The sequence below is a fragment of the Pseudomonas sp. PP3 genome (genome assembly GCF_905336995.1).
Lineage (GTDB): Bacteria > Pseudomonadota > Gammaproteobacteria > Pseudomonadales > Pseudomonadaceae > Aquipseudomonas > Aquipseudomonas reinekei.
This window is the reverse complement of the sequence record NZ_HG995459.1, coordinates 6,125,147-6,181,293: the sequence shown is the minus strand read 5'-3', so window position 1 is coordinate 6,181,293 and position 56,147 is coordinate 6,125,147. Positions and strand designations below refer to the sequence as shown.

The 56,147-nt window shown below is 59.5% G+C and carries 56 protein-coding genes, 1 tRNA gene and 1 pseudogene (1 of these 58 cut by a window edge); 43 read left to right on the top strand and 15 right to left on the bottom strand.

Annotated elements, in window-relative coordinates:
• Positions 1-227: 227 nt before the first annotated feature.
• Genes KHO07_RS27990 through KHO07_RS27975 form a run of 4 tightly spaced genes read left to right on the top strand, consistent with a single transcriptional unit; the run spans position 228 to position 3,913 of the window.
• Positions 228-1,115 (top strand): TauD/TfdA family dioxygenase, encoded by an 888-nt coding sequence (locus KHO07_RS27990; RefSeq protein WP_212626087.1) that lies wholly within the window; start codon positions 228-230, stop codon positions 1,113-1,115.
• Positions 1,116-1,132: 17 nt separating this feature from the next.
• Entirely contained in the window at positions 1,133-2,158 is a 1,026-nt protein-coding gene (locus KHO07_RS27985) for an ABC transporter substrate-binding protein (protein ID WP_212626086.1), read from the top strand.
• Positions 2,159-2,163: 5 nt separating this feature from the next.
• A complete protein-coding gene (locus tag KHO07_RS27980) occupies positions 2,164-3,024 on the top strand; it encodes an ABC transporter ATP-binding protein (RefSeq protein ID WP_212626085.1) in 861 nt (286 codons plus the stop codon).
• A gap of 22 nt (positions 3,025-3,046) precedes the next feature.
• Positions 3,047-3,913 carry an ABC transporter permease gene (locus KHO07_RS27975; protein WP_212626084.1) on the top strand — a complete coding sequence of 289 codons (867 nt, stop codon included), beginning with the start codon at positions 3,047-3,049 and terminating at the stop codon, positions 3,911-3,913.
• Between the two features lie 66 nt (positions 3,914-3,979).
• Here the strand turns inward: KHO07_RS27975 and KHO07_RS27970 are convergent, their stop codons facing one another.
• Positions 3,980-4,912 carry an RHS repeat-associated core domain-containing protein gene (locus KHO07_RS27970; RefSeq protein WP_212626083.1) on the bottom strand — a complete coding sequence of 311 codons (933 nt, stop codon included), beginning with the start codon at positions 4,910-4,912 and terminating at the stop codon, positions 3,980-3,982.
• Between the two features lie 205 nt (positions 4,913-5,117).
• On the opposite strand from KHO07_RS27970, the gene KHO07_RS27965 reads away from it, so the two are divergent.
• The 4 genes from KHO07_RS27965 to KHO07_RS27950 all read left to right on the top strand — a co-directional run bounded on the left by KHO07_RS27965 (position 5,118) and on the right by KHO07_RS27950 (position 10,440).
• Complete coding sequence (locus KHO07_RS27965) at positions 5,118-6,035, top strand: LysR family transcriptional regulator (protein WP_212626082.1); 918 nt, start codon at positions 5,118-5,120, stop codon at positions 6,033-6,035.
• A gap of 219 nt (positions 6,036-6,254) precedes the next feature.
• A complete protein-coding gene (locus KHO07_RS27960) occupies positions 6,255-7,787 on the top strand; it encodes an MFS transporter (RefSeq protein WP_212626081.1) in 1,533 nt (510 codons plus the stop codon).
• Between the two features lie 26 nt (positions 7,788-7,813).
• Positions 7,814-8,878, top strand: coding sequence for an HlyD family secretion protein (locus tag KHO07_RS27955; RefSeq protein ID WP_212626080.1), 1,065 nt, complete (start codon positions 7,814-7,816; stop codon positions 8,876-8,878).
• Positions 8,875-10,440 (top strand): efflux transporter outer membrane subunit, encoded by a 1,566-nt coding sequence (locus tag KHO07_RS27950; protein ID WP_212626079.1) that lies wholly within the window; start codon positions 8,875-8,877, stop codon positions 10,438-10,440. The genes KHO07_RS27955 and KHO07_RS27950 overlap by 4 nt, the downstream gene beginning before the upstream one ends.
• A gap of 7 nt (positions 10,441-10,447) precedes the next feature.
• Here KHO07_RS27950 and KHO07_RS27945 read toward each other — a convergent pair whose 3' ends face one another.
• A complete protein-coding gene (locus KHO07_RS27945) occupies positions 10,448-11,206 on the bottom strand; it encodes a slipin family protein (protein ID WP_150735992.1) in 759 nt (252 codons plus the stop codon).
• 2 nt (positions 11,207-11,208) lie between these two features.
• Positions 11,209-11,739, bottom strand: a complete 531-nt coding sequence (locus KHO07_RS27940; RefSeq protein ID WP_212626078.1) for an NfeD family protein — start codon at positions 11,737-11,739, stop codon at positions 11,209-11,211.
• A 194-nt stretch (positions 11,740-11,933) separates the two neighbouring features.
• On the opposite strand from KHO07_RS27940, the gene KHO07_RS27935 reads away from it, so the two are divergent.
• Together KHO07_RS27935 and KHO07_RS27930 are read left to right on the top strand one after the other, a co-directional pair.
• Entirely contained in the window at positions 11,934-12,395 is a 462-nt protein-coding gene (locus KHO07_RS27935; RefSeq protein WP_212626077.1) for a YbaK/EbsC family protein, read from the top strand.
• A gap of 116 nt (positions 12,396-12,511) precedes the next feature.
• Positions 12,512-12,757, top strand: a complete 246-nt coding sequence (locus KHO07_RS27930; RefSeq protein ID WP_075948544.1) for a DUF2789 domain-containing protein — start codon at positions 12,512-12,514, stop codon at positions 12,755-12,757.
• A 4-nt stretch (positions 12,758-12,761) separates the two neighbouring features.
• Here KHO07_RS27930 and KHO07_RS27925 read toward each other — a convergent pair whose 3' ends face one another.
• Together KHO07_RS27925 and KHO07_RS27920 are read right to left on the bottom strand one after the other, a co-directional pair.
• Entirely contained in the window at positions 12,762-13,043 is a 282-nt protein-coding gene (locus KHO07_RS27925; protein ID WP_212626076.1) for a type II toxin-antitoxin system RelE/ParE family toxin, read from the bottom strand.
• A complete protein-coding gene (locus tag KHO07_RS27920; RefSeq protein ID WP_075948546.1) occupies positions 13,040-13,318 on the bottom strand; it encodes an antitoxin of toxin-antitoxin stability system in 279 nt (92 codons plus the stop codon). Before KHO07_RS27920 ends, KHO07_RS27925 begins: the two co-directional genes overlap by 4 nt.
• Positions 13,319-13,513: 195 nt before the next feature.
• On the opposite strand from KHO07_RS27920, the gene KHO07_RS27915 reads away from it, so the two are divergent.
• From KHO07_RS27915 to KHO07_RS29325, 15 genes are all read left to right on the top strand, one after another.
• Positions 13,514-13,942 (top strand): MarR family transcriptional regulator, encoded by a 429-nt coding sequence (locus KHO07_RS27915; protein ID WP_150735988.1) that lies wholly within the window; start codon positions 13,514-13,516, stop codon positions 13,940-13,942.
• Positions 13,939-16,011, top strand: coding sequence for an FUSC family protein (locus KHO07_RS27910; protein WP_212626075.1), 2,073 nt, complete (start codon positions 13,939-13,941; stop codon positions 16,009-16,011). Before KHO07_RS27915 ends, KHO07_RS27910 begins: the two co-directional genes overlap by 4 nt.
• Entirely contained in the window at positions 16,008-16,217 is a 210-nt protein-coding gene (locus KHO07_RS27905) for a DUF1656 domain-containing protein (protein ID WP_008059581.1), read from the top strand. The genes KHO07_RS27910 and KHO07_RS27905 overlap by 4 nt, the downstream gene beginning before the upstream one ends.
• Entirely contained in the window at positions 16,214-17,101 is an 888-nt protein-coding gene (locus KHO07_RS27900; RefSeq protein ID WP_212626074.1) for an HlyD family secretion protein, read from the top strand. The genes KHO07_RS27905 and KHO07_RS27900 overlap by 4 nt, the downstream gene beginning before the upstream one ends.
• Positions 17,098-18,546: an efflux transporter outer membrane subunit gene (locus KHO07_RS27895; RefSeq protein ID WP_212626073.1), complete on the top strand. Its 1,449-nt coding sequence runs from the start codon at positions 17,098-17,100 to the stop codon at positions 18,544-18,546. The genes KHO07_RS27900 and KHO07_RS27895 overlap by 4 nt, the downstream gene beginning before the upstream one ends.
• A gap of 93 nt (positions 18,547-18,639) precedes the next feature.
• Positions 18,640-19,275, top strand: a complete 636-nt coding sequence (locus tag KHO07_RS27890) for an NADH:ubiquinone oxidoreductase subunit N (protein WP_075948552.1) — start codon at positions 18,640-18,642, stop codon at positions 19,273-19,275.
• 283 nt (positions 19,276-19,558) lie between these two features.
• Entirely contained in the window at positions 19,559-21,064 is a 1,506-nt protein-coding gene (locus KHO07_RS27885; protein WP_212626072.1) for a YdgA family protein, read from the top strand.
• Between the two features lie 195 nt (positions 21,065-21,259).
• A complete protein-coding gene (locus KHO07_RS27880) occupies positions 21,260-21,823 on the top strand; it encodes a YbhB/YbcL family Raf kinase inhibitor-like protein (protein ID WP_212626071.1) in 564 nt (187 codons plus the stop codon).
• 87 nt (positions 21,824-21,910) lie between these two features.
• Positions 21,911-23,623, top strand: a complete 1,713-nt coding sequence (locus tag KHO07_RS27875) for a VWA domain-containing protein (protein ID WP_212626070.1) — start codon at positions 21,911-21,913, stop codon at positions 23,621-23,623.
• Position 23,624: 1 nt separating this feature from the next.
• Complete coding sequence (locus KHO07_RS27870) at positions 23,625-24,191, top strand: RNA polymerase sigma factor (protein WP_212626069.1); 567 nt, start codon at positions 23,625-23,627, stop codon at positions 24,189-24,191.
• Positions 24,188-24,787, top strand: coding sequence for a hypothetical protein (locus KHO07_RS27865; RefSeq protein WP_212626068.1), 600 nt, complete (start codon positions 24,188-24,190; stop codon positions 24,785-24,787). The genes KHO07_RS27870 and KHO07_RS27865 overlap by 4 nt, the downstream gene beginning before the upstream one ends.
• Before the next feature lie 20 nt (positions 24,788-24,807).
• A complete protein-coding gene (locus KHO07_RS27860; protein ID WP_244858256.1) occupies positions 24,808-25,074 on the top strand; it encodes a hypothetical protein in 267 nt (88 codons plus the stop codon).
• A gap of 406 nt (positions 25,075-25,480) precedes the next feature.
• Positions 25,481-25,834, top strand: coding sequence for a DUF6124 family protein (locus KHO07_RS27855; RefSeq protein ID WP_212627702.1), 354 nt, complete (start codon positions 25,481-25,483; stop codon positions 25,832-25,834).
• Positions 25,835-25,994: 160 nt separating this feature from the next.
• The gene (locus tag KHO07_RS27850; protein ID WP_212626066.1) at positions 25,995-26,294 is read left to right on the top strand and encodes a type II toxin-antitoxin system prevent-host-death family antitoxin; all 300 of its coding nucleotides are present in this window, start codon (positions 25,995-25,997) and stop codon (positions 26,292-26,294) included.
• Positions 26,291-26,476 (top strand): type II toxin-antitoxin system RelE/ParE family toxin, encoded by a 186-nt coding sequence (locus KHO07_RS29325; protein WP_244858255.1) that lies wholly within the window; start codon positions 26,291-26,293, stop codon positions 26,474-26,476. Before KHO07_RS27850 ends, KHO07_RS29325 begins: the two co-directional genes overlap by 4 nt.
• Positions 26,477-26,663: 187 nt before the next feature.
• On the opposite strand, the gene KHO07_RS27840 is transcribed toward KHO07_RS29325, so the two are convergent.
• Positions 26,664-26,740: transfer RNA gene (locus KHO07_RS27840), tRNA-Arg, on the bottom strand.
• 350 nt (positions 26,741-27,090) lie between these two features.
• Here KHO07_RS27840 and gabD point away from each other — a divergent pair.
• From gabD to KHO07_RS27825, 3 genes are all read left to right on the top strand, one after another.
• A complete protein-coding gene (gene gabD / locus KHO07_RS27835; protein WP_212626065.1) occupies positions 27,091-28,533 on the top strand; it encodes an NADP-dependent succinate-semialdehyde dehydrogenase in 1,443 nt (480 codons plus the stop codon).
• Positions 28,534-28,732: 199 nt separating this feature from the next.
• The gene (gene gabT / locus KHO07_RS27830; RefSeq protein WP_150735977.1) at positions 28,733-30,010 is read left to right on the top strand and encodes a 4-aminobutyrate--2-oxoglutarate transaminase; all 1,278 of its coding nucleotides are present in this window, start codon (positions 28,733-28,735) and stop codon (positions 30,008-30,010) included.
• Between the two features lie 136 nt (positions 30,011-30,146).
• Positions 30,147-31,361, top strand: a complete 1,215-nt coding sequence (locus tag KHO07_RS27825) for a response regulator (RefSeq protein ID WP_212626064.1) — start codon at positions 30,147-30,149, stop codon at positions 31,359-31,361.
• Between the two features lie 113 nt (positions 31,362-31,474).
• On the opposite strand, the gene KHO07_RS27820 is transcribed toward KHO07_RS27825, so the two are convergent.
• The gene (locus tag KHO07_RS27820; RefSeq protein WP_150735975.1) at positions 31,475-32,464 is read right to left on the bottom strand and encodes a sensor domain-containing diguanylate cyclase; all 990 of its coding nucleotides are present in this window, start codon (positions 32,462-32,464) and stop codon (positions 31,475-31,477) included.
• Positions 32,465-32,655: 191 nt separating this feature from the next.
• Positions 32,656-33,837: a delta-9 fatty acid desaturase DesA gene (desA, locus tag KHO07_RS27815; protein ID WP_150735974.1), complete on the bottom strand. Its 1,182-nt coding sequence runs from the start codon at positions 33,835-33,837 to the stop codon at positions 32,656-32,658.
• A gap of 147 nt (positions 33,838-33,984) precedes the next feature.
• Between desA and dibA the strand changes: the two genes are divergently transcribed.
• The 6 genes from dibA to KHO07_RS27785 all read left to right on the top strand — a co-directional run bounded on the left by dibA (position 33,985) and on the right by KHO07_RS27785 (position 40,172).
• Positions 33,985-35,904: a phosphodiesterase DibA gene (dibA, locus tag KHO07_RS27810; RefSeq protein WP_212626063.1), complete on the top strand. Its 1,920-nt coding sequence runs from the start codon at positions 33,985-33,987 to the stop codon at positions 35,902-35,904.
• Between the two features lie 227 nt (positions 35,905-36,131).
• Positions 36,132-36,314, top strand: coding sequence for a sulfur starvation response protein OscA (gene oscA, locus KHO07_RS27805; protein ID WP_007975618.1), 183 nt, complete (start codon positions 36,132-36,134; stop codon positions 36,312-36,314).
• A 79-nt stretch (positions 36,315-36,393) separates the two neighbouring features.
• Positions 36,394-37,407 (top strand): sulfate ABC transporter substrate-binding protein, encoded by a 1,014-nt coding sequence (locus KHO07_RS27800; RefSeq protein WP_212626062.1) that lies wholly within the window; start codon positions 36,394-36,396, stop codon positions 37,405-37,407.
• 68 nt (positions 37,408-37,475) lie between these two features.
• A complete protein-coding gene (gene cysT / locus KHO07_RS27795; RefSeq protein ID WP_150735972.1) occupies positions 37,476-38,294 on the top strand; it encodes a sulfate ABC transporter permease subunit CysT in 819 nt (272 codons plus the stop codon).
• 12 nt (positions 38,295-38,306) lie between these two features.
• The gene (gene cysW, locus KHO07_RS27790) at positions 38,307-39,179 is read left to right on the top strand and encodes a sulfate ABC transporter permease subunit CysW (protein ID WP_027922271.1); all 873 of its coding nucleotides are present in this window, start codon (positions 38,307-38,309) and stop codon (positions 39,177-39,179) included.
• A 3-nt stretch (positions 39,180-39,182) separates the two neighbouring features.
• Positions 39,183-40,172: a sulfate ABC transporter ATP-binding protein gene (locus KHO07_RS27785; RefSeq protein ID WP_150735971.1), complete on the top strand. Its 990-nt coding sequence runs from the start codon at positions 39,183-39,185 to the stop codon at positions 40,170-40,172.
• Between the two features lie 102 nt (positions 40,173-40,274).
• Here the strand turns inward: KHO07_RS27785 and KHO07_RS27780 are convergent, their stop codons facing one another.
• On the bottom strand, positions 40,275-40,793 hold the full coding sequence (locus tag KHO07_RS27780) for an Mpo1-like protein (RefSeq protein WP_212626061.1): 519 nt from the start codon (positions 40,791-40,793) through the stop codon (positions 40,275-40,277).
• 83 nt (positions 40,794-40,876) lie between these two features.
• Here KHO07_RS27780 and KHO07_RS27775 point away from each other — a divergent pair, with 83 nt between their 5' ends.
• The gene (locus tag KHO07_RS27775) at positions 40,877-41,563 is read left to right on the top strand and encodes a Crp/Fnr family transcriptional regulator (RefSeq protein ID WP_212626060.1); all 687 of its coding nucleotides are present in this window, start codon (positions 40,877-40,879) and stop codon (positions 41,561-41,563) included.
• 75 nt (positions 41,564-41,638) lie between these two features.
• Here KHO07_RS27775 and KHO07_RS27770 read toward each other — a convergent pair whose 3' ends face one another.
• A complete protein-coding gene (locus tag KHO07_RS27770) occupies positions 41,639-42,643 on the bottom strand; it encodes an AraC family transcriptional regulator (RefSeq protein ID WP_212626059.1) in 1,005 nt (334 codons plus the stop codon).
• Positions 42,644-42,743: 100 nt separating this feature from the next.
• Here KHO07_RS27770 and KHO07_RS27765 point away from each other — a divergent pair, with 100 nt between their 5' ends.
• Positions 42,744-43,817 (top strand): fatty acid desaturase, encoded by a 1,074-nt coding sequence (locus tag KHO07_RS27765; RefSeq protein ID WP_212626058.1) that lies wholly within the window; start codon positions 42,744-42,746, stop codon positions 43,815-43,817.
• Positions 43,818-43,990: 173 nt separating this feature from the next.
• On the opposite strand, the gene KHO07_RS27760 is transcribed toward KHO07_RS27765, so the two are convergent.
• Positions 43,991-44,296 (bottom strand): hypothetical protein, encoded by a 306-nt coding sequence (locus KHO07_RS27760; RefSeq protein WP_212626057.1) that lies wholly within the window; start codon positions 44,294-44,296, stop codon positions 43,991-43,993.
• 282 nt (positions 44,297-44,578) lie between these two features.
• On the opposite strand from KHO07_RS27760, the pseudogene KHO07_RS27755 reads away from it, so the two are divergent.
• The 7 genes and pseudogenes from KHO07_RS27755 to KHO07_RS27725 all read left to right on the top strand — a co-directional run.
• Positions 44,579-44,692 (top strand): annotated as a pseudogene (locus KHO07_RS27755) (energy transducer TonB); the annotation flags it as partial.
• Between the two features lie 323 nt (positions 44,693-45,015).
• Positions 45,016-45,597, top strand: coding sequence for an alpha/beta hydrolase (locus KHO07_RS27750; protein WP_150735965.1), 582 nt, complete (start codon positions 45,016-45,018; stop codon positions 45,595-45,597).
• Between the two features lie 55 nt (positions 45,598-45,652).
• Entirely contained in the window at positions 45,653-46,576 is a 924-nt protein-coding gene (locus KHO07_RS27745) for a sigma 54-interacting transcriptional regulator (RefSeq protein WP_150735964.1), read from the top strand.
• Positions 46,577-46,826: 250 nt separating this feature from the next.
• Positions 46,827-47,609, top strand: coding sequence for a MetQ/NlpA family ABC transporter substrate-binding protein (locus KHO07_RS27740; protein ID WP_123328984.1), 783 nt, complete (start codon positions 46,827-46,829; stop codon positions 47,607-47,609).
• 649 nt (positions 47,610-48,258) lie between these two features.
• A complete protein-coding gene (locus tag KHO07_RS27735) occupies positions 48,259-49,362 on the top strand; it encodes an efflux RND transporter periplasmic adaptor subunit (protein ID WP_150735963.1) in 1,104 nt (367 codons plus the stop codon).
• Positions 49,359-50,426 (top strand): efflux RND transporter periplasmic adaptor subunit, encoded by a 1,068-nt coding sequence (locus KHO07_RS27730; protein WP_150735962.1) that lies wholly within the window; start codon positions 49,359-49,361, stop codon positions 50,424-50,426. The genes KHO07_RS27735 and KHO07_RS27730 overlap by 4 nt, the downstream gene beginning before the upstream one ends.
• Positions 50,423-53,476, top strand: coding sequence for an efflux RND transporter permease subunit (locus KHO07_RS27725; RefSeq protein ID WP_150735961.1), 3,054 nt, complete (start codon positions 50,423-50,425; stop codon positions 53,474-53,476). Before KHO07_RS27730 ends, KHO07_RS27725 begins: the two co-directional genes overlap by 4 nt.
• Before the next feature lie 8 nt (positions 53,477-53,484).
• Here KHO07_RS27725 and KHO07_RS27720 read toward each other — a convergent pair whose 3' ends face one another.
• The 4 genes from KHO07_RS27720 to KHO07_RS27705 form a co-directional block, all read right to left on the bottom strand.
• Entirely contained in the window at positions 53,485-54,114 is a 630-nt protein-coding gene (locus KHO07_RS27720) for a class I SAM-dependent methyltransferase (protein WP_212626056.1), read from the bottom strand.
• Positions 54,115-54,232: 118 nt separating this feature from the next.
• Positions 54,233-54,877 carry a methionine ABC transporter permease gene (locus KHO07_RS27715; protein WP_150735959.1) on the bottom strand — a complete coding sequence of 215 codons (645 nt, stop codon included), beginning with the start codon at positions 54,875-54,877 and terminating at the stop codon, positions 54,233-54,235.
• Positions 54,867-55,988 carry an ATP-binding cassette domain-containing protein gene (locus KHO07_RS27710; RefSeq protein ID WP_212626055.1) on the bottom strand — a complete coding sequence of 374 codons (1,122 nt, stop codon included), beginning with the start codon at positions 55,986-55,988 and terminating at the stop codon, positions 54,867-54,869. The genes KHO07_RS27715 and KHO07_RS27710 overlap by 11 nt, the downstream gene beginning before the upstream one ends.
• A gap of 2 nt (positions 55,989-55,990) precedes the next feature.
• On the bottom strand, positions 55,991-56,147 hold the 3' portion of the coding sequence (locus KHO07_RS27705; RefSeq protein WP_075948596.1) for a MetQ/NlpA family ABC transporter substrate-binding protein. 653 nt of this gene lie beyond the right edge of the window; the window shows 157 of its 810 coding nt (coding positions 654-810); the start codon falls outside the window, past its right edge; it ends in the stop codon at positions 55,991-55,993.

Below are 56,147 nucleotides of genomic sequence, written 5' to 3'. Positions count from 1 at the left end.
GGAACATCCCTCGGAGAAGAACCGCGTCATGCTGTCAGCAGCATAGGCGAATTCGGCCATATGGTTATTCGCTAACGGTATTTAAAATACTGTTCTTATATCTATAAAGTTACTCACCTGCGTACTTGCCGACCAATCGGCGCGCCGCACGACACGAACCAACACGATATCCGTGAGTTTCTGATCGACGTGCGCGCCCCTGAGCGTGCCGTGCGTGGGAGTGATTTATGTCAGCCGTATCAGCATCGCCAGCCATCGCGCCACAACACTTTGAAATTCGCCCGTTCAGCGGCGCAGTGGGCGTCGAAATCATCGGCCTCGATGTGTCCCGTCCGATCAATGACCAGGACTTCGCCCGCATTCACCGCGCGCACCTGGACTATCACGTGGTGGTCTTTCGCGACCAGCGCATAACCCCTCAGCAACAGATCGATTTCAGCCGTCGTTTTGGCGTGCTGCAAATTCATGTGCTCAAGCAGTTTTTGCTGGCGAACCATCCGCAAATCCTCATCGTGTCCAACATTGTCGAGAACGGCCAAAACATCGGCCTCGGTGATGCCGGCAAGTTCTGGCATTCCGATCTCTCCTACAAAGAACTGCCGAGCCTGGGCTCGATGCTGCATGCCCAGGAGCTGCCATCCGAGGGCGGCGACACGCTCTTCGCCGATATGCACAAAGCCTGGGACAACCTGCCCGAGGCGCTGCGCAAAGCGGTGGAAGGTCGCTCGGCGGCGCACTCCTACACGGCGCGTTACAGCGAGACCAAATTCGAAGGTAACTGGCGCCCGACGTTGACCCCGGAGCAACTCGCCCAGGTCGCCGAAGTGGTGCACCCGGTGGTGCGTACTCACCCGGAAAACGGTCGCAAGGCGCTGTTCGTCAGCGAGGGTTTCACCACCCGCATCGTTGGCCTGCCGGAGGACGAGAGCCAACAACTGCTGGCCGAGCTCTACGCCCATAGCGTGCTGCCACAAAATATTTACCGCCATCAGTGGCAGCCCCATGACCTGGTGTTCTGGGACAACCGTTCGCTGATCCATCTTGCCGCCGGATGCCCAAGCCATCTGCGCCGCAAGCTGTATCGCACCACCATCCAGGGCGACGCGCCTTTCTGATTTGTCGGAGATTGATCATGTCCAAACGTCTTCCATTCGCGCCGCTGGCCGCCTCCATCGGCCTGGGTTTCAGCCTGATCGCCGGCAGCCTGGTGGCGCCGACTTTGGCTCACGCCGAAGGTGAAATCCGCATCGCCGAACAGTTCGGCATTGTTTACCTGTTGCTCAACGTGGTGCGCGATCAGAACCTGATCGAGAAGTACGGCAAGCAGGAAGGCATCGACATCAAGGTCGACTGGACCCAGCTCTCGGGCGGCGCGGCGGTCAACGATGCGTTGCTCTCCGGCTCGATCGACATTGCCGGTGCCGGCGTCGGCCCGCTACTGACCATCTGGGACCGCACCCACGGCAAGCAGAACGTCAAAGCCGTCGCTTCCCTGGGTAACTTCCCGTATTACCTGGTGAGCAATAATCCGAAGGTCAAAACCATCGCCGATTTCACCGAGAAGGACCGCATCGCAGTGCCGGCCGTGGGTGTTTCGGTGCAGTCGCGCTTCCTGCAATACGCCGCCGCCAAGCAGTGGGGCGACAAGGAATTCAATCGCCTCGACAAGTACACCATCGCCGTTCCCCACCCGGATGCCACGGCAGCGCTGGTGGCTGGCGGCACCGAACTGACCGGGCATTTCTCCAACCCGCCGTTCCAGGATCAGGCACTGGCCAACCCAAATGTGCACGTGGTGCTCAACACTTACGACCTGCTTGGCCCAAACTCGCCGACAGTGCTGTTCGCCACCGAGAAATTCCGCAACGACAACCCGAAAACCTACAAAGCCTTTATCGATGCTTTGACCGAAGCGGCCACGTTTGCCCAAAACGATAAAGGCGCGGCAGCCGACACCTACATCCGCGTCACCAAGGCAAAAATCGACCGCGCCGAGTTGCTGAAAATCATCGACAACCCGCAGTTCGAATTCAGCGTCACACCGAAAAATACCTATCCGCTGGCTGAGTTTCTTTACCGCGTAGGCGCGATCAAAAACAAACCGGATTCGTGGAGGGATTACTTCTTCCAGGACGCCAAACCGCTGCAAGGGAGCTGATTGAAATGAATGCTCCCTTGCAAGGCCACACGGTCAGCAAACCGGACGCAACAGCCCAGGCGCTGTTGTCGGTCGATAATGTCAGCCTCGAATACCGCACGCCGCAGCGTGTGGTTCGAGCCACCCACCAAGTCAGTTTTGAAATCGACCTGGCAGACCGTTTTGTGTTGTTGGGTCCGTCCGGTTGCGGCAAGTCGACACTGCTCAAAGCGGCTGCCGGATTCATCCAGCCCGTGGAAGGCGAGATCCGTCTGCAAGGTCAGCGCGTCGATGCACCGGGGCCGGACCGGATCGTGGTGTTCCAGGAGTTCGATCAACTGCCACCCTGGAAAACCGTCAAGCAAAACGTGATGTTCGCACTGCTTGCCTCGAAAACCCTCAAGCGCAAAGAGGCAGAAGAGCGGGCTCTGCACTACCTGGAGAAGGTCGGTCTGGCGGCGTTTGCCGATGCTTATCCGCATACCCTGTCGGGCGGCATGAAAGCGCGGGTTGCCATAGCCCGGGCGTTGGCGATGCAGCCGAAAATCCTCTTGATGGACGAACCCTTCGCGGCGCTCGATGCATTGACCCGACGCAAGATGCAGGAGGAGTTGCTGCTGCTCTGGGAGGAAGTGCGCTTCACGCTGCTGTTCGTTACACACTCCATCGAAGAAGCGCTGGTGGTGGGCAATCGCATCCTTTTGTTGTCACCGCACCCGGGGCGGGTGAGGGCAGAAGTCCACAGCCATCAATACGACTTGCACAGCCTCGGCGGGGTGGCGTTCCAGGCGTCGGCGCGGCGCATCCACCGGTTGTTGTTCGATGAAGGCCAGTCGCCGCAAACCGAGCGTGAACTCGACTTCGCCGATATCCGCATCGCTTATTGAGCCAGTTTGAGAGGAGGGCCCGATGAGCCATTTATCATCCCCGCGTGAAGCGTTTGAAACCGTACTGCAGCCACTGACCAGCGTGCCGCTGGAGCGTGAACTGCCCATCGGCCAACGTCTGTGGCAACAGGGCTGGATTCGTAAAAGCCTGATCCTGATGATGCTCGCCGTGCTGTGGGAAGCCGCTTCGCGCTATACAAACAACGACCTGCTGCTGCCGAGCTTCATGCAAACCGCAAACGCCTTGTACGACGGCCTGCTCAGTGGTGAATTGCTCGGCAAGGTGTGGATTTCTTTGGTGGTGTTGCTCAAGGGTTACCTGATCGGCATCGTCCTGGCATTTGCCCTGACGACACTGGCGGTGTCGACGCAATTCGGTCGCGATTTGCTCAGCACGCTGACCTCGATGTTCAATCCGCTACCGGCGATTGCCCTGTTGCCGCTGGCTCTACTGTGGTTCGGGCTGGGGCAGAACAGCCTGATTTTCGTGTTGGTGCATTCGGTGCTCTGGGCGCTGGCGCTGAACACCTACGCCGGGTTCCTCGGTGTCTCGGAAACCCTGCGCATGGCCGGGCGCAACTATGGCCTCAAGGGCATGCGCTTCGTACTGTTCATCCTGATCCCGGCGGCGCTGCCATCAATCCTCGCCGGGCTGAAAATCGGCTGGGCATTTGCCTGGCGCACGTTGATCGCGGCTGAGTTGGTGTTCGGCGCCACCAGCGGCAAAGGCGGGTTGGGCTGGTACATCTTTCAGAATCGAAATGAGTTGTACACGGACAAGGTGTTTGCCGGTTTGGCGGTGGTGATTCTGATCGGGTTGCTGGTGGAGAACCTGGTGTTTGATTCGTTGGAGCGGGTGACGGTTAGGCGGTGGGGGATGGTGCGGTGAGAAATACTCTCACTCAGAACTTAAGGTACAGCTCGCATTTATCACCAGGCATCTACCATAAACCTTCTACTGGCGAATGATTGCCGCACTAACTAATACGCTGCGATTGTTTTCATGAATTGGCTGAATCAATGGGCTCATATCTTGTTCAGAATAGGGCGGCAGCGGAGGTCGTGGCTGAACTGACGACTCAGGTGCGCTATGCGTATACCTAGGAGGGGGCGCGTCAAATTCTCTGACTGTATTTGGAATTAGTTTTCCGGTGAAAGAAGCTGGGTCATGACTGAAATATGAAGGCGGGCTTTCATAGGGTCTTTTATAGGGGGCGACACTGCCAAATCTTACTTCTGCTGTTGGTTGTAAGAGTGTGCGCAGTGAACGAACGCCCAGATAACTGGAAGCTGCGCCTGATGTCAGGCTTGTTGCGGAAAGGAGTTGAGTAGCTACAGGCGCAACATCCATCAGGACTGAAGCCCCGGCGGCCATCCCCGTGAGTCCCGAGATTATTCCCAGTCCGTTTGCCAGAGTAGTTTGGCCGCGACCTACTAGAACTCCAATATTCAGACTTGTTCCCAATACGGAGGTAACGTAGCCGATTGTCCCCAAGTCCCTGAAGCTGGAAAGTAGCGTCAATACTCCCAAATGCCCCGTCGGATCCACCCGATTCACCGGATCCCCCACGCAATACATATACGCATTCAACCCACCCCCACCAAACGGACTCCAGCTGTCCGGGCAGTGAAAGCGCATCAGTCGCGGGTTGTAGGCGCGGTAGCCGTTGCCCAGCAAATACCAACCAATGCTTGCTTCACGCAGCTGGCCATTGAACCCCAGTCGTGTCTCGACTTTCTGCTGCGCGGATTGCTCGCCGTAAGCGGAGTAACTGAGGGTGTTGGTTTGCCCATCGACGATTTCGCCAAGGATGGATTGGCTGCGGTCGGTGGCCAGCAGTACGACTCGTGACGCGCTGCCGTTGTCTTGATCAATGGATTGACTCATACCGGGATCTTCTCGGCCGAGGGGCAGGTCTTGAGTTTTACTCGCTTGAGCCAGGCTTGAGAACTATCAGAAGTGATAGTGGTATGAGTCTCTTTTCGGGCCGGTACGGATGCATGCGATGGGGCCGGTACCGCCGGCCCATCATTCTGAGGTAGTTTGCTAGCATTGCGTCTGAATCAACCCGGATCAGTCACGAGTGCTCGCCATGCAATTGCCAGACATGAACCTTTTGGTCGCCCTCGACGCCTTGCTCGACGAGGGCAGTGTGGTGGGCGCGGCGCGGCGGATGAACTTGAGTCCGGCGGCGATGAGCCGCACGTTGACGCGCATTCGCGAGGCCATCGGCGATCCGATCCTGGTACGCGCCGGTCGTGGTCTGGTGCCGACGCCCAAGGCGCTGGAGTTGCGCGAACAGGTGCGCGATGTGGTGGAGCAGGCCGCGCAGTTGTTCCACTCCGCGGGCGTGGTGGATCTGGGCAGTTTGCGGCGGCGCTTCAGTATTCGGGCCAACGATTTCTTCATTGGCATCTATGGCGGCAAGCTGTTCGACACCATGGAGCGTCAGGCCCCGCATTGCGAATTGCGTTTCGCCCCGGAGGGCGACGGCGATGACGAGGCCTTGCGCGAGGGCCGCATTGATCTGAGCGTCAGCAACAATCGGCCGGTGATGCCGGAAGTGAAGGTGCAGAACCTGTTTTCCACCCAGTTTGTCGGGCTGGTGCGCGAGGATCATCCCTTGCTCGACCAGGAAATCACCGCCGAACGTTTTGCCGGTTATTCGCACATCAGCATGTCTCGCCGTGGTATCGCACGCGGCCCGATCGATGCCGCACTCAATGCCTTGGGGCTGGAGCGGCGGGTGGCGGTGATCGCGCCGAGTTTCCATGCGGCGATGTTCGCTTTGCCTGATTCCGATCTGATTCTGCCGGTGCCCCGGGAGACGCTGCTGAGCGTGCGCCGGTTGGGACTCAAGTTGCGTTCGTTCACATTGCCTATTCCATTGCCGACCATCGTGCTCAGCCAGGCCTGGCACCCGCGCTTTGACAACGATCCCGCCCACCGCTGGCTGCGTGAAACGCTCAAAGCCTGTTGCGACGAGACGTGGCTGGCCGCTCAGCCCTGAGGTTCGCAAGGGGCCACTAACACCTATGGATGGTGGTTGAGCTGAAGCGGCGGTGATAGTTTTTTCCGTCATTTCTACGCGTGACAAGGGTTCGTTGTCGCGGTGATTAGCGGCGTTCGAATGCTGCGTCCAACGCACTTATAAATTGCCGATAAGTCAGTTTTCGTCAGCGATCAGCGTTCGTAGACTGCCACCTTATTTTTTCGGAGTTGTACACCGATGACCTCCCTGACGGCCACGGCGCCTTTGGCTGCCCCCACGGCGGCCCCTGCGCCGATGGTGTTTGGCCCACGGCTCATCATTGGCCTGGTGGGCGTGTTGTTGGCGGTGCTGGTTGCTGGCCTCAACGAGATGGTGACCAAGGTTGCCCTGGCGGATATCCGGGGTGCGTTGGCCATCGGCTATGACGAGGGCACCTGGCTGGTCGCCAGCTACGCTGCGACTTCGGTGGCCGCCGCGGCGTTTGCACCCTGGTGCGCTGTGACCCTTTCATTGCGGCGCTTCACGCTCTGGGCGATCAGTGCCTTCACCCTGTTGGGGGTGTTGTGCCCTTTTGCGCCGAACTACGAAAGCCTGTTGGTGCTGCGTACCTTGCAAGGCCTGGCCGGCGGTGCATTGCCGCCGATGTTGATGACCGTTGCCCTGCGTTTTCTGCCCGCCAACGTGAAGCTTTACGGTCTGGCCGGCTACACCCTGACGGCCACCTTCGGTCCGGGGTTGGGCACGCCACTGGCGGGGCTCTGGACCGAGTACGTCGGCTGGCAATGGACGTTCTGGCAAATCGTCGTGCCGTGCCTGATTGCCATGGTCGCGGTGGGCTATGGCATTCCTCAGGATCCGCTGCGCCTTGAGCGCTTCAAGCAGTTCAACTGGCGCGGTCTGCTGCTCGGGTTTCCGGCGATCTGCATGCTGGTGATCGGCATTCTGCAGGGCAATCGGCTGGACTGGTTCGAGTCGAGCCTGATCTGCGTTTTGCTGATCGGCGGGGTGCTATTGCTGGTGCTGTTCCTGATCAACGAATGGTCGCAGCCCGTCCCGTTTTTCAAAATACAGATGCTCGGCATCCGCAACTTGTCGTTCGCCTTGATCACCCTTGCAGGGGTTCTGGTGGTGTTGTCGGCGGTGGTGATTCTTCCATCGAGCTATCTGGCGCAGGTCCAGGGCTATCGCCCGGTGCAGACTGCGCCGATCACGCTGCTGGCAGCATTGCCGCAGTTGATCGCGCTGCCGTTGGTGGCCGCGCTGTGCAACCTGCGCTGGGTCGATTGCCGTTGGGTATTGGGCCTCGGCCTGAGCATGCTGGTGCTGTCCTGCATCGGCGGTTCGCTGCTGACGTCGGTTTGGATTCGCGACGATTTCTATGTGCTGCAACTGCTGCAGATCTTCGGTCAGCCGATGGCGGTGTTGCCGTTGCTGATGCTGTCGACTGGCAGCATCAACCCGATGGACGGCCCTTTCGCTTCATCATGGTTCAACACCGTGAAAGGCCTGGCGGCGGTCATCGCCACCGGGGTGCTGGACACCTTGACCACCCAGCGCCTGCACTTCCACTCGACGATGCTGGTGGACCGTCTGGGCAATTCGCCCCTGGTCGACAGTGACACGCCGGGCCTCGCCCGTCGGTTGCATGAACAAGCCGTGGTGCTCGCCGCCTCGGATCTTTACCTGTGCATGGCCGGTGTCGCCGTGGCGCTGATCTTGCTGATTTTCTGGATGCCGACGCGGATCTATCCGCCGCGCGCACCGACCTGAATGCTCCACTGAAACTGAAGGTTTTTATGACGACTCAATCAAAACAAAAAGTGGCTGTGGGCGTTGCCGTCGTGATCACGCTGGGCGTGCTGGTTTATATGCTGGCACCCAACCTGTTCGGCCAGCGCACGCAGCAGAGCACCAACGACGCTTATGTCGCGGCGGACTACACGCTGGTGGTGCCGCGCGTTGCCGGGTTCATCAAGCAAGTGCTGGTGGAAGACAACCAGCAGGTCAAGGCCGGGCAGTTGCTGGCATTGATCGATGATCGCGACCTGCGCGCCGCCGCTGAGGCCGCCGCTGCGGATTCGCTGGTGGCGCAGGCGCAGCTGCAAAACGCCCGGGCGACCCTCGAACGTCAAGCATCGGTGATCGCTCAGGCGCAGGCAAAAGTGATATCGGCCAAGGCTGAAATGGCATTCGCCGAACACGAATTGAATCGCTACAACCACCTTGCCGGCGTCGGTGCGGGGACGGTGCAAAATGCGCAGCAGGCGCGCACGCGCATCGACCAGGCCCGCGCGCAATTGACCAATGCCTCGGCGGTGCTGGCGGCGGAGCGCAAGCAGGTCGACATTCTCACCGCTCAGCGTGACGCGGCTGACGGTGGCTTGCAACGCGCGCAGGCAAAACTGGAAATTGCCAGTTATGAGCTGTCTTACACACGCATCGTTGCGCCGCAGGACGGCATGGTCGGCGAGCGCGCGGTGCGGGTAGGCGCCTATGTCACGCCAGGCAGCAAACTGCTTGCCGTGGTCCCGCTGGCGCAGGCTTATGTGGTAGCCAACTTTCAGGAAACCCAATTGACCAATGTGCAGCCAGGCCAAGACGTGCAGGTGCGTGTCGATACCTTTGGTGGCGAGCTGCTGACCGGTCGCGTCGAGAGTATCGCACCGGCCACGGGCGTGACGTTTGCTTCGGTGAAACCGGACAACGCGACCGGTAACTTCACCAAGGTTGTTCAGCGGATTCCGGTGAAGATTGTGCTGGAACCGGGGCAGCCGATGGCCGAGCGCTTGCGCGTGGGGATGTCGGTGGAGGCGCGGATTGATACGGCCAGTGGCAAGGTGAACGAGGTTGTTCAACGATGAGTTTTTCAGACAAACATCGATCCCTGTGGCGAGGGAGCTTGCTCCCGCTTGAGTGCGTAGCGCTCACGGATTTTTCGGCCGCTTCGCAGCCCAGCAGGAGCAAGCTCCCTCGCCACAAGGCGCTGGCCCAGTCAGCAGTGTTTGTTTTTAGTCTGTTTGCGTTGGGCGCCTGCACCGTCGGCCCGGACTTTCGCAAACCCGAGGCACAACAAATTGCCGAGTGGTCGAAACCCTCAAAAGTCGCCGCCAGCCAGGCCATCAACGAAACCCTGGATGAGCGCTGGTGGGAAGTGTTCAACGACCCGAAACTCTCGGCGTTGAGTCAGCGCGCCTTGACTGACAACCTCGACCTGAAGCTCGCCAGCAGCCGCTTGCAACAGAGCCGCGCCGTGCGCCAGGTGGTGACGGCCGAGCGTTATCCAAGTACCGCCGCTGGCGGCGGCTACGCACGTAAACGCAACAGCGGCGAAGGTTTGATGGACCCGTCGGGGAACAATGGCAACTCCGCGTTCAACCTGTGGGATGGCGGTTTCTCCGCGTCATGGGAACTGGATTTCTGGGGCCGTGTGCGCCGTGAAACCGAAGCCGCCGACGCTACCCTTGAGGTCGCGGAAAATGACCGCCGCGGTGTGTTGTTGTCGGTGCTCGCTGAAACCGCACACAACTACATTCAGTTGCGCGGCGTGCAAAACACCCGCGCTGTCACCGAGCAGAACCTCGATGTCGCGCGCCACAGTTTGAAACTGTCGCAACTGCGTCTGGCCGATGGTGTGGCGACCGATCTGGACGTCGCCGAAGCCGCCGCGCAAGTCGCCGCTATCGAGTCGCGCCTGCCAGCGCTGGAGCAGCGTCAGGCGCAATTGATCAACGCCCTGAGCCTGTTGATGGGCGAGCCGCCACACGCGTTGGCCGCCGAGTTATCCACTGACGCGCCAGTGCCGCAGACCCCGCGCCAGGTCGCCATCGGCCTGCCGTCGCAACTGGCCGAGCGTCGTCCGGACATTCGTGAGGCCGAAGCCCGTTTGCATGCCGCGACCGCGAGCATTGGTGTGGCCAAGGGTGATTTTTATCCGCGTATCACGCTGTCGGGCAATGTCGGTTCACAAGCCATGCAGCTGAGCGATTTTGGCTCGTGGGGCTCGCGTGCGTTCAGCATCGGCCCGCAGTTCAGTTTGCCTTTGTTCGACGGCGGACGCTTGCGCGGTGTATTGAACCTGCGCGAAGCCCAGCAACAGGAGGCTGCCATTGCCTACCAGCAAACCGTGTTGCGTGCCTGGCATGAAATCGATGATCAATTGAGCGCCTATTACGCCAGCCAACTGCGCCGTGACAGCCTGGCCGAAGCGGTGCGGCAGAACCAAATCGCCTTGCAAACCGCGCAACGGCAATATGTTGAGGGTGTGGTGGATTTCGTCAACGTACTCACCGTGCAAAGCGCCTTGCTGGCGACTCAGGAGCAATGGGTCGAGAGCTCTGCCGGTGTGTCGCTGGCCGCGGTCGGTTTGTACAAGGCGCTGGGTGGCGGATGGCAATCGGTGTATCCGCTGGCGGCGCAGCGCTGAGGGGCGTTCAAGGCTTCGATGACAAATCCGCCATGCCCTTGAGCAACTCGATCGGCAACGGAAAGACGATGGTTGAGCTCTTGTCGCCAGCAATCGAACTCAACGTCTGCATGTAGCGCAACTGCATCGCACCGGGCTGGCGGCCGAGCATTTCAGCGGCTTGCATGAGTTTTTCCGAGGCTTGCAGTTCGCCTTCGGCGTGGATCACTTTGGCCCGGCGTTCGCGTTCCGCTTCGGCCTGTTTGGCGATGGCGCGGATCATCGATTCGTTGAGGTCCACGTGCTTGATCTCGACGTTGGCGACCTTGATCCCCCACGCATCGGTCTGGGCGTCGAGCACTTGCTGGATGTCGACGTTCAACCGTTCGCGTTCGGCCAGCAATTCATCGAGTTCGTGTTTACCGAGCACGGCACGCAACGTGGTTTGCGCCAATTGGCTGGTGGCCATGAGAAAGTCTTCAACCTGGATGATTGCCTTCTGCGGATCGAGCACGCGGAAGTACAGCACGGCGTTGACCTTGACCGACACGTTGTCGCGGGTGATCACATCCTGCGCCGGGACGTCGAGGACCACGGTGCGCAAGTCGACGCGGACCATTTGCTGAATCACTGGAATCAACAGGATCAGCCCCGGGCCTTTGACCTGCCAGAAGCGTCCGAGCTGGAACACCACCCCGCGTTCGTATTCGCGCAGGATGCGGAAGGTCGCTCCCGCCAATGCGATCAACAGCAGTAGCAGCGCGACAAAACCCAGTTGCAATCCCATGGTTATTCTCCAACTGCCACCGCGTCAGTCGCGGCCACTTCCAGCGTCAATCCCTTGCGTGCCACCACGCGGACCGGTTGCCCGATTTGCAGCGGTTTGGCACTCGACACTTGCCAGTGTTCACCCAGCAAATGCACCCAACCGTGAAACGCATCGCCGGCCTGCAGTGACAACACCGGGGTCACACTGCCCAGCAGTCCGGCATCGCCGCTGACGTTTTGCCGTGGTCGGGTTTTCAGGGCGCGGATCAGCAGGACTATCAGCAGTAGCGCACTGATCAGGCCCAGTCCGATCATTAACGGGATGGGCAGATCGGCATTGGTCAGGATCACCGCGCCGATCACGAACATCACAATCCCGCCCAGGCCGATCACGCCGTAATTGGGCATTGCTGCTTCGGCGATCAGAAATGCGATGCCCAAGATGATCAGCCAGATCCCGACGGGATTGGTTGCCGACAGGTCAGCCTCTGCGGCGAGCGCAGAGCCGCTCAACGCCAACAACAATGCAAGGGCACAACAACGGGTATTCACGTGAACTCCGGGAGAGTCGCCATAGGTTCTGTATTGAGTCTAGTTGACCTGGCGGTTGTACGTTTTTTGCTCAGCTGTCGACGTGTCCGATGGGCGGATTTCCCGTCGAGACGGCCCGGCAGGCCTAGACTTTTACTACGCAGAACAACGTTAACCGCGTCCGCCCGGCAATGTTGCGGACATCGAGGTGCATCATGCGTATGGCAAGAACCGTGCAGCGAAGCCTGGAGAAGGCTCAATGCGACTATGACATCGTCACCCACCGTCACTCCGCCAGCAGTCTTGAAACCGCGCGGGTCGCGGGAATTCCTGCCGAGCGGGTGGCCAAATCGGTGATCCTGGATGATCACCATGGGCATTACCTGATGGCCGTGCTGCCCGCCAGCCGTCACCTGGACCTGAGCAAAGTCCGCAGCAGCGGTGAATGGCAGGTGTCCCGGGAAAGCAGCCTGCCGCACCTGTTCGATGACTGCGAACGTGGTGCGGTGCCTGCCCTGGGTGAAGCCTATGGGCTGGACGTAGTCATCGACCCGTTGCTGACCCGGCAGAAAGACATCTACCTGGAGGCTGGCAACCACATCAACCTGCTGCACATGAACATGCCTGACTTCCTGAAAATGGTGCCGCATGCGGAGGTGCGGGAGTTGAGTGATTAAATGTGCGGTGTATTGGCTGCCGTCATCGCGGGCAGGGCTTTCGCAATCCCTGTGGGAGCGAGCCAGCTCGCGATGACCGCGCAGCGGTCTTTTTTACTGATTCACAGGAGCCGGACATGGAAAACCCAACCCACAGCCTCCCATCCTTGTTCAAGCAACTCGGCCTCGCCGATGACGCCGAAAGCATCGACAAATTTGTCGCCACCCATTCACCGCTCAAACCCGACCTGCATCTGGCGGACGCGTTTTTCTGGAACCCGAGCCAGGCGGATCTGTTGCGCAAGGAAATTCTGGATGACGCCGATTGGGCGGAGGTGGTGGACCAGTTGGATGTGATGTTGAGGAAGGGGCGGGGGGTGTAAAAATTCAGCTTTCAGGTGGCCACTGTCGAGAGGTATGAACAACGGCAAGTATCCATATTGAATCCGCCCATTGCTCATAAACAATGCGGTAACTCTGGTGGGGAACCAGCTCGCGAGTGCCTGAAATGATTCCGGCAGGTCCGCTGTTTGGATAGTGGACAAGCCGGGATACCGCGTCGCTGAAACGGGTGTCCATCTCTATGGCTGCTTTCGGATTGAGAGCATGCAAATAATCCCAAATGTCTGCACGATCCTGTGCTGCTTCTTTCGTCCAAGTTACTTTCATTCTTGTCTGATTGCCTGCCTGCGCCTGGCGGCGAATTCTGCTTCAATTTCTTCGTTTGTCAGACCGTCACCATGGCGCATCGAAGTACGTGCGATGTCCACCTTACGTTGCAGGAACGCCTCGTACTCGCGGGATTCACGTTGGGTTTGAACAAACTGGCGCATCATTTCCCGAACGATTTGCGAGGCCGGACGATGAGCTGCTTCTGCTTCTGCCATGAACTGTTCTCGCAATTCAGACTCAAGTTTCATCGTAAAAACAGCTTGTTTTGACATGACCTGTGTTCTCGAGGTTTGTACTGAAAAAGTATATACGTTTTCAGTATCGCGATACCCCGCAGATGCGGCTTACCGATTGGCGGTCAATTTGTTTCAAAACTTGACGAAAAATCCCTTCAAATGCCATATTGATAGTTAGCAAACTAACAGTGTGTATTTTCCCTCGTGCCGAATTCCCTCGACGCTCTCCAGATGAACATCAGCAGCTCCATGGTGGTGGCCGCCCGGCATTGGCGCAAGATCTGCCAGACCACGCTGGTCAACTATGGAATCTCCGAAGCCTGTGCTGTTCCGTTGTTGATGATCGGGCGCTTGGGCGAGGGGGTGCGGCAGGTGACGGTGGCGCAGGCGGCGGGGATGGAAAGTCCGTCTCTTGTGCGTTTGCTGGATCAACTGTGCCACGCCGGTTACGTCTGTCGTACCGCCGATGCCCAGGACCGCCGGGCAAAATGCCTGAGCCTGACTGATACGGGTCGGACCCTGGTACAAGCCGTCGAGGTCGAACTGGTGCGATTGCGCAATGAGGTACTCGAAGGCATCGACCCGCGAGACCTGGAAGCTGCCCTGCGTGTATTGAAGGCCTTCGAGGCGGCTGGGCAACCTTCGGACACTCACTCTTGAGCGGCTTCTTTTCCGGCATGCCTCCCGCGCGGGACTGGTTTTACGGAGTACGCACCTTCGCGGCTTCGATGATCGCGCTTTACATCGCCCTGCTCATGCAAATGCCGCGTCCTTACTGGGCGATGGCCACGGTGTATATCGTCTCCAGCCCGTTTGTCGGGCCGACCAGTTCCAAGGCGCTGTACCGCGCGGTCGGCACTTTTCTGGGCGCCGCTGCCGCCGTTCTGTTCGTGCCGATGTTTGTCCAGAGTCCTTACCTGCTGGTGGTGGTCATTGCGCTGTGGACCGGGACCCTGTTGTTTCTGTCCATGCATTTGCGTACCGCCAACAACTACGCCTTGATGCTGGCCGGTTACACCTTGCCGTTGATTGCGCTGCCGGTGGTGGATAACCCGTTGGGTGTGTGGGACGTGGCCGAAGCGCGCACTGAAGAAATCTTCCTGGGCATCGCCGTGGCGGCGGTGGTGGGTGCCATGTTCTGGCCTCGGCGCCTGGCCCCGGTGTTCAACGATTCAGTGGGCAAATGGTTCGCCGACGCGTCGACTTACAGCCAGCGCTTCCTTGGCCGCAACGTGCAGCCCGAGGAAGTCAGCGCCCTGCGTGCGTCGATGGTGACGACGTTCAACACCCTCGAATTGATGATCGGCCAGTTGCCCCACGAAGGCGCGCGCCCACAAACCGTGCGCAACACCAAAGAGCTGCGTGGCCGAATGATTCATCTATTACCGGTGATCGATGCCCTCGACGATGCGCTCTACGCGTTGGAGCGACGCACGCCGGAGCTGGTGGACAAGTTCACACCGCTGCTGGTCGCCGCCACCCAATGGCTCGAGCACAAGGACGCTGACCTCGACCGCTGGCAAGCGTTGAAAGACCAGCTTCAAGCCCTGCAACCCGACGCCGAAGCGCTGGAGGATCGCAAGCAACTGCTGTTCTCCAATGCCATTTATCGCCTCGGTGAATGGATCGATTTGTGGCAGGACTGCCGCAGCCTGCAACACGCCATCCAATGCGAAAGCCAGGACAGCTGGCGTGCGGTGTATCGGCACTGGCGCCTGGGCCGGCTGACTGCATTCCTGGACCGTGGCCTGATGCTCTATTCCGCCGCATCTACCGTCATGGCGATCATCGTCGCTTCGGTGCTGTGGATTCTGCTGGGCTGGACCGACGGCGGCGCGGCGGTGATTCTGGCGGCGGTGGCGTGCAGCTTCTTTGCCTCGATGGATGACCCGGCGCCGCAGATTTACCGGTTCTTTTTCTGGACGGCGATGTCGGTGTTGTTCGCCAGCCTCTACCTGTTTCTTGTGCTGCCCAACCTGCATGATTTCCCGATGCTGGTGCTGGCGTTTGCCGTGCCGTTCATCATCGTCGGCACCTTGACGGTCAAGCCACAGTTTTACCTCGGCATGCTGCTGACGCTGGTTAACACCTCGTCGTTCATCAGCATTCAAGGCGCCTACGACGCGGACTTTCTCAGCTTCGTCAATTCCAACCTGGCCGGTCCGGTTGGGCTGTTGTTTGCCTTCGTCTGGACCCTGGTCGCCCGCCCGTTCGGCGCCGAACTGGCGGCCAAGCGCCTGACCCGTTTCGCCTGGCGCGACATTGTCAGCCTCACCGAACCGGCCACCCTGGCCGATCACCGGAAACTGGGCGTGCAGGTGCTGGATCGACTGATGCAGCATTTGCCGCGGTTGGCCATGACCGGCCAGGACACCGGCATCGCCCTGCGCGAAGTCCGTGTGGCGCTGAATATGCTGGACTTGCTCGCTTATACGCCGCGGGTTCACGGCGCGCCGCAGACATTGCTGCATCAGGTAGTGGCCGAGGTCGGCGAGTATTTCAAGGCTTGCCTCAAGGCTGGTGAACGCCTGCCGGCACCGAGTCCGTTGCTGATGACCCTCGACCGCACCCGCCGTGCCCTTGCCGGCGCGGGTGACGATGAAACCCGTCGGCATCTGCTGCACGCCTTGAGCGGCTTGCGCCTGGCGTTGTTGCCCGGCGTCGAATTTGTCGGTTCCACCGACGCTGAAGAACCGCTTCCCCATGGCATCGATGGAGCGCCTTTATGATCGGTGATCTGGATATCAGCGGGGTGTTCCTGCCTACGCTGCTGGTGCTGATGGGCATTACGTATGTGTTGTACCTGTTGGTGCACGGGGTGCTGACGCGCCTGCACTTTTACCGTCTGGTCTGGCACCGGGCATTGTTCAACGTGGCTCTCTACGCCTTGCTGCTTGGCGCCGTGGATTCACTCAGTCGATACCTGATGACATGAAAAAACCGTTTCTAACCCTCGGTCGCGTGGTGCTGACCCTGTTGATCGTGAGTTTCGCCGTGGTCGTGGTCTGGCGCATGGTGATGTATTACATGTTCGCGCCCTGGACCCGCGACGGGCACATCCGTGCCGACATCGTGCAGATCGCGCCGGACGTGTCCGGCCTGATCCAGCAGGTGGAAGTGCGCGACAACCAGTTGGTCAAACGCGGCCAGGTGTTGTTCAGCATCGATCAAGACCGTTTCAAACTGGCCCTGCGCCAGGCGAAAGCGGCAGTCGCCGACCGCGAGGAAACCCTGGCCCAGGCTCAACGCGAAGCCAAGCGCAACAAAGGCCTCGGTAATCTGGTGCCGGGCGAGCAACTGGAAGAAAGCCAGTCGCGAGTGACCCGCGCCCAGGTCGCGTTGATGGAAGCCCAAGTGGCGGTGGACAGCGCGCAGCTCAACCTCGACCGCTCGGTGATCCGCAGTCCGGTCGACGGTTACGTCAACGACCGCGCACCACGCAGCCAGGAATTCGTCAGTGCCGGGCGCCCGGTGTTGTCGGTGGTCGACAGCAACTCCTTCCACATCGACGGCTATTTCGAAGAAACCAAGCTCAACGGCATTCACATTGGCCAGCGTGTCGATATCCGCGTGATCGGCGACAACGCCCGCTTGCGCGGGCACGTGGAAAGCATCGTCGCCGGCATCGAAGACCGCGACCGCACCAGCGGCAACAACCTGCTGCCCAACGTCAACCCGGCGTTCAGTTGGGTGCGCCTGGCCCAGCGGATTCCGGTGCGGATTGCCTTCGACGACGTGCCGGCGGATTTCCGCATGATCGCCGGGCGCACCGCTACGGTATCGATCATTGAGGACAGCCAGCGGGAGCCCGCGCAATGAGCAAGGCCTCGGGTTTGGCGGTTGCCGGATTAGGCTTGTTGCTGTCGGCGTGTCAGGTGGTCGGCCCGGACTATCAGGTGCCGGACGCCGCCGCCATCCACCGCAAAGACTTGCAGGGCGAGTTGGCGGTGGAGGGCAAGCCGGTGGTCTCGGTACCCGTGCCCGCCGATTGGTGGCGCCTGTATCAAGACCCGCGACTCGACCAATTGGTCCAGCAGGCCATGGCTTCCAACACCGATTTGCGGGTGGCGGCAGCCAACCTGTCCAGGGCCCGCGCCCAGGTCGACGAAGCTGAGGCCGCCGGTGGCTGGAGTGGCGGGGTGAAGATGGGGGCCCAGCGCTTGCAGGAGTCCGGTGAAGCATTCTTGCTGCCGGAAAAAGTGCCGGTGGCCAACATCGGCGATATTGGCATCAGCGCCTCGTACCAGTTCGACCTGTTCGGCACATTGCAGCGCGGCATCGAGGCGGCCAAGGCCAATGCCGATGCGACCCAGGCTGCTGCTGACACGGCACGCATCACTTTGGTGGCCGATGTGGTCCGCGCCTACACCCAGGTGTGCGCGGCCAACGAAGAGCGCGAAATTGCCCAGCACTCCCTCGACCTGCAATCGCAAAGCACCACGCTCATCCAGCGACTGCGCGATGCCGGGCGTGGCGACGAAACCCAGGTCACTCGCTCGCAAACCCAATTCAAATCCTTGCGCGCCGAAATGCCCCGTTATGAGGCGGCGCGTCAGGCAGGGTTGTTCCAGTTGTCGATGCTGTTGGCCAAGCCTGTCGATCAACTGCCCTCAGGCACGGCGACCTGCGCCGAACTGCCGAAAATCGCGCAACTGATGCCGGTGGGCGATGGCGCATCGCTGCTCAAGCGTCGTCCCGACATACGGCAGGCCGAGCGTCGACTGGCGGCGGCAACCGCCACGATTGGCGTCGCCACGGGGCAGTTGTACCCGGACATCAGCATCGGCGCGACCATCGGCACCGTGGGTATCCTCGACAACCTCGGCGAGCCGTCGACCAATCGCTGGGGCTTCGGGCCGTCGCTGACCTGGACCGTGCCGACCAACGGCGCCCGAGCACGCATCCGCGAAGCCGAGGCGGCCACCCAGGGCGCGCTCGCGCATTTCGACGGCGTGGTGCTCAACGCGATCCGCGAAGCCCAGACTGGCCTGGCCCAGTATTCGTCATTGCTGCAACGCCGTGATGCCCTGGCAGACGCCGAGCAGTCGGCAAAACTGGCGGCGGATCAGACTCACCGCTTCTTCCAGGCGGGTCGTGCCTCCTTCCTGGCCGACCTGCAAGCGACACGCACCTACATCGACGTCACCGCGCAACTGGCGGCGGCGAACACCCAGGTTGCCGCGAGCCAGATCAATTTGTTCCTGGCGCTGGGCGGTGGTTGGGAAAGCGGACGAACGCAAGCGTCGAACTCCGGCAAACCCTGAGGCCGTTGCTATGCTTTGAAGTGTTGGAAGGGCGCCCCGTGCAAAGCGCCCTTGCTGCACTTAAGGCTCGCGCAGGTCATGGGGAAACCAATAATGAAAAACCCTTATGCTCTCGGCTTCTGGTGCGCCGTCGTAGCGTTGTTGCTGCTTTCGGCCACCTATTTCTACGGCATCATGCTCGCCCACCAGATCGACAAGGCGATGGTGTTCCTCGACAGCGCGGTGGCGCTGATCGCCGTGATGTCCGTCGCGGTGGTGGCCTGGGTGTCCGTCCAGACGCAACGCATCAAAAAAAGACAACTCCAGCAAGGCAAGACGCTGCTGCTGATCTGGGACACCAAGGTCGCGTTGCGCCGGGTCGAAACGGTGTTCGATCGCTATTTCTGGGGCAGTTACTGGCAGCCGGGGCGCACGTTCCAGGAAGTGATGGGGGAACTGACAGGCACGCCGCTGGAAAAAAGTCTCGAAACCCTGAAGAAGCAATGCCTGGAACTGGACAAGCAAGTCGAGGACGACGGTCGACACTGGCTCAACAACGCCCGGGAACTGGCCGACGTCGCTACCGCCATGGCCCGCGAGCGCTATCAACTGGATTTCTGCGACCCGCGTGGCGAAGTGACGGGTGGGGCGGTGATCAACCGGGATTTTGAAGTGCTGGTGTACACCTGGACTGCGCGGCTTAAAACGTTTGATCATCAGCTGGATGAGATCGAGGTTCAATATTCTTGAATCTGTGTTGATGACACGGACGCCATCGCTGGCAAGCCAGCTCCTACAGGTACACACAATCTCTGTGGGAGCTGGCTTGCCAGCGATAGCAATCGAATCAACACCGCAATGCTCGCGTCTTACAGCAACGTCCCATAAACACTCTTTCACCGTTAATCATTGGGCCGCCCGCCGTGCCTGATGCTAATCTGCACCTCACTTTCAGCGCAGTCGTAACCGTAACCCGCCATGGGTTCAGGGAAGACGACCACACCTTCAACAACGGACATTGAACGGGTCATACATGAATAAATCAGCAGGCGTGCTTCTGGGAATTGTTGTCGCCATTGGTGCAATCAGCGCTGGCGGTGCCTGGTTTACCGGCACCAAGATCGAGGGGGTGTTGAACACTTCCCTGGTGGATGCCAACAAGCAATTGCAGGCCGCACTGGTCGGCTACAAGGGCACTGCATCGCTGGAGCTGGTCTCGCTGGAGCGTCATGTGTTCAGCAGCACCGCGCACTATCGCCTCAAGGGTGAAGGCGAAATGTTCGGCGAAGCCCCGGTGGAATTGCTGTTCGTCGATCACATTGAACACGGTCCGTTGCCGTTCTCGCGCCTGATGTCGCTGAAGTGGCTGCCGGTCATGGCCACCAGTCACTACGAACTGGAAAAGACGCCGCTCACCGAAAAATGGTTCGCCGCCGCCAAGGACACCTCGCCGCTCAAGGGTGTCGTGAATATAGGCTACGACAACTCCACCAACGGCACCCTGGAATTGCTGCCACTGGAAATGGCGCTGGACGAAAAATCCAGCATGAAGTTTTCCGGTCTGAAGATGGATGTCGCGGCCAGCGCCCAGGCGCAGAAGGTCAAGGCCGATGGCTACATGGACAGCCTGAAACTGACCACTGTTTCCGAAGATCAGGCACCGGTATTGGTCGAACTGAACGGTCTCACCCTGGCCAGCAACCTGACCAAAAGCACCTATGGTTACTACACCGGCGACAACACTATCGAGCTGAGCAACAGCAAAACCACCTATGGCGCCAAACAGTCGGTGCTTGGGTTCAAGAGTTTTGAGATGAAGAACCACACCGAGGAATCGGGCACCAGCGCTTCCGGGCGCGCCGATTACAAAATCGGTGAAGTGTCGTTGAACGGCCAGGTGGTGGGTTCCGCGCAGATGGCCATGAGCCTGAAGAATCTCGACATCCCGTCCACCCTGGTGCTGATGCAGATTTACCAGACCAAACTGCAGCCCTACGAACAGGCCGCCGCCGAGGCTGCCGAAGCAGGACAACCGGTGCCGGAACTGAACCTGACCGAAGCCGAAGAAGCGCAACTCAAGACCAACCTGGAGCAGTTGCTTGCCGCCGGCCCGCAAGTGGCATTGGAGAACCTGTCATTCAAAACCACCAACGGCGAGAGCCGGGCGAACCTGGTGCTTGACCTGACCAAACCGCAATCGATCGATTTGCCGGCCGATCAGTTGGTGAAACAGTTGGTCGCATTGCTGGACTTCAATCTGAAAGTGTCCAAGCCAATGCTCGTTGACGTACTCACCGTGCAGTCGCAACTCGACGGTCAAACCGACGCCAAACTCATTGCCGATCAGGCCACCGCCACAGCTGACATGTTCAGCAGCATGGCCGTTGGCTCGCAGTTGGCGAAACTGGACGGCAACAACATCGTCACCAAACTGCATTACGCCAACAATCAGGTGGACTTCAACGGCCAGAAAATGACCCTCGAAGAGTTCGTCGGTTTCGTGATGAGCAAGTTCGGCGGCACTGTCGAAATCCAGTAAAACCACCGCGCCCCCTTTAGGCGTTGCCGCAGGCTGCAATCTTTTGCTTTTCAAGAATCAAAAGATCGCAACCTGAGGCAGCTCCTGCGTGTTTGTGTCACCGCAATGTTCATCCAAATCCCACTGCCACCGCGTGAACGGTCCGGCTATAGTTTGCACGCCGACGACGGCCCAACACGCACAAGGTGCTCCGGAATGACCCGAATGACCTCTCTGAAACCTTGGCTGGCGGCCGTTGCCGTCGCCTTTTGCGTGCAACTTCCGGCACACGCAGCCCAAGAGCGTTTCACCCTGAACATCCCGGGTGTATCGGATGACCGCTTGTTCACTTCGGCCGCCGCCAGTGATGCAGCGGGCTGCGGCGGGCACAACGTTTCGCCGGCATTGGCCTGGAACGCCGGTCCGGCAGGCACCCTCAGCTACGCCATCGTCATGCACGACCCCGATGGCCAGAAAGGGCAGGGTGTCGATCACTGGTTGCATTACGGCATCAAGGCCAGCACACATCAGATTGCGTCCGGCGTCGGCGCCAAATCCGCGCTTGAAGGCGTGGGCGGCACCAACAGCAAAGGCACCACCGGCTACGTCGGCCCATGCCCGCCCGTGGGTGACAGCGCGCACCATTACATCATTCAGATCTACGCCCTGGACCTGGCCCCGGATGCCTTGCCTGCCGGCCTGACCCGTGCGCAGTTTCTGGAAAAAATCAAAGGCCATGTGCTGAAAAACAGCAGCGTGGTGCGGCGTTACCATCGCTGAAGATTTTTTAGCGCGGCTTAACCCGAATCGAAAAGGCTGACCGTCTCAGAGGATGAATGGATCATTTTCCTCCTGAGGTCAGCCCCCATGTCCGTCCCTCTGTATGTCCTCCGCCCGGCCGCCCAGGGTTTCGCCGTCGGGTTATTGCTGGCCGTTGCCGGCTGCGGTGTTTCGTCCAAACCCGAGTCTGCCGCAGCGCCGCCACCGGCCCAGCCTGAACGTAAGACCGAAGCGCTGGCGCAGCACGAAATGGTCGCGGCCGATACTTCGCTGGCCAAGCGCAGTGTGCGGACAGCGCCGATCGCCAGCTTCGCGCCGACGCCTGCGGGTGAGGCTTATCCACAGGGCTATCGCGACGAGCAGCGCGAGAAGTACCAAACGCTGGCGGACAACCCCATCCACAGCGTCGCCGACGCACCGGTCTCGACCTTCAGCGCCGACGTCGACACCGGCGCGTACGCCAATGTCCGCCGCTTGCTCAATCAAGGGCGCCTGCCACCGGAAGGGGCGGTGCGGCTGGAGGAGATGGTCAATTACTTTCCCTACGATTACGCGTTGCCCACTGATGGTTCGCCCTTCGGCGTGACCACCGAACTGGCGGCATCGCCGTGGAATCCGCATACCCGCTTGCTGCGCATCGGCATCAAAGCTTCTGACCGTGCCGTTGCGGAACTGGCCCCGGCGAACCTGGTGTTTCTGGTGGACGTGTCCGGCTCGATGGATCGCCACGAGGGGTTGCCGTTGGTGAAAAGCACGCTGAAATTGCTGGTCGATCAATTGCGTGAACAGGATCGGGTGTCGTTAGTGGTCTACGCCGGGGAGTCGCGAGTGGTGCTGGAACCCACCTCCGGACGGGAAAAAGCCAGGATTCGTACCGCCATCGATCAATTGACCGCTGGTGGCTCCACCGCCGGGGCCTCGGGTATCGAACTGGCTTATCAACAGGCGCAACAGGCCTTTATCCCCCAAGGCATCAACCGCGTACTGCTTGCCACGGACGGCGATTTCAACGTCGGCATCAGCGACTTCGACAGCCTCAAGCAAATGGCTGTGGATAAACGCAAGACCGGTGTGTCCCTGACTACCTTGGGTTTCGGTGTGGATAACTACAATGAACAGCTGATGGAACAACTGGCCGATGCCGGCGATGGCAACTACGCCTACATCGACAACCTGCGCGAGGCGCGCAAGGTGCTGGTGGATCAGCTCGGCTCGACCCTCGCCGTGGTGGCGAAGAATGTGAAGCTGCAAGTGGAGTTCAACCCGGCGCATGTGAGTGAATATCGGCTGTTGGGGTATGAGAATCGGGCGTTGAAGCGTGAGGATTTCAGCAACGACAAGGTCGATGCTGGTGAAATTGGTGCAGGACACACGGTAACGGCGTTGTACGAAATTGTCCCGGCAGGCGAGAGGGGCTGGTTGGAACCGCTGCGTTACGCTCAATCGGGAGCCGCGGTTTCGCAGAAGAGCGGAGAGTTGGCAATGCTGCGTGTGCGTTATCAGCTGCCGGAAGGTGGGAACAGTCGCTTGATCGAACGCCCGATCGTCAACGCCCCGATGGGCAAACCCAGCGATGATCTGCGCTTTGCCGCGGCGGTGGCAGCATTCTCCCAGCAGCTCAAGGATGGGCGCTACACCGGCGATTTCAGCTTCAAAGACACCGAGGCGCTGGCGCGTGGTGCGCGGGGCGACGATCGATTCGGCTTGCGCAGTGAGTTCGTGCAATTGGTGGAGCTGGCGCAGAGCCTGCGCACCACCACGGCTGCAAACAATCAGCCGCTCAAGGGAGGCTACAACTGATATGTCTGGCGCTGAATCAAGCGATGAATCGCTGCTGGCGCGCTATCGTTCGGGTGACGGGCCGGCGTTCGAGATTTTGTACGCCCGTCACCGCCAGGGACTCTACCGCTTCCTGTTCGGCCTGAGCGGCAAGGCCGAACTGGCCGAAGAGGTTTATCAGGACACCTGGCTGAGCCTGATCCGCAGCACCAGTCAGCCGCAGGGACGGGCGAATTTTCGTACCTGGCTTTACCAGATTGCCCGCAATCGATTGATCGATCACTGGCGCAAACAGGGCATCCATAACCCCTTGCACGACAGCTATGACGAACAGGCTCACGCGGTGATCGACAGTACCGCCGATCCCGAGCAATTGCTGAGCCTGAGTCGCGACAGCCAACGTCTCGAACGCGCGTTGCAAAACCTGCCCGCCGACCAGCGTGAAGTGTTTCTGCTGCGGGCTCACGGCGAACTCGACTTTGCGCAGATCGCCACCCTCACCGAAACCCCGCTGGAAACCGTGAAAAGCCGCTTGCGCTACGCCCAGCAAAAACTGCGTCGGCTGCTGGCCGAGGAGGTACTGACATGACTGACGCCCGTCCTACGCCAGAAGAACAAATGGTGAAGCACTTTCGTGAACATGCCGCGGGTGAACCGCCGGCTCATCTGGATGCATTCATCCTGGCCGCCGCGCAGCGGGAAGCGCCGGTACGCAAACCGAGCCTGTGGCAACGCTGGGTACAGGCCTGCCAGAAACCCCGTTGGCAAGTGGCATTCGCCAGCCTGGTCGGCGTCGCGCTGATGCTGGCGCTGGTACAACGCACGCCTGAACAGGCACCCGGCTACGACTTCGCCCCCAAAGCATCTGCGCCACAAGCCAAAAAAGAGTTCGCCGAAGCCCCGGCGGCTGCGCGCTCATTGGCTGCCCCGGCGCCTGCGGTACCCATGGCCGACTTCGCTGCCCCCGCGCAGAGCGAGTCCTTGAATGCACAAATGGCCGAAGAAGCCAACGTCAGCAAGCGCGCCGCTGCACCGGTGAAATCCCTGGACGAGCAGCTTCGCGAAGTGCTTCGCCTGCAAAAAAACGGGCACAAGCAAGCGGCCGATAAATTGCTCGCCGACCTGCACAAGCGTTTCCCCGACGAAAACCTCACGGCCCGACTCAAGGATTTGCAGAAAAACTGATCGGCACAACGCTCGACAATTTGGCATCAAGGCCCGAAAGCGCGCACTATCGGGCCATAGTCGATGCGTTGGAGGATGCCGTGACAAAAAAAATCGACCGCATCGCCCAAATGCTCAACTGCCCACAAAAGGGCGAGGAACTGCGGCGAGCGATTACCGAGAGTCGTAAGGACTTTCTGCTGAATCAGCCGGAAGAAACCGTGGCTGAAGACGACGACCTTGAAGAGGAATTCTTTGAGGACGACGAGGATGATGAGTACGACGAGTTTGACTGGACCACTGAGTAACATTCCCTGAAAAATGATCTCCTGTAGGGGGCTCGCTCCTACAGGTAAAGCCCCGCAGCCGAGTGATTTTGGGCTTGTTTAAAAGGGCTTCGGTTTACTTCCTGCAAGCTACAAATTCTTGCGCCATTACCTACGGCTACGCCAGAATCCGCCGGCTTGTGCGCTTGAGAGCGGGTCGGTAGTTTGATTCGCGTCACTGGTTGTCAGTGACCGGGTTTAGCAGCCCGCCGTGGTTAGTGAAGTGCATAGCATCAGTCAGGTTACTTACCTGCACGTTATGGTGGCTGTGCGTGGGGCGCCCTCGGGCGCGCCGGTTTGCTAACTCCCCGGTCTGCTAACCCGCGCACAGCCGCCACCCATCGTTTAGCAGCGACGTGTGTACGGCTCCACTTCTGTAGTTAGTCAAATGTCCAAAAAAGTCCCCGACCCACCAGCATCCGAATCAGAGCAACCTGAACGCAAAGGCTCGCTCTTCACCGTCAGCCCCAACATCAACACTGAAACCCTGCTCGCCAACGCCTCGGAAGACCTGCTGTCGATCAGCGCCATAGCCGCCGACCTCGCCGACAATGTAGACGGTTCACGCCGCTTCAAAGCCCTGGCGCTCAGCCGCATGGCCGATGGCGTGCATTTGTTGGTGGAGCGGGCGCTGGATCACCTGGATGAACCTGAGATGGCGGCGATTTTCGCCATGCAGCAAAACAAACCGCTGACGCTTAGGTGTCGGCCAAAAAATAGGCGCGTGTCCCGTCCTGAATAAGCTTTACCTATTATTAATAGGCCGTTTGATTCGACGATAAAATGAAAAAACCGCTTCGGCGGTTTTTTTGCACCAATATGGCTTCGGCCAAATGCTCGTTGATCGTAGCTCCGACAATCAAGCACTATAAAGTACTATTTTTAGTACCTTTGGAGCCGTCATGGAGCAATTACTCGCTAGCCGGTCGGTTAGCATCACCGAACTCAAGCGCAGTCCCAGCACTGTGATCGAGCAGGCAGGCTCAGAGGCTATTGCTGTTCTTAACCATAATCGTCCCGCCGCTTATCTCTTGCCGCACGCGGCTTATCAGGAATTGCTGGATCGATTGCAGGCAGCGGAAATTCGTGAGGCCATTGCTGCCAGCCGCAATGATCCACGTCCAGCCATCGCCGCCGATACCGTGTTTGCTGAGCTCGACGCGCTCATTGATGAGGTCGCAGCTGAGCAGGGGCATCCGTGAGGCAACTGCTTTTCTCCGCTCAAGCACGAGATGATTTGCAGCAGATCGCGAGATACATCGCCCGTGACAATCCTGGCCGCGCCAAGTCGTTTATTGGTGAGCTGCGAGTGCAGTGTTCACGGCTGATTGCGCAGCCGCTTCTTGGGATTTCTCGGAGGACTACGCCAAAGGCGTACGAATGATTACTCATGGTCGATATCTGATTTTTTACTGCGTGGTCGCCAACGATGTTCACATCGAGGGTACTGCATAGCGCGCGCGATATCGGCCGGCTGTTTGAATCAAGCAGCGTGGATCACTAGGTCAAAACCCATCACCCACAAAAAAGCCCCAGTCCCTAAGGCCTGAGGCTTTCTCGTTTCTTCTATATGGTGCACCAGGCGGGATTCGAACCCACGACCCCTGCCTTCGGAGGGCAGTACTCTATCCAGCTGAGCTACTGGTGCAAGCGGGCGCCATGATACTCATATGCACTGCATGCGTCCATGCCGCTGAATCGACAGTGCTTTTCCAAAGCGTAACCTGTGTTTGCTACGTTGATCAGAAAAATTGGGCAAATGCGGCGTTTTCGTTCTTTTTTTCGAACAGCCTATTGTCCTTTACCCCCTTTGATCCTAGGATTCGTTTGAGATTTCAAACGCTCTTGTCTGGGTGCTGAACCGCACGAGTTTCGAACAGTGCGCTATTTATGTGCTTCAGCCCGGTGAATGATTTCCCTGACGGCAGCCTACTGAGGCGCCTTTCTACAATCATAATTTGCTCCGCGTATCGCGCGGTGCTGTTAAGGAAAGCCGACATGCAGCTTAAAGACACCCAGTTGTTCCGCCAGCAAGCCTTCATCGATGGCGCTTGGGTAGATGCGGACAATGGTCAGACGATCAAGGTCAACAACCCGGCAACGGGCGAAATTCTGGGCACTGTGCCGAAAATGGGCGCTGCCGAAACCCGCCGTGCAATCGAAGCCGCTGACAAAGCACTGCCGGCCTGGCGTGCACTGACCGCCAAGGAACGTGCGAACAAGCTGCGTCGTTGGTTCGAGCTGATCATCGAGAACCAGGACGACCTGGCTCGCCTGATGACCCTGGAACAAGGCAAGCCATTGGCCGAAGCCAAGGGTGAAATCGTTTACGCCGCTTCCTTCATCGAGTGGTTCGCTGAAGAAGCCAAGCGCATCTACGGTGACGTGATTCCGGGCCACCAGCCAGACAAGCGCCTGATCGTGATCAAGCAGCCGATCGGCGTGACCGCTGCCATCACCCCGTGGAACTTCCCGGCCGCGATGATCACCCGTAAAGCCGGCCCGGCCCTGGCCGCCGGTTGCACCATGGTACTCAAGCCTGCTTCGCAAACTCCGTTTTCCGCTTTCGCCCTGGCCGAACTGGCCCAGCGTGCCGGCATTCCTGCTGGTGTGTTCAGCGTTGTTTCCGGCAGTGCCGGCGACATCGGCAGCGAGCTGACCAGCAACCCGATCGTACGCAAACTGTCCTTCACCGGTTCGACCGAGATCGGTCGTCAACTGATGTCGGAATGCGCCAAGGACATCAAGAAAGTGTCCCTGGAACTGGGCGGTAACGCGCCGTTCATCGTGTTCGACGACGCGGACCTGGATAAGGCCGTCGAAGGCGCGATCATTTCCAAATACCGCAACAACGGCCAGACCTGCGTCTGCGCGAACCGTCTGTACATTCAGGATTCGGTCTACGACGCATTCGCCGAGAAGCTGAAAGTGGCAGTCGCCAAGCTGAAGATCGGCAACGGTCTGGAAGCCGGCACCACCACCGGTCCGCTGATCGACGAAAAAGCGGTCGCCAAAGTTCAAGAGCACATCGCTGACGCCGTTGCCAAAGGCGCCACCGTGCTGTCCGGCGGCAAGCCGATGGAAGGTAACTTCTTCGAGCCGACCATCCTGACCAACGTGCCGAACAACGCTGCCGTCGCCAAGGAAGAAACCTTCGGCCCATTGGCGCCGCTGTTCCGTTTCAAAGATGAAGCCGATGTGATCGCGATGTCGAACGACACCGAGTTCGGTCTGGCCTCGTATTTCTACGCTCGCGACCTGGGCCGTGTGTTCCGTGTGGCTGAAGCCCTGGAATACGGTATGGTCGGCGTCAATACCGGGCTGATCTCCAACGAAGTCGCGCCGTTCGGCGGCATCAAGGCTTCGGGCCTGGGCCGTGAAGGCTCCAAGTACGGCATCGAAGATTACCTGGAAATCAAATACCTCTGCCTGGGCATCTAAGCTCGAGGGCATAAGCCCGGCAAGGCATTGCTTCAAGCGCAAAGGGCACGAGAGCGCTGTCCCTTTGCGTTGCTTCAAACCGGAATTTTCTCTGTGGCCGGGAACGCCGTGGCAGTCGATCATCGCATGCTGCCACCGTTGAATCCCCGCCGCATTTTCCTTGAACCACGCCGCCCGATGAGCGGCGAATGAGGACTTTATGAGCAAGACTAACGCTTCTTTGATGGCCCGCCGTACCGCTGCTGTTCCACGTGGTGTTGGCCAGATTCACCCGATCTTCGCCGACTCCGCGAAGAACGCCACCGTGACCGACGTTGAAGGTCGCGAGTTCATCGACTTCGCCGGCGGTATCGCTGTGCTGAACACCGGCCACGTGCACCCGAAAGTGATTGCTGCCGTGACCGAGCAGCTGAACAAGCTGACCCACACTTGCTTCCAGGTTCTGGCCTACGAACCGTACGTAGAAGTGTGCGAAAAAATCAACGCCAAGGTGCCAGGTGATTTCGACAAGAAAACCCTGCTGGTCACCACCGGTTCCGAAGCCGTAGAAAACGCCGTGAAAATCGCCCGTGCCGCCACTGGCCGTGCCGGTGTGATTGCCTTCACCGGCGCTTACCACGGTCGCACCATGATGACCCTGGGCCTGACCGGTAAAGTCGTGCCTTACTCGGCCGGCATGGGCCTGATGCCAGGCGGCGTGTTCCGCGCGCTGTACCCGAACGAACTGCACGGTGTGAGCATCGACGATTCGATCGCTTCCATCGAACGCATCTTCAAGAACGACGCCGAGCCGCGTGACATCGCAGCGATCATCATCGAGCCGGTTCAGGGCGAGGGTGGTTTCTACGTCGCGCCGAAAGAATTCATGAAGCGTCTGCGTGCCCTGTGCGACCAGCACGGCATCCTGCTGATCGCTGACGAAGTACAGACTGGCGCTGGCCGTACCGGCACCTTCTTCGCCATGGAACAGATGGGCGTTGCTGCCGATCTGACCACCTTCGCCAAATCCATCGCTGGCGGCTTCCCGCTGGCCGGTGTGTGCGGCAAAGCCGAATACATGGACGCCATCGCTCCAGGCGGCCTGGGCGGCACTTACGCCGGTAGCCCGATCGCTTGCGCCGCGGCCCTGGCCGTGATGGAAGTGTTCGAGGAAGAGCACCTGCTGGATCGTTGCAAGGCGGTCGGCGAGCGTCTGGTTACTGGCCTCAAAGCCATCCAGGCCAAGTACCCGGTAATCGGTGAAGTCCGTGCCCTGGGCGCGATGATCGCGGTCGAGCTGTTCGAAGACGGCGACAGCCACAAGCCGAACGCTGCCGCAGTGGCATCGGTTGTGGCCAAGGCTCGCGACAAGGGTCTGATCCTGCTGTCCTGCGGCACCTACGGCAACGTTCTGCGCGTCCTGGTACCGCTGACTTCGCCGGACGAGCAACTGGACAAAGGTCTGGCGATCATCGAAGAGTGCTTCTCCGAGCTGTGATCACTTAGTGTGACCTGATCGTCAAAAAAACCCGCTTCGGCGGGTTTTTTATGCCAACCGAAATGTAACCCGCGCATTAGCGCTGTATCGAAAGGCCAGCATTCGCTAAGGTTCAGGCATTGCAAGGGAGAGCCGTATGACAGTGGTCAATTTACCCGCCGTGCCAAGAGTGCTGATCGCCGAGGCCGACCCTTGGTCCCGGGATTTGCTCAAGGAAGTGTTGTTGAACGTTCGCTGCGACGCGCGACTGGACTTGTGCGCCGATGGCCAGGCGGCGTTGGAGTTATTGGCGCTCAAACCGTATGACCTGGTGATCGTCGATTGGGAGTTACCCGGCGTCGATGGCCTGAATGTGCTGCGCAATATTCGTCAGCGCAAACGCAATCCGCCATTGCCCTTCATCCTGATGAGCAGCCGCAACGACAGTGCGAGCGTGCGCGAGGCCTTGCCGCTGGCGCCGACCGCCTACCTGACCAAACCGCTGAACATGGAAAACCTGACCCAGCGCCTGCAGGATTTGCTGCTCAGCGCCGGTCAGGAAGTGTCGTGCGAAGTGCCGGCGTTGGCGCCGGGCATGACATTGTCGGTGTTCCTGGAGCGTCGTCGTGAGCTGGCCGAGGGCGCGCCGTTGATGACCGACGTGCAGTTGGCAGTCAAACGCAGCCTCAATCCCAACGGCCTTGATCTGACGCTGCTGGAAGATGAAATTCGCACCGATCCGCAGATTACCGCCGTACTCATTGCCGCCGCCAACAGCGCGGCGCAGCACCATGGCGCCGCCGTGCAGACGCTGTCTCAGGCGTTGCATCGACTGGGCACCGGACAAAGCATGAACCTGATTCTGGGGCTGGCGCTCAAACGCAGTGCCCGGCTCAGCGACCCCTTACTGGCGGATTACGCCGAGCGTTATTGGGACCTGTCGCTGCACACGGCTGAATACGCCCGAACCCTGGCGCGTTTGCTCGACCTGGATCAGGCGCGCTGTTATTGCGCCGGCATGTTGCATTGCTTGGGGGACTTGGCGTTGTTGCGTTGTTTGCAGGAATGGAAGCAGGCCGGTGGCGAGTTGGACGAACAGGAGGAGGTCGGCGAAGCGCTGGCAGAATTCGGCGCGGCCTATGGTTCGGCGCTGCGTACGCGCTGGCGGCTGCCGCTGGAGCTGCGAGAGCTGATTGCCGCGGTGTATCAGCTCGGTGGCGGGGTTTACTCGCGTGAAGCCTTGGTGATGAACATGGCGGCGCAACTGGCGCGGCTGACCGAGCATGAAGGCGTTGAGGAACTGGCCAGAAGTCGCACGGCACGGTTGCTCAAGATCGGTCTGCCGGAGTTGATGCGGATGCGCAAGCAGTAATCTTCACACCAACCTCTGTAGGAGCTGGCTTGCCAGCGATGGCGGTATGCCTGGCTCCCCGAGTCGTCTGCAATCGCTGGCAAGCCAGCGCCTACAGGTTTTTTGTGGGATCGTCAGGCGGTGACAATCCGGTTCTTGCCATCGCGTTTGGCCTGATACATCGCCGCATCGGCGCGGGTAAAGAGGCTGTCGATGTTTTCGTCTTCGGCAATGAGGCTGGTCAACCCTTGGCTGACGGTGATGCCGAATGTCTGGCCGTCGTGGTTGAAGCTCAAGCGCTGGATCTCCCGTTGCAGGCGCTCGGCCACTTGCAGGGCCATTTCCGGGGTGCAGCCGGGGAAAACCGCTGCGAACTCCTCACCCCCGATTCGCCCGAACAGATCGCCACGACGCAGCGCGGCGCGGCCGCTGTCGGCGATGTGTTGCAGCACGTTGTCGCCTTCCTGATGGCCGTAAGTGTCGTTGATCACTTTGAAGTCATCGATGTCCAGCATCAGGAATGACAGCGGCGTGCCTTGCTGCCGTGCCAGTTCGAACTCCTGATTCGCACCGTCGAAGAAATGTCGGCGATTGCTGCTCTGGGTCAAGGCGTCGGTAGTGGCCAGGCGTTGCAGCTCGGTTTCCATCTGCTTTTTTTCGGTGATGTCTTCCGCGATGCCAACAATGATCAGCGGCTGGCCGGGTTCCGCCTGACGGTTGATGAAGCACTTGTCGCTGAGCCAGCGCACCTGGCCGTCGCCGTCGATGATCCGGTATTCGCGGTCTTCCACGGCGCCTTTGTCGAGCACTTGTGCCAGGCTGCGCTCGGCGTATTCCAGGTCGTCGGGGTAAATGCTGTCGCGCCACTGGTTGTAGTCGGACAGCAAAAGGTCGGCGGAGCGGCCGAAAATCCGTTCGTAGGCGGGGCTGACATACAGCACCTGACGGGTTTCCCAGTTGAACGCCCAAAGCACGGCGTTGACGCTGACCAGCAGCGTGCTGAATAACTGTTCGCGTTCACTCAGGCGCGCCACTTCGCCTTGGGCGTGCATGAGCGCCAGCAAGGTTTGAGCGGCCTCTGGCCACTGCGGTGAAGAGGGGTCTTTCAGGTTTTTATTGACCATCGGCACAAATCTCAAAGGGCGTGCGCCGCTCGAGATTCGAAAGCGGCCATAACGAAGCCCGCCAGGATGGCGAAGTGTCTTTGAGAGGGGGGATTTTTGGCGAAGTTCCCGCTTTTGGTGACGAGGGAGCTTGCTCCCGCCGGGCGGTACTGACAACGCGTTTTAAAAACGCGTTGTCAGGTTAGCCACCGTCAGGCGGTAGGGCGCAGGGAGTAGGTTTTCAGCTGATCAGCGAAATCACGCAGGGATTGAATCCCGCTGGCTTCGGCTTCGTGTACCCAGTCCTTGATGGCGGCCAGCATGTCATGACCATTTGAGCTGGTCTTGACCCAGATCTGCTGCAAGGCCAGGCGTTTCTCGTAAATTACCTTCAGCGCTTGGCTGTGCTCGAGCATGTTCTGGATGCGTACGTGGTGTTTTTCGTCCAGCAGGCTGGTCTCCCGGGAGAGCAGGCGCTTGGCGCGGTGGAACTGGTGACGAACCGAATGATCGACCTTTTCCAGTTCTTGCTTGACCAGCGGGCCGATCACCAATTTGCGGTACTGAGCCATGATCTGGAAGCGGTTGTTGAGGATCGCCATCGCGGTGTCCATGTCCAGGCTGCCCTTGCCCTCGACGCGGTGGGCAATCGGCGCGACCCGCTGGACCTTGGCCAGGCGCAGGAAACTGAACACTTGAATCCATGCCCAGCCCATATCGAATTCCCACTTCTTCACCGACAATTTGGCCGAGTTAGGGTAGGTGTGATGGTTGTTATGCAGTTCTTCACCACCAATGAGAATGCCCCAAGGCACCAGATTGGTCGCCGCATCGCGGCATTCGAAGTTGCGGTAGCCGACGGCGTGACCCAGGCCATTGACCACGCCGGCAGCCCACACCGGGATCCACATCATCTGGATGGCCCAGATGGTGATGCCGATGGTGCCGAACAGCAGCAGGTCGATGACGCCCATGATCGCCACGCCCAGCAGCGGAAAGCGGGAATAGAGATTGCGCTCGATCCAGTCTTCGGGGCAGTTCTTGCCGTAGATGCGCAGGGTCTCGGGGTTTTCCGCTTCGGCGCGGTACAGCTCGGCGCCTTTGCGCAGAACGGTGGACAAGCCTTTGACGACCGGGCTGTGCGGATCATCTTCGGTTTCGCACTTGGCGTGGTGCTTGCGGTGGATAGCCGTCCACTCGCGGGTGTTCTGCGCCGTGGTCAGCCACAGCCAGAAGCGGAAGAAATGTTTCAGGCCCGCATTCAGCTCCAGGGAGCGGTGGGCTGAATAACGGTGCAGATAGACCGTGACGGCGACGATTGTCACGTGGGTCATCAGCAGGGTGACTGCCACCAGTGACCAGGGCGACAAGCCGAGAAAACCTTCGTACCACATAGGCTATAGGGCCCTCGATAAAGAAAAAAACAGCCGTTGCATTATCACTAAGCCCACAGAGAAAACCAGTCGCCCTTTCAGATAAGAGTGGCTGAATGTGTCTTTAACCTATAATCCCGGCAATTTTGTAGGGACATGGACCGTCGTATGTCTGCCAGCTATCGCGATGCCTTGCGTGCAGCGCTGCTTTACCTGTTGCTCTCTGTGATCTGGCTGCAGGGGAGTGACTATTTATTGAACAGTTTCTTCGATCACTCAGTCGAGCGGTTGCGCTGGCAACTGATCAACGGTTACGTCTGGGTGGCATTGAGCGCCGGGTTGATCTTTATTGCCCGCGCTCGACTGCTTCGAAGCCTGGAAGTCGGCGCCAAACTGCGTGAACGCCGCGAAGATCGAGAGCGTTTGCGTCAGGCGGCCGCCGTGTTCGATTGCACCCGCGAAGGGGTGTTGGTCACTGATTGCGACGGGCTGATTGTCCATGTGAACCGCGCGTTCATGGAAATTACCGGCTATCAGGGTGAAGAGGTCTTGGGGCAGCGGCCCAACCTGTTTAAATCCGGCCGTCATTCGGCGGACTTCTATCAGGCGATGTTCGCCACCCTGGACCGCTCGGGCGAGTGGAGCGGGGAAATCTGGAATCGGCGCAAAAGCGGCGAGATTTACCCGCAGTGGCAGACCATCCGCATCATTTTCGACGACCAGGGGCGGCGTAGCCATTACGTGGCGGTGTTTTCCGATATCAGTGCGATCAAGCATTCCGAACACGAATTGATGCACCTGGCACACCACGATCCGCTGACTGATTTGCCCAATCGATTGCTGTTCACCGACCGTGTCGAGCAGGCATTGACGTCGGCGCAAATGCACAAGCGTGGTTGTGCCTTGCTGATGATCGATCTGGATCACTTCAAGATGATCAACGACAGCCTTGGGCACACCATGGGTGACCAATTGCTCAAAGCCGTCGCCCAGCGTTTGCAGGCGATATTCGGGCCGGCGATCACTCTGGCGCGGCTTGGGGGTGATGAGTTCGCCGTGCTGGCCGAAAGTTGTCCGCAGTTGGTGCAGGCTGCGGCATTGGCCCAGCGCATCATCGACGGCCTCAAAGAGCCTTTCCTGATCGACGGGCAGTCGTTGTTTATCAATGCCAGCATCGGTATCAGCCTGTTCCCCAGTGATGCCCTGAACGCGGAGCAACTATTGCGCAATGCCGATTCGGCCTTGTTCAAGGCCAAGAGCGCGGGCCGCAATGGTTACGCGCTCTACACCGAAGAGTTGACCGCCCATGCCCAGCAGCGAGTCGAGTTGGCATTCGAGTTGCGACTCGCCCTGGAGCAGCAACAGCTGCGGGTGCATTACCAGCCGGTTCACGATCTTCAGACCAGTCGCCTGGTCGGCGTCGAGGCGTTGGTGCGTTGGGAGCATCCGCAGCGTGGTCTGGTTGCGCCGGGGGAATTCATTCCCGTCGCTGAGCGAACGGGGCTGATCGCGGACATTGATGCTTGGGTGATGCGCCAGGCGTGCCTGCAGATGTGCCAGTGGCGCAAGGCCGGTGTCGAATTGTCATTTGTCGCGGTGAATGTTTCCTCGCGGCTGTTCGCTCGTCGCGAGCTTTACCAGCAAGTGGCGCAGGTGCTGCACGAAACCGGGCTCGACCCGGCGTGTCTGGAGCTCGAGGTCACCGAAAGCGCGGTGATGGACGATCCGGAAGTCGCGTTGGAGCAAATGCACCGCCTGCGTGAGCTGGGCGTATGCCTGGCTATCGACGATTTCGGCACGGGCTACTCGTCCTTGCTGCGGCTCAAGCGCTTGCCGGTGCAGAAACTCAAGATTGATCAGGGCTTCGTCGCCGGGCTGCCGTGTGATGAGGATGATTCGGCCATCGTGCGGGTCATCGTCGCCCTGGCGCAGAGCATGGGGATGCAGGTGCAGGCAGAAGGAATCGAGCAAGTGGAACAGGCGGCGTTCCTGCTCGAGCACGATTGTCATTTGGGGCAGGGTTATTGGTTCGGCCGACCGGTGCCGGTCGCGAAACTGGATTGGGCTCATGCGCCGGTGATTCGGTAAAAGAAAAACACCTCAGCCCTTTGGCAGCGCCAGCATAGGGCCCCGCAGGGCTGCGGTCTTTGGATCTTCCCCCGGCGCAAATCCATGCCCTGTCAAATAATGCCTTCTGGTTATATAAACATTCTTAAATAGTCTTTTTAAGAATATCTGCGCCTCTCTACTATTGGTTTCACGCCGCAAGCAGTGCCGCCACTGCCAGGCAACCACACAGTCGAAGGAGCAGCACCATGAGCGCATCTCTGCGTAGCGTTGACGGCCAGGACGAAGCAACCATTCTGCGTGAAATCCAGAGCGCCCTGCGCGATCTGCGTTTTGGTGCCGTGGAAATCACCGTGCACAACGCCCAGGTGGTTCAGATCGAGCGCAAGGAAAAATTCCGTTTGCAGCAGCCGGGCAACAAGCCGGGCTGATGCGATCTTTGAGCAGGCAACCCGATTCCAACACTCCATAAGAAAAGCCAACACACCAAGAATTCCAGGAGCTTTCACCATGTCGTCGATTCGCCATTTCGCTTTGGCCGCCCTGGCCAGTGCCCTTTTTGCCGGTTCCGCGGTTGCCAAGGATTACGAGCTGTTGAACGTGTCGTATGACCCGACCCGTGAGCTGTATCAGGAATACAACGCCGAGTTCATCAAGCACTGGCAGAAGGATCACGCGGGCGACACGGTGAAGATCCAGCAATCCCACGGTGGTTCGGGCAAGCAAGGCCGGGCCGTGATCGATGGCCTGCGTGCCGACGTGGTGACCCTGGCCCTGGCCGGTGACATCGACGAAATCGCCAAGCTCGGCAAGACCCTGCCGGCGGACTGGCAGACGCGTCTGCCGGAAGCGAGCACGCCGTACACCTCGACCATCGTGTTCCTGGTACGCAAAGGCAATCCTAAAGGCATCAAGGACTGGGGCGATCTGGTCAAGAGCGACGTCTCGGTGATCACCCCGAACCCGAAAACCTCCGGCGGCGCACGCTGGAACTTCCTCGCAGCGTGGGCCTACGGCCTGAAAGCCAATGGCGGTGATGAAGCCAAGGCCAAGGAATATGTGCAAACCCTGTTCAAGCACGTGCCTGTGCTGGACACCGGTGCCCGCGGCTCGACCATCACTTTCGTCAACAACGGTCAGGGTGACGTGTTGCTGGCTTGGGAAAACGAAGCCTTCCTCGCGCTGAAAGAAGATGGCGGCGCCGACAAGTTCGACATCGTCGTGCCTTCGCTGTCGATCCTCGCCGAGCCACCGGTGGCGCTGGTCGACAAGAACGCCGAGAAAAAGGGCAACACCGAGATCGCCGAAGAGTACCTCAAGCACCTGTACAGCCCGGCTGGTCAGGAAATTGCGGCGAAAAACTTCTATCGTCCACGTGACAAGGATGTGGCCGCCAAGTACGCCAAGCAGTTCCCGAAACTGGAGCTGGTGACCATCGACAAAGACTTCGGCGGTTGGAAAACCGCGCAGCCGAAATTCTTCAACGACGGCGGCGTGTTCGACCAGATTTACCAGGCGCAGTAATCTGAGCAGGATCCAGACTCTTTGTGGCGAGGGAGCTTGGCTCCCTCGCCACACAACCAAGGACTTTTATGTCGCGTCGTATCTCCCCCGTCATACCCGGCTTCGGGCTGACGCTGGGTTACACCTTGGTGTACCTCAGCCTGATTGTGCTCATACCACTGGCGGCGATGTTCGTGCATGCCGCTCAACTCACCTGGGATCAGTTCTGGGCAATCATCTCGGCGCCAAGGGTGCTGGCAGCGCTGAAGCTGAGCTTCGGCACCGCGCTGTATGCCGCGATCATCAACGGCATCATCGGCACGCTGCTGGCCTGGGTGCTGGTGCGCTATACCTTCCCCGGACGCAAAATCATCGATGCGATGATCGATTTGCCGTTCGCTCTGCCCACCGCCGTGGCCGGTATCGCGCTGACCGCGCTGTACGCGCCTACCGGTCTGGTCGGTCAGTTTGCAACGGACCTGGGTTTCAAGATCGCCTACACCCCCCTGGGCATCACCCTTGCCCTGACGTTTGTGACCCTTCCATTCGTGGTACGTACCGTACAGCCAGTATTGGCTGATATCCCTCGTGAAGTGGAAGAAGCGGCAGCGTGCCTGGGTGCGAAGCCGTTTCAGGTGTTCCGTCATATCCTGGTGCCGGCACTGCTGCCTGCATGGTTGACCGGTTTCGCCCTGGCCTTTGCCCGCGGGGTCGGCGAGTACGGTTCGGTGATTTTCATCGCCGGCAACATGCCGATGAAAACCGAGATCCTGCCGCTGCTGATCATGGTCAAACTCGACCAGTACGATTACACGGGCGCTACCTCCATTGGTGTACTGATGCTGGTGGTTTCTTTCATCTTGCTGCTGCTGATCAACTTGCTGCAGCGACGCATCGAAACCCCTTAAGGAGGCGCGAACATGTCCCAATCGTCTATTGCTGCCGCCTCTTCCGCCAACGCTGCCCGTCGTGGCAGTGCGACTTCGCGGCGCATCCTGATCGGTCTCGGCTGGCTGATTTTTGCGCTATTCCTGCTGCTGCCGCTGTTCATCGTTGTGTCCCAGGGTTTGAAGCTGGGCCTCGGTGCGTTTTTCACCGCCATCTTCGAGCCTGATGCGTTGTCCGCCCTGAAGCTCACGGTGATTGCCGTGCTGATTTCGGTGCCGCTGAACCTGGTGTTCGGCGTCAGCGCTGCGTGGTGCGTGAGCAAGTACTCGTTCCGCGGCAAGAGCATGTTGGTCACGTTGATCGACCTGCCGTTCTCGGTATCGCCGGTGATCGCCGGTCTGGTCTACGTCTTGATGTTCGGTGCCCAGGGCCTGTTCGGGCCGTGGCTGCAGGACCACGACATCCAGATCGTCTTCGCCTTGCCAGGCATCGTGCTGGCGACGATTTTCGTCACCGTGCCGTTCGTGGCGCGAGAGCTGATTCCGCTGATGCAGGAGCAGGGCACCCAGGAAGAAGAGGCCGCGCGTTTGCTCGGCGCCAATGGCTGGCAGATGTTCTGGCACGTCACCGTTCCCAATATCAAATGGGGCCTGATCTACGGCGTGGTGCTGTGTACCGCACGGGCCATGGGGGAATTCGGTGCGGTGTCGGTGGTTTCCGGGCACATTCGCGGGGTGACCAACACCCTGCCACTGCACGTCGAGATCCTCTACAACGAATACAACCACGTGGCCGCGTTCGCCGTGGCGAGCCTGTTGCTGATCATGGCGCTCTTCATCCTGCTGCTGAAGCAGTGGAGCGAAAACCGTATTAACCGCCTGCGCGCCAGCGCCGCGGAGGAATAATTCATGTCGATCGAAGTGCGTAACGTCAGCAAGAATTTCAATGCGTTCAAGGCGCTGGACAACATCAGCCTGGACATCCAGAGCGGCGAGCTCGTCGCGCTGCTCGGTCCTTCGGGCTGCGGCAAGACAACGCTGCTGCGGATCATCGCCGGACTGGAAACGCCGGATCAGGGCAACATCGTGTTCCACGGTGAAGACGTATCCGGCCACGACGTGCGTGATCGCAATGTCGGTTTCGTGTTCCAGCACTACGCGCTGTTCCGCCACATGACGGTATTCGACAACGTCGCGTTCGGCCTGCGCATGAAGCCGAAGAACCAGCGCCCGAGCGAAAGCCAGATCGCGGCGAAGGTTCACGAGCTGCTGAACATGGTGCAGCTGGATTGGTTGTCGGATCGCTACCCGGAACAACTCTCCGGTGGTCAGCGCCAGCGTATTGCGCTGGCCCGTGCCTTGGCGGTGGAGCCGAAGGTGCTGCTGCTCGACGAACCGTTCGGTGCGCTCGATGCCAAGGTCCGTAAAGAGCTGCGCCGTTGGCTGGCGCGCCTGCACGAAGACATCAACCTGACGTCGGTGTTCGTGACCCATGACCAGGAAGAAGCGATGGAAGTCGCCGACCGTATCGTGGTGATGAACAAGGGCGTGATCGAGCAGATCGGCTCACCGGGCGACGTCTACGAAAATCCGGCCAGCGATTTTGTTTATCACTTCCTGGGTGATTCCAACCGTCTGCACTTGGGCGAAGACAATCACGTGCTGTTCCGTCCGCACGAAGTGTCACTGTCGCGGCATGAACTGGACGATCACCATGCGGCCGAAGTGCGGGATATCCGTCCGCTGGGGGCAACGACGCGGGTAACGCTGAAGGTGGAAGGGCAAAGTGATCTGATCGAGGCCGAAGTGGTGAAGGATCACGACAGCCTGATCGGGTTGGCGAAGGGCGAGACGCTGTTCTTCAAACCGAAGGTCTGGCAGAAAGTCGCCAACCTCTAAAAGCATCGCGGGCAAGCCTGCTCCCACAGGGATATCGGTCTGTCACAGATTTTGTGCTCAACACCGACCCATTGTGGGAGCGAGCTTGCTCGCGATTGCGATCTAAACAGCCGCACGTTTCGGATTGACCCGCACCCCGCCCGCACGCGCTTCGATCTGCTCTTTGAGCTCATGCCGCATCCCCAGCAAAAACGCCAGCTCAGCCACCACAAACAACGGCCCGACAATCAACCCCGTCACATCATCGACGAACGCCGGTTTGCGGCCTTCATAGTGGTGGCCGACAAACTGAATCGCCCAGCCGATCACAAACATCGCCACACCGCTGCTCAACCAGACCATTGTGCTTTGCTGCGCCAGGACGTGACCCGCCCACACGCAAAGTCCCAGCAACACTGTCATCAGCACCCCGAGGCGCAGTTCAAGACGCAGGTAAAACCACGCTGATGCCAACGACACCAACACCGCCGGCGAGAGCCAGCCCCCGCCCCATTGTGGACGTGACAGCAGCACGGCGACGGCCACTACGATCAGCGGAATGCCGATGAAGTGCGTGGCGATGTTGCGCGGGTCACGGTGATAGGCGGCGTATTGACTGAGGTGGTCGACAAGACTTTTCATTGTTGTTCTCCTGTAGGGTGATTGATCATGCCCCGGGGCCGGTTTCCGCTCTGTCAGCCAGGCGACAATCTCTAGGAGTTTTCATGGATATGCAGGTCTGGCGTCCACGCCTGGCAGGCGGTCAGTGGTTCAGCCATTTGCCTGTTTCCCTACAGGATAGTCTGCTGTCGGCGGCCAGGGTGCGGCGCCTGTCGCCGGGTCAACGGCTGTTCAAGCGTGGCGATGCGCCCTGTGGCCTGTACGGGGTGCTTGAAGGCGCGATGCGTATCGGTGCCGTGAACGAGCAGGGAAAAGAGGCATTGTTGAGCGTGGTGGAAGCGCCGCACTGGTTCGGTGAAATCGGTCTGTTCGATGGCCAGCCACGCACCCACGATGCGTTCAGCCTGGGACATAGCACCCTGGCGCACATCCCGCAGTCGGTGTTGCTGGCGCTGCTCGAAGAACAGCCGCTGCATTGGCGACAGCTGGCCTTGTTGATGAGCCAGAAACTGCGCCTGACCTTCATCAACCTCGAACAACTGAGCCTGATGCCGGCCCCCACTCGATTGGCCCATCGCTTGTTGATGATTGCCGCCGGCTACGGCGAAATCGACGAGCCACGCCGCGTCCTGCAACTGCCGCAGGAGCAGCTTGCTTCGATGTTGTCGCTGTCGCGCCAGACCACCAACCAGATCCTCAAGGATTTGCAAGGGCAGGGGATCATTGGCCTGAGCTACGGCGAAATCGAAATTCTCGATGCCGAGCGGTTGCGGGCACTCGCTACAATTTAACGGCCTACACCTACCCCATGTGGGAGCGAGCCTGCTCGCGATGGGGCCGGTCCTGCCAACCACCTTCCTGATCAATCAGCGCAACCCATCCCGAAACTGCCCCGGCGTCATCCCGGTCCAGCGCTTGAAGGCGCGGCTGAAGCTGCTGGTATCGGCAAACCCCAGCAGATAACTGATCTCGCTCAGCGAGACGTGCGAGTCGCGCAGGTGCAGCAGTGCCAGGTTCTCGCGGCTTTCGTTGAGCAGCGTATCGAAGCGACAGCCTTCATCCGCCAGATGCCTTTGCAGGCTGCGCAGGCTCAGGTGCAGGGCCTTGGCGATGTGTTCGGCGCTGGGTTCGCCTTCGGGCAATTGTTCTTCAATGGCATCGCGGACCTTGCGCTCCCACGTCAGCGGCTTGAGTTGCGCGAGGGTGCGTTTGAGCACGGTTTCGTTGTGCTCGGCCAGTTCCGGGTTGGCGTCATCCAGGTGACTGTCGAAATCAGCCAGGGCGAATTCCAGCCGGTCTTCGTCGGCGCCGAAGTGCATCGGCGAGCGAAAGACTTTATGCCATTGATGCGCGTCTGCCGGCTCCGGGCGCCGCAGGTATGTCGCCAGTGGCGCGTAGTCCCGGCCCAGGCGATTGCGGCAGGTGCGCACGTAAATCGCCATGAATGCATCGATGGCCTCAAAGGCCGGGGCCGGATTGCCGCAGGGGATTTTCAGGCAAAAAAGGTAGCGATCCTCGGTGCGGGTCAGCTCCAGTTCCAGGGCATCGCTGACCACCTGGTGATAGCGCACGATGCGTTCGAACACTTCACGCAGACTGCCGCTGGCCACCAGCGCATAACCCAACGCGTGGAAGGTGGTCGGGCTGACGAAACGTGACACGCGCAAACCAATCGCCGGGTCGCCACTGACCTGTACCGCCAATTCCCACAAGCGCGTGGTGCCGGACAATGGATAGCGCGCGTTCGGGTCTTCCATCAACTGCGGATCGAGTCCCGCTTGCCGGCACAGGCTGGTGCTGTCGAAGCCCAAGGCATCGAGCTGCTTGCGCAAGGCGCGGGTCCAGCTGGCGAGTGAGGTCGGTTCAGTCATGCTGATTGGCGCTTCCGGTCAACAGGTTGGCGTTCACGGCTACCGCTGCAAATGGGCGCAGCAGGCAGGATGCGAACATCAATAATCAGAGGATGGAAGCATGGACCGTACTTCTGCAAGCCCCCAACGACTGAATGCAGCTCAGCGATCGGCACATATTCGCGAGGTGGTGCTGGCCAAAGGGGTCGAATTGCGCGAACGCTACCCGATTCTCAAGCATCAGGATGCATTGGGCGCGGGCATCCTGGCCTTCGCGCTGGCTGGGATGATCGGCTCGGCGGCGCTGTACATGACGGGGTATATGGCGTGGTGGGCGTGTCTTTTGCTCAACGCGTTTTTTGCTTCGCTGACCCATGAACTGGAACACGACCTGATTCACAGCATGTACTTCCGCAAGCAGCGAGTGCCGCACAACCTGATGATGGGCCTGGTCTGGCTGGCGCGGCCGAGCACCATCAATCCATGGATTCGCCGCCACCTGCACCTCAATCACCACAAGGTGTCCGGTTCCGAAACCGACATGGAAGAACGTGCGATCACCAACGGCGAGCCCTGGGGTTTCGCGCGGTTGCTGATGATTGGCGACAACATCATGTCGGCGTTCATTCGCATGCTGCGCGCCAAGACCTGGGCGCACAAGTTCAGCATCATCAAGCGCACTCTGAAGGTCTATGCGCCGCTGGCGCTGGTGCATTGGGGCGCGTGGTATGTGTTTCTCGGCTTCCATGCGGCCAACGGCATTGCGTATTTGACGGGGACGCCGATCGAATGGTCAGCGACCACGGTATCGGTGATGCACGTGATTGATATCGCGGCAGTGGTGATCATCGGCCCGAACGTACTGCGCACGTTCTGCCTGCACTTCATCAGCTCGAACATGCACTACTACGGCGACATCGAGCCAGGGAACGTGATGCAGCAGTGCCAAGTGCTGAACGCCTGGTGGCTATGGCCGCTGCAAGCGTTCTGCTTCAACTTTGGCAGCAGCCACGGGATTCACCATTTCGTGGTGAAGGAACCGTTTTACATTCGCCAGATGACCGTGCCGGTGGCGCACAAGGTGATGCGTGAGATGGGGGTGCGGTTTAATGATCTGGGGACGTTTGCGCGGGCGAATCGGTTTGTGCGCAAACAGCAAGTTCGGGGTGAAGCCGTAGAGGGTGTGCGGGTCTGAAGGCCATCGCTGGCAGGCCAGCTCCCACAGTGGATGTCGATTGTTCACACACTTTGTGTTCGCTGAAGATCCAATGTGGGAGTGAGCCTGCTCGCGATGGATCGTTCAGCGGCTCGACCTACTGCGCGTGTCTCCTGCGAATGAATCAGGAATCCACGCAGGAAACTGCTATTTCAGTTGCCGGTAATCAGCACACAGGTTTGGGCTTTGCAGCCCTTGCCACTGCTCAGTGAAACGAACCGGATGGCCGCCTCGGGCGTAGAGGTCGAAATCGTGACCGTTGCGGTTTGGAAATCCTTGGCCTGAAAGCGCTCATCCGGCAATACGACGCCCTTCCACTTGCCCTGGAAGATGTTGATGGGGTGGCTGGTTTTGTTTCGGATCTCAATGGTGTCGGTGTCCATGGGAATGGCCGCAAAAATCGATAGCGGCGTCAATAACAACGCCAAGCAGGCCAGTGTCCGGAAATTTAATGTCATGGGTACTCATCCTGAGTTGATTGAACGGTTGTTGATCTAAAGCGTCCGGCGGCGTTTTAGCAATCTCGCGGTTGTAAGGGGGCATGTGCGCTTACCGAAGCCGTTTAAAGCGATGCCATGCGGTCATATTTTCAATGCCTCAAAAGCATGGCTTTTCGGTCGCCGGCCCCAAGTCCTTACGGAGCAAGGCTTGCAGCGATTCGAAGGTACCCATATTCATTTTTGATCTAGTTTAAACGCTAAAAATTACTTTCGGAGATAAGTGTTTGCCTCAATGATTGGCTTAACCAGGAAGCCTTGAGCGCCGTGAAACGCTGGAGTTTCGTACCTGGCAGGCAAGGTGATGCCGTCCGGGACGGCTGGGTCAGCGTACCCATCGATTTCAAAATTCATTAAACCGAAACCTAATTCGCGCGAAACGTTTACACGAGAAATTCACCATGGCGTCAATTGAGCGGGCAGGCATCACCAAGTTGCCGGTGATCACCGCGCGCTGACAGATTTATGATTTTCCGGGGCCGTCTCCTTGGCAGGGTGCGGCCCCTTTTTTATTCCGGCCAGACACGTCACACCTGTAGGCGCTGGCGAGCCAGCACCTACAGGTGCGCGTGTTTTAATATTCCTTATAGGTCTTAATAAATAGCTTCTTATTCCTTAACGAATATAACTCTCATCCCTATACTCATTCCGGAACAGACACGCAGCAGGAGAGTTCCCCCATGCGCAACGAATCAATTCGCTATCTGATTGTGCCGGGCTGGCAAGGATCGCCAGAAGATCATTGGCAAAGCCATTGGCAGAACAGCCTGCCGAACAGCGCGCGGGTGGAACAGGCCGACTGGCTGACCCCGCGTCGTGAAGACTGGGTTGCAGCGTTGGCTGAGGCGATTGCCGCCGACAGCACTCCGGTGATCCTGATTGCCCACAGCCTGGGATGCATCACTGTCGCCCATTGGGCAGCGACCGCGCCTGTGCAGTTTTTACGTCAGGTTCGCGGCGCCTTACTGGTCGCGCCGGCCGACGTCGAGCGTCCGGCCTGTGCGCCAGCCCTGCGCAATTTCGCACCGATTCCAACAGACCTGCTGCCATTCCCTAGCCAGGTCGTCAGCTCCGACAACGACGCCGCAGTCAGTGCACCGCGAGCGCTGGAACTGGCGCGTAACTGGGGCGCGGAGGCGGGCATCCTCGCGGGTGCCGGCCACATCAACGTCAAGTCCGGTCACCAGCGTTGGGAGCAGGGGTTTGCCTATCTCTATCGCCTGCAAAACCGTATGGAACATCACGCCCTGCGCCGAGCTTGAACACTTTCTTTAGTTAACGCCCCCGTCTCCCGGCGGTTCTGGGCGGGAGTCTGCCATGAGCTTTGAAACCTTCGGTCAGCCACTGCTGACCTTTCCCGACGCTGAAAAAAGTCCCCTGAGCATTCGCGCCAAGGCGCTGGTGTTCGTCGATCCGCGCTCCCGGCAGTTGCGCCAGGAACTGGAGCAATTGGCGCCGCGTGAGATCTCGGTGCTGATCCGTGGCGAAACCGGTAGCGGCAAAGAATTGCTGGCGCGGCACATTCATCGCGCCAGTGATCGTGGTGGCTTGTTCGTGTCGGTCAATTGCGGCGCGATCAGTCCGACCTACGCCGATGCCGAATTGTTCGGTTATGCCGCCGGCAGTTATAGCGGATCGGCCAGCAGCCGTGCGGGATGGTTTGGTTCAGCCAACGGCGGCACGCTCTACCTGGACGAGATCGGCGACTTGCCGCTGCCAATCCAGATCAAACTGCTCGCTGCTCTGGAAAACCACGAAGTGACCCGCGTCGGCGCCCATCAGCCGAGCCCGGTGGATGTGCGGCTTGTCGCGGCCACCAGCATCGACCTGGCCCAGGCGGTTGCCGCCGGTAAATTCCATGAGCGGCTCTATCACTACCTCAGCGAAGGACAACTCGAATTGCCGGCCTTGCGCGAGAGGGTGGGCGACATCCTTTCACTGGCCGAATACTTCCTCGGTATTTATAGCCAGCGCCTGGGTCTGCCGGTGCCACTGATCAGCGAAACCGCGCAACACGTGCTGGAACGACACAGTTGGCCGGGCAACACCCGCGAACTGGAAAATGTCATTCACTTTGCATTGCTGGTGAGTACCGGCGACGAGATTTTGCCGGAGCATTTGAATTTGCCGGATGAAGGATTGGTACAAATCGAACGGCAACTGCAACAGATCCTCGACAACGGCTCCGCCGCCGAAAAAGACGCCCTGAAACAAATCCTTAAAAACGCCGGCCTCCTGTAGGAGCAAGCTTGCTCGCGATTGGGCCTCCGCGTTTTTTCTGTACAGACGCCATCGCTGGCAAGCCAGCTCCTACAGGGAATGCGCGAGCTAGAGCTGTATGAACAAAATGGAATATGAAAGTGAATAAAAGATATTGTTCGGGAATAAAAAATCCCGGTATTGTCCGCGTCACGCCAGCGATAGCACTTCACTGGCACACGTACTAATAGCCGTCGCCACAAGCGACTGTGATATTCGATAAGGACACTGCATGAAAAAGGTTCTGTTGTTCACCGCTCTGGCGGCTGCCCTGACCGCGGGCCTGGCCCAGGCTGGGGAGAAACTGGTGGTAGCGGCGACCCCGGTTCCACACGCCGAGATTCTTGAACTGATCAAGCCAACCCTCGCCAAAGAAGGCGTGGACCTGGAAATCAAAGTCTTCACCGACTACGTTCAGCCCAACGTACAGGTTGATCAGAAGCGTCTGGACGCCAACTACTTCCAGACCCTGCCGTACCTGAAAAGCTTCAACGAAGGCAAAGGCACCAACCTCGTCACCGTGATCGGTGTTCACGTTGAACCGTTCGGTGGCTACTCGAAGAAAGTCAAATCCCTGGCCGAGCTGAAAGACGGCGCGACCATCGCTATCCCTAACGAAGGCAGCAACAGCGGCCGTGCCCTGATCCTGCTGCAGAAGGCTGGCCTGATCGAGTTGAAAGACCCGAAAAACGCGTTGGCCACGCCGAAAGACATCGCCAAGAACCCGCACAACTTCAAGTTCAAGGAACTGGAATCGGCCATGCTGCCGCGCGTGCTGGATCAAGTCGACCTGGACATGATCAACACCAACTACGCGCTGGAAGCGGGTCTGAACCCGGCGAAAGACGCGCTGGTGATCGAAGGTGCAGATTCGCCTTACGTGAACTTCCTGGTGGCTCGTCCTGACAACAAGGATAGCGCCGCGATCCAGAAGCTGGCCAAGGCCCTGACCAGCCCGGAAGTGAAAGCATTCATCGAGAAGAAGTACAGCGGCGCGGTACTGCCGGCGTTCTGATTCGCGAGGTAAACCTCTTCAAGGTTTCCAACGCCGACGGCTAATGCAGCGTCGGCGTTTTTTTATGGGGCGTTCTCTGAAACCTGTGGCGAGCGAGCTTGCTCGCGCTGGGTTGCGAAGCGACCCCAAAACGTGAATGGGCGGTAGAACATGCACGCCGCGTTGCCTGGCTGTGCGACTGCTGCGCAGTCGAGCGGGAGCAAGCTCCCTCGCCACAAAAGCCCGACATCAATCAACGATGAAATCAGGCCACCCTGGCCTTCAACGCTCGGCGCAACGCCACCAATAACTTCACGATGTCCTGCGGGTTCATGGGTTGAAGCGCTTTTGCATCTGCCATTTTCTCTTCCTTGTGAATGATCGGCCGGGGAGTCTGGCCAATAGCGGTCCGTCCTTGGAGGGGCAAATCGAAAAAAAGATCCTTCCTACGGCGCAAGGGAAAATAGACGTCTTACTTCGCCTCGGCAAATGCCGCAGGGTAGTTTTTTTGGCTAACGCGTGCTGACCCGGACCCAGGGCCCAGTACGCCGAAGCGCCGATTGCGTCGCTACGCAATTTGTTCTTTATTTGACGCCGCGCAGTGTGCGCGTTTGAAACCCTGTTCTAAGCTGACAGACGTATTGCGCTCGTATAACGCAAAGGAGTCTGCATGGCTGGTCCTGGAATGAAAATGGCGATCGGCTTGAGCCTCCTGGCTTTGCTGACCGCGTGTGATGAAGACGCACCGATTGAGAAGGCTCGGCCACGGGTTTTCGTCCAAGAAGTCAAACCTGCCGAATATGCCGCCAACATCACCTTGACCGGCGATGTGCAGGCGCGGGTGCAGACCGAACTGTCTTTTCGTGTGAGCGGAAAGATCATCCAGCGTACGGTCGATGTCGGTGACCGGATTTCGGCCAGGCAGGTCCTTGCCCGGCTCGACCCGAAGGACCTGCAAACCAATGTCGACTCGGCGCAGGCTCAAGTCGTCGCCGAACAGGCCAAGGTCAAACAGAACGCCGCTTCATTCGTGCGTCAGCAAAAACTGTTGCCCAAAGGCTATACCAGCCAAAGCGAATACGACTCTGCCCAGGCTGCATTGCGCAGCAGCCAAAGCTCGCTGGCGGCGGCCCAGGCGCAGTTGGCCAATGCCCGTGAACAACTGAGTTACACCGCGTTGGTTTCCGATGCGCCGGGCGTGATCACTAAGCGCCAGGCAGAAGTCGGGCAAGTGGTTCAGGCCACGGTGCCGATTTTCAGCCTGGCCCAGGACGGTGAGCGCGATGCGGTGTTCAACGTCTACGAATCGCTGCTGGCCGAACCGCCATCGGACAAGGCCGTCGTGGTCAGCCTGCTCGACAATCCGGCGATCAAAACCACTGGCACCGTCCGGGAAATCACCCCGGCAGTCTCCGAGCAGACCGGCACCGTGCAGGTCAAAGTCACCCTCGACAGCTTGCCGCCGGGCATGCAGCTGGGCTCGGTGGTGAGCGCCAGTGCCAATACCCGGGGTAAATCCGCGGTGGAATTGCCATGGTCGGCGTTGACCAAGAAAGTCAGCGACCCTGCCGTTTGGCTGGTGGATGGCGAAGGCAAGGCGCAGCTGCATACCGTCACCGTTGGCCGCTACCTGACCGGTAAAGTCATCATCAGCGATGGCCTCAAAGGTGGCGAAAAAGTCGTCATTGCCGGCGGCCAGTTGCTGCACCCCGGCGTGACCGTGGAAATCGCTGAAAACACCTACAAGGAATTGGCCGCGGAGAGTCAACCATGAAGCATCTGTTACTGGTGTTCGCCAGTGTGATGCTGGTGGCCTGTTCGAAAGAGGAAGCAGCACCGGAACCGGTCCGCCCGGTGTTGTCGATCAAGGTCGAAGCGCTGGGTGAACAAAACCTCGGCCGCTTCGCGGGGAGCATCCAGGCCCGTTATGAAAGCAACGTCGGTTTCCGTGTGCCGGGACGCATCGCCAGCCGTAGCGTGGATGTCGGCGCGGAAGTCGAAAAGGGCGCCTTGCTTGCCTCGCTGGATCCTACCGATCAGAAGAACCAGTTACGCTCCGCAGAAGGCGATCTGGCGAGTATCCGGGCGAATCTGATCAACGCCCAGGCCACCGCACGGCGACAGCAGAGCCTGTTCGATCAAGGCGTGGGCTCCCAGGCGCAACTCGACGCTGCGCAGACTGACCTGAAAACCACCCAGGCTTCCCTTGACCAGGCCCAGGCGGCGGTCAATCAGGCCAAGGACCAACTGAACTACGTTGAACTGCGTGCCGATCACAAAGCGGTGGTCACCGCGTGGATGGCCGAGGCCGGGCAAGTCGTCACTGCGGGCCAGCAAGTGGTCACGCTGGCACAACCGGACATCAAGGAAGCGGTGATCGATCTGCCGGACACCCTGGTCGATCAGTTGCCCCAGGACGTGGTGTTTCAAGTGGCCTTGCAGCTGACCCCGGAAATCAACACCACGGCCATCGTCCGTGAAATCGAACCCCAGGCAGAAAGCGCCACCCGTACCCGCCGTGCGCGCCTGACCCTGAGCGAAACGCCCACCGCGTTTCGTCTGGGCTCGGCGATCAGCGTGACCTTGAGCTCGGCGATCAAGCCGCAAATCGAACTGCCTCTGAGCGCACTGCAGGAGGTCGATGGCAAACCGCGCATCTGGATCGTCGATACGCAGTCACAAACCGTATCCCCGCGGGACGTCAGCATCGTCAGCCGCACCGATACAACAGTGGTCGTGGCCAGTGGCGTGAAGTCCGGCGAGCGGATTGTCAGTGCGGGTGTGAACAGCCTCAAACCGGGGCAGAAAGTGAAAGTAGATGAGGGCAGCCCACAATGAAAGGGAGTTTCAACTTATCCGAATGGGCGCTTAAACATCAGTCGTTTGTCTGGTATTTGATGTTCGTCGCGTTGCTGATGGGCGTGTTCTCGTACTTGAACCTGGGCCGCGAGGAAGACCCTTCATTCACCATCAAGACCATGGTGATCCAGACCCGCTGGCCGGGTGCGACCCAGGAGGAAACCCTCAAGCAGGTCACTGACCGCATCGAGAAAAAACTCGAAGAACTCGACTCGCTCGACTACGTGAAAAGCTACACCCGCCCCGGTGAGTCCACGGTGTACGTTTACTTGCGCGACACCACCAAGGCCAAGGATATTCCGGAAATCTGGTACCAGGTGCGCAAGAAAATCGGCGACATCCGCTACTCGTTTCCCCAAGGTATCCAGGGACCGTCGTTCAACGACGAGTTCGGTGACGTGTTCGGTTCGATCTATGCCTTTACCGCCGACGGCCTGACGTTGCGCCAGTTGCGCGACTACGTCGAACAGGCCCGTGCCGACATCCGTGGCGTGCCGGGATTGGGCAAGATCGAGATGGTCGGGCAGCAGGATGAAGTCCTGTACCTGAATTTCTCGACCCGCAAACTGGCGGCGCTGGGCATCGATGAGCAACAGGTGGTTCAGGCCCTGCAAGCGCAGAACGCCGTGACGCCGGCGGGGGTGATCGAAGCCGGTCCCGAACGGATTTCGGTGCGCACGTCCGGGCAGTTCATTTCCGAGAAAGACCTGGCCAACGTCAACCTGCGACTCAATGATCGCTTCTATCGCCTGGCCGACATTGCCGATATTCGCCGTGGCTACGTCGACCCGTCGACCCCGGAATTCCGTTTCAATGGCCAACAGGCCATCGGCCTGGCCATTGCCATGCAGACCGGCGGCAACATCCAGGAATTCGGCAAGGCCCTGCACCAACGTATCAGCGAGCTCACGGCGAACCTGCCGGTGGGCGTCGGTGTGCACAACGTCTCCGATCAGTCCGTCGTGGTGGAAGCCGCTGTTGGCGGGTTCACCAGTGCCTTGTTCGAAGCCGTGGTGATCGTGTTGGTGGTCAGCTTCATCAGCCTCGGCGTGCGCGCCGGTCTGGTGGTGGCGTGCTCGATCCCGCTGGTGCTGGCGATGGTGTTCGTGTTCATGGAATACAGCGGCATCACCATGCAGCGGATTTCCCTCGGTGCGTTGATCATCGCGCTGGGCCTGCTGGTGGATGACGCGATGATCACGGTCGAGATGATGGTCTCGCGTCTGGAGTTGGGCGATACCAAGGAGCAGGCGGCGACCTTTGCCTATACCTCGACCGCGTTCCCGATGCTCACAGGCACGTTGGTCACCGTGGCGGGTTTCGTGCCGATTGGCCTCAATGGCAGCTCGGCAGGTGAATACACCTTCACCCTGTTTGCGGTGATTGCCGTGGCCATGCTGGTTTCGTGGGTGGTGGCGGTGCTGTTCGCCCCGGTCATCGGCGTGCACATCCTCAGCGTCAATGTGAAACCGCATGCGGCGGAGCCCGGGCGTCTGGGGCGGGCATTCAATAGCGGCCTGTTGTGGAGCATGCGCAACCGCTGGTGGGCGATTGGCCTCACCATCCTGTTGTTCGCGCTGTCGGTTGTCGGTATGCGCTTTGTGCAGAATCAGTTCTTTCCGGCCTCGGACCGCCCGGAAATCCTCGTGGACCTGAACCTGCCGCAAAACGCCTCGATCGATGAAACCCGCAAGGCCGTGGACAAGCTCGAAGCGACGCTCAAGGGTGATCCGGATATCGTGCGCTGGAGTACTTACGTCGGCCAGGGTGCGATTCGTTTTTACCTGCCTCTCGACCAGCAACTGCAGAACCCTTACTACGCGCAACTGGTGATTGTCGCCAAAGACTTCGAGACCCGCGCAGCCCTCAGCGATCGCCTGCGTGAACGTCTGCGCAAGGACTTCGTCGGCATCGGCAGTTTCGTCCAGGCGCTGGAAATGGGCCCGCCTGTGGGCCGGCCGATCCAGTACCGCGTCAGCGGGCCGGACATCGACCAGGTGCGCAAGCACGCCATCGATCTGGCCAGCCAGTTGGACAAGAACCCGCACATCGGCGAAATCATTTTCGACTGGAACGAGCCGGGCAAGGTGCTGCGCATCGATATTGCCCAGGACAAGGCGCGCCAGCTCGGCTTGTCGTCCGAAGACGTGGCGAACCTGATGAACAGTATCGTCAGTGGCTCGACGGTGACTCAGGTCGACGACGACATCTACCTGATCAACGTGGTCGGTCGCGCCGTAGACGCCGAACGGGGTTCGCCGGAAACCCTGCAGAACCTGCAGATTCTCACCCCGGGCGGCACCTCGATTCCTTTGCTCGCGTTTGCCTCCGTGCGCTACGAACTTGAGCAACCGCTGGTGTGGCGTCGCGATCGTAAACCGACGATTACCATCAAGACGGCGGTGGTCGGTGAAATTCAGCCCACCGATCTGGTGAAACTGCTCAAGCCGGACATCGACCAATTCGCTGCAGCATTGCCGGCGGGTTACAAGGTCGCCACGGGCGGTACGGTGGAGGAGAGCGCCAAGGCCCAGGGGCCGATCAACAAGGTCATCCCGTTGATGGTGTTCCTGATGGCCACCTTCCTGATGATTCAACTGCACAGCGTGCAGAAAATGTTCCTGGTGGCGAGCGTCGCGCCGCTGGGCCTGATCGGCGTGGTGCTGGCGCTGGTGCCGACCGGAACGCCGATGGGCTTCGTCGCGATCCTCGGCATCCTGGCGCTGATCGGCATCATCATCCGCAACTCGGTGATTCTGGTGACCCAGATCGACGCGTTCGTGGCCGAGGGTTCTTCACACTGGGATGCCGTGGTGGAAGCCACCGAACACCGTCGCCGACCGATCCTGCTGACCGCCGCGGCGGCGAGCCTGGGCATGATCCCGATTGCCCGGGAAGTGTTCTGGGGGCCGATGGCCTACGCGATGATCGGCGGGATCATCGTCGCGACCTTGCTGACGCTGCTGTTTTTGCCGGCGTTGTACGTGGCCTGGTACAGGATTCACGAACCGAAGAAAGACGCGCAGTAAGGCGATGGCTACGCCGGCTTACGCCACACACTCGCCAGCCAAGGCTGCTGCTCACGTGGCAGTCCCGCTGGCCGGTAGTAATGCTCCAGCTCGACAAACCCGGCTTCGGTCAGCAACTGCTGCCACGCTTGAAGATCGTGATACGCCCCATAGCGCGGCCCGTTCCAGCCTTCCTGATTCTCGCCACGGGGATTGGAGCTGAACAACACGCCACCCGGTTTCAGCGCTCCGCGTAACTGCAGCAATACCCGAGGCAGCTCCTGGCGCGGGATGTGGAATAACACCGCGTTGGCAAAAATGCCGTCGAAACGCTCGGCCGGCAGATCGAGCTTCAGAAAGTCCTGCTGCCAGACTTCGCAGCCGCTGTCCTCACGGGCCATCTGCGCGAATTTTTCCGAACCGTCGAGGCCGATGGCTGTGTGGCCCATGCGCGTAAACGTCTGCAGATCCCGACCGGGGCCGCAGCCAAAGTCGAGAATGTTGAACGGCGCCTTGCCCTGAATGTGCCGCAGCAGGGCGTCGATGTTCTGGCTCACATCGTGATCGCGAGTGCCTTCACGAAAACCATCAGCCACCGAGTTGTAGTGGCCCAGGGTGGTGGCGGTGATTTTTTCGAGGTCGTCGGGGGTTTGTTTCATGGTCGGCTGCGCAGGCAATTGGGATTTGCCGAATATACGCCATGAAAATTGAGCTCGTGCAATTTGTGGCGAGGGAGCAAGCTCCCTCGCCACAAAGCCTCCTCACGCGCCCCGACTTCTATCGTTTGTTCAATCCCCGCGCCAGTCTGTCGCCACCCAACTGAATCACCGCCACCAACGCCACCAGCAACACAATCACCGTCAACATGATCTGGCTGTCAAAACGCTGATACCCATACCGGTACGCAATGTCCCCCAGCCCACCCGCGCCAATGGCCCCGGCCATGGCCGACGAATTGATCATCGTGACCAAGGTGATAGTGAACCCGCCGACAATCCCCGGCAGCGCTTCCGGCAACAGCACATGCCAAACGATGTGCCCGCGCCGGCAACCCATGGCCTGCGCGGCTTCGATCAGCCCGTGATCGACCTCGCGCAAACTGACCTCGGCAATCCGCGCAAAGAACGGCGTCGCCGCGATGGTCAGCGGCACCACGGCGGCCCACACGCCGTACGTAGTGCCGACAATCAGGCGGGTGAAGGGGATCAGCGCCACCATCAGAATCAGAAACGGGATCGAGCGGAACAAGTTCACGAACGCGCCCAATACGCGGTTAATCGCCGGGGCCTCGTAGATGCCGCCCCTGGAACTGGTGACCAGGATCACCGCCAGCGGAATGCCCGCCAGCAGTGCGATCAGCGATGACACACCGACCATCAAAAACGTGTCGATAAAGCCTTGCAGCAAGCGATCAAACCACATAACCCAACACCTCCACCTGTTGCGCCCAGCGACTGGCGCGTTGCTGCAGTTCTTCGGCGGTGAGGGATGAACCCGTCACCGTCAACAGCAATTGCCCGAGGGCGTGCCCTTGAATCCGTTCCACGCCACCCTGCAACAAGCGCACTCGGCCGCCGAGAGCGCCGAACAGGGCCGCGATGTCAGGTTCATCACCGGCGGCACCGGTAAATTGCAGGCGCAATACCACCGCGTCTTCCGCTGACTGTGGTTGAGCCCGCAAGCGGCTTTGCAGCTCTGGCGGCAGGGCGTGTTGCAATGGCGCGAGCAAGGTCTTGCTGACGTCGTGCTGCGGATTGCCGAACACTTCCCACACCGGGCCTTGCTCGACGATGCGCCCATGTTCGAGCACCACGACGCGATCACAGATCTCGCGGATCACTGCCATTTCATGGGTGATCAAAATGATGGTCAGTCCCAGGCGCTGGTTGATCTCGCGCAACAACCCGAGGATCGATTGCGTGGTCTCCGGGTCCAGCGCGGACGTGGCCTCGTCGCACAGCAGGATCGCCGGGTCGTGCACCAGTGCGCGGGCGATGCCGACACGTTGTTTCTGGCCTCCGGACAGTTGCGCGGGGTAGGCCTTGTGCTTGGCTTGCAGGCCCACCAGTTCCAGCAGTTCGCGGACCTTCTGATCGCGTTTTTCCTTGGGCACGCCGGCGACTTTCAGCGGTAATTCAACGTTCTGCCAAACAGTCTTGGCCGACATCAGATTGAAGTGCTGGAAGATCATACCGATGCGTCGACGCAGCGCTACCAGACGATCCTCATCGAACTCGCCAATGTCGACCTGATCGATCAGCACCCGGCCTGAAGTCGGTTGTTCCAGGCGATTGATGGTACGGATCAACGACGATTTGCCGGCGCCGCTGCGACCGATAATGCCGAACACTTCACCGCGCTGGATCGCCAGGTCAATGCCGTGCAGGGCGGCCACCGGGCCTTGTTTGCCGTCGTAGGTTTTACCCAGGCCGATAAAGCGTACGTGGGCACGATTGAGTTCCGGGTGCAGCTCGGTCTGTTTTGCATGGCGGGGCTCTGGAATCTCCAGTCGCAGTTGCGTGGCAGCGGTCATGCTCAGCTCTCCCAGCCGGCTTGATAGAGCTTGCCATGGGCTTTATCCAGTGCGGCGCGCACGGCTGGCGAATGCTGGTAGATGTCGACGAACTTGATCAGGCGCGGGTCGGTTTTATTCTTCGGCTGGATCACGAACTGGATCACGTATTCCTTGTGA

Coding starts and splice junctions, on each gene's coding strand:
- KHO07_RS27850 (WP_212626066.1), top strand. CDS start 25,995: ATGGAGCAATTACTCGCTAGCCGGTCGGTTAGCATCACCGAACTCAAG.
- gabT (WP_150735977.1), top strand. CDS start 28,733: ATGAGCAAGACTAACGCTTCTTTGATGGCCCGCCGTACCGCTGCTGTT.
- KHO07_RS27930 (WP_075948544.1), top strand. CDS start 12,512: ATGGAAAACCCAACCCACAGCCTCCCATCCTTGTTCAAGCAACTCGGC.
- KHO07_RS27785 (WP_150735971.1), top strand. CDS start 39,183: ATGTCGATCGAAGTGCGTAACGTCAGCAAGAATTTCAATGCGTTCAAG.
- cysW (WP_027922271.1), top strand. CDS start 38,307: ATGTCCCAATCGTCTATTGCTGCCGCCTCTTCCGCCAACGCTGCCCGT.
- KHO07_RS27745 (WP_150735964.1), top strand. CDS start 45,653: ATGAGCTTTGAAACCTTCGGTCAGCCACTGCTGACCTTTCCCGACGCT.
- KHO07_RS27855 (WP_212627702.1), top strand. CDS start 25,481: ATGTCCAAAAAAGTCCCCGACCCACCAGCATCCGAATCAGAGCAACCT.
- KHO07_RS27775 (WP_212626060.1), top strand. CDS start 40,877: ATGGATATGCAGGTCTGGCGTCCACGCCTGGCAGGCGGTCAGTGGTTC.
- KHO07_RS27950 (WP_212626079.1), top strand. CDS start 8,875: ATGAGTTTTTCAGACAAACATCGATCCCTGTGGCGAGGGAGCTTGCTC.
- KHO07_RS27925 (WP_212626076.1), bottom strand. CDS start 13,043: ATGAAAGTAACTTGGACGAAAGAAGCAGCACAGGATCGTGCAGACATT.
- KHO07_RS27780 (WP_212626061.1), bottom strand. CDS start 40,793: ATGAAAAGTCTTGTCGACCACCTCAGTCAATACGCCGCCTATCACCGT.
- KHO07_RS27825 (WP_212626064.1), top strand. CDS start 30,147: ATGACAGTGGTCAATTTACCCGCCGTGCCAAGAGTGCTGATCGCCGAG.
- KHO07_RS27730 (WP_150735962.1), top strand. CDS start 49,359: ATGAAGCATCTGTTACTGGTGTTCGCCAGTGTGATGCTGGTGGCCTGT.
- KHO07_RS27710 (WP_212626055.1), bottom strand. CDS start 55,988: ATGACCGCTGCCACGCAACTGCGACTGGAGATTCCAGAGCCCCGCCAT.
- KHO07_RS27760 (WP_212626057.1), bottom strand. CDS start 44,296: ATGACATTAAATTTCCGGACACTGGCCTGCTTGGCGTTGTTATTGACG.
- KHO07_RS27965 (WP_212626082.1), top strand. CDS start 5,118: ATGCAATTGCCAGACATGAACCTTTTGGTCGCCCTCGACGCCTTGCTC.
- KHO07_RS27990 (WP_212626087.1), top strand. CDS start 228: ATGTCAGCCGTATCAGCATCGCCAGCCATCGCGCCACAACACTTTGAA.
- oscA (WP_007975618.1), top strand. CDS start 36,132: ATGAGCGCATCTCTGCGTAGCGTTGACGGCCAGGACGAAGCAACCATT.
- KHO07_RS27890 (WP_075948552.1), top strand. CDS start 18,640: ATGAAAAACCCTTATGCTCTCGGCTTCTGGTGCGCCGTCGTAGCGTTG.
- KHO07_RS27875 (WP_212626070.1), top strand. CDS start 21,911: ATGTCCGTCCCTCTGTATGTCCTCCGCCCGGCCGCCCAGGGTTTCGCC.
- KHO07_RS27750 (WP_150735965.1), top strand. CDS start 45,016: ATGCGCAACGAATCAATTCGCTATCTGATTGTGCCGGGCTGGCAAGGA.
- KHO07_RS27920 (WP_075948546.1), bottom strand. CDS start 13,318: ATGTCAAAACAAGCTGTTTTTACGATGAAACTTGAGTCTGAATTGCGA.
- KHO07_RS27740 (WP_123328984.1), top strand. CDS start 46,827: ATGAAAAAGGTTCTGTTGTTCACCGCTCTGGCGGCTGCCCTGACCGCG.
- KHO07_RS27905 (WP_008059581.1), top strand. CDS start 16,008: ATGATCGGTGATCTGGATATCAGCGGGGTGTTCCTGCCTACGCTGCTG.
- KHO07_RS27935 (WP_212626077.1), top strand. CDS start 11,934: ATGCGTATGGCAAGAACCGTGCAGCGAAGCCTGGAGAAGGCTCAATGC.
- KHO07_RS27985 (WP_212626086.1), top strand. CDS start 1,133: ATGTCCAAACGTCTTCCATTCGCGCCGCTGGCCGCCTCCATCGGCCTG.
- KHO07_RS27975 (WP_212626084.1), top strand. CDS start 3,047: ATGAGCCATTTATCATCCCCGCGTGAAGCGTTTGAAACCGTACTGCAG.
- KHO07_RS27895 (WP_212626073.1), top strand. CDS start 17,098: ATGAGCAAGGCCTCGGGTTTGGCGGTTGCCGGATTAGGCTTGTTGCTG.
- KHO07_RS27900 (WP_212626074.1), top strand. CDS start 16,214: ATGAAAAAACCGTTTCTAACCCTCGGTCGCGTGGTGCTGACCCTGTTG.
- KHO07_RS27765 (WP_212626058.1), top strand. CDS start 42,744: ATGGACCGTACTTCTGCAAGCCCCCAACGACTGAATGCAGCTCAGCGA.
- KHO07_RS27970 (WP_212626083.1), bottom strand. CDS start 4,912: ATGAGTCAATCCATTGATCAAGACAACGGCAGCGCGTCACGAGTCGTA.
- desA (WP_150735974.1), bottom strand. CDS start 33,837: ATGTGGTACGAAGGTTTTCTCGGCTTGTCGCCCTGGTCACTGGTGGCA.
- gabD (WP_212626065.1), top strand. CDS start 27,091: ATGCAGCTTAAAGACACCCAGTTGTTCCGCCAGCAAGCCTTCATCGAT.
- KHO07_RS27865 (WP_212626068.1), top strand. CDS start 24,188: ATGACTGACGCCCGTCCTACGCCAGAAGAACAAATGGTGAAGCACTTT.
- KHO07_RS27955 (WP_212626080.1), top strand. CDS start 7,814: ATGACGACTCAATCAAAACAAAAAGTGGCTGTGGGCGTTGCCGTCGTG.
- dibA (WP_212626063.1), top strand. CDS start 33,985: ATGTCTGCCAGCTATCGCGATGCCTTGCGTGCAGCGCTGCTTTACCTG.
- KHO07_RS27770 (WP_212626059.1), bottom strand. CDS start 42,643: ATGACTGAACCGACCTCACTCGCCAGCTGGACCCGCGCCTTGCGCAAG.
- KHO07_RS27720 (WP_212626056.1), bottom strand. CDS start 54,114: ATGAAACAAACCCCCGACGACCTCGAAAAAATCACCGCCACCACCCTG.
- KHO07_RS27725 (WP_150735961.1), top strand. CDS start 50,423: ATGAAAGGGAGTTTCAACTTATCCGAATGGGCGCTTAAACATCAGTCG.
- KHO07_RS27715 (WP_150735959.1), bottom strand. CDS start 54,877: ATGTGGTTTGATCGCTTGCTGCAAGGCTTTATCGACACGTTTTTGATG.
- KHO07_RS27960 (WP_212626081.1), top strand. CDS start 6,255: ATGACCTCCCTGACGGCCACGGCGCCTTTGGCTGCCCCCACGGCGGCC.
- KHO07_RS27945 (WP_150735992.1), bottom strand. CDS start 11,206: ATGGGATTGCAACTGGGTTTTGTCGCGCTGCTACTGCTGTTGATCGCA.
- KHO07_RS27980 (WP_212626085.1), top strand. CDS start 2,164: ATGAATGCTCCCTTGCAAGGCCACACGGTCAGCAAACCGGACGCAACA.
- KHO07_RS27735 (WP_150735963.1), top strand. CDS start 48,259: ATGGCTGGTCCTGGAATGAAAATGGCGATCGGCTTGAGCCTCCTGGCT.
- KHO07_RS27880 (WP_212626071.1), top strand. CDS start 21,260: ATGACCCGAATGACCTCTCTGAAACCTTGGCTGGCGGCCGTTGCCGTC.
- KHO07_RS27915 (WP_150735988.1), top strand. CDS start 13,514: ATGAACATCAGCAGCTCCATGGTGGTGGCCGCCCGGCATTGGCGCAAG.
- KHO07_RS27870 (WP_212626069.1), top strand. CDS start 23,625: ATGTCTGGCGCTGAATCAAGCGATGAATCGCTGCTGGCGCGCTATCGT.
- KHO07_RS27800 (WP_212626062.1), top strand. CDS start 36,394: ATGTCGTCGATTCGCCATTTCGCTTTGGCCGCCCTGGCCAGTGCCCTT.
- KHO07_RS27820 (WP_150735975.1), bottom strand. CDS start 32,464: ATGGTCAATAAAAACCTGAAAGACCCCTCTTCACCGCAGTGGCCAGAG.
- KHO07_RS27885 (WP_212626072.1), top strand. CDS start 19,559: ATGAATAAATCAGCAGGCGTGCTTCTGGGAATTGTTGTCGCCATTGGT.
- cysT (WP_150735972.1), top strand. CDS start 37,476: ATGTCGCGTCGTATCTCCCCCGTCATACCCGGCTTCGGGCTGACGCTG.